The sequence below is a fragment of the Facklamia sp. 7083-14-GEN3 genome (assembly GCF_024742075.1).
Lineage (GTDB): Bacteria > Bacillota > Bacilli > Lactobacillales > Aerococcaceae > Facklamia.
The window spans coordinates 1-57671 of sequence record NZ_JANSGD010000004.1 but is presented as its reverse complement, the minus strand read 5'-3'; the positions used below and the strand labels follow the sequence as shown (position 1 = coordinate 57671).

At 35.3% G+C, this 57671-nt stretch carries 53 protein-coding genes, 1 pseudogene and 1 other annotated feature (1 of these 55 running past the window's edge); of the genes and pseudogenes, 35 read left to right on the top strand and 19 right to left on the bottom strand.

What is annotated here, in order from left to right; translation table 11 throughout:
- From radA to NW240_RS07745, 3 genes are all read right to left on the bottom strand, one after another.
- On the bottom strand, positions 1-503 hold the beginning of the coding sequence (gene radA / locus NW240_RS07755) for a DNA repair protein RadA (protein ID WP_258436976.1). The gene continues 874 nt to the left of window position 1, outside the view; 503 of the gene's 1377 nt are visible here — the first part of the coding sequence; its start codon is at positions 501-503; its stop codon lies beyond the left edge, outside the window.
- Between the two features lie 12 nt (positions 504-515).
- Positions 516-1052: a dUTP diphosphatase gene (locus tag NW240_RS07750; protein ID WP_258436975.1), complete on the bottom strand. Its 537-nt coding sequence runs from the start codon at positions 1050-1052 to the stop codon at positions 516-518.
- 145 nt (positions 1053-1197) lie between these two features.
- Positions 1198-2667 (bottom strand): alpha-amylase, encoded by a 1470-nt coding sequence (locus NW240_RS07745; protein WP_258436974.1) that lies wholly within the window; start codon positions 2665-2667, stop codon positions 1198-1200.
- Between the two features lie 212 nt (positions 2668-2879).
- Between NW240_RS07745 and NW240_RS07740 the strand changes: the two genes are divergently transcribed.
- Positions 2880-3812: a C39 family peptidase gene (locus NW240_RS07740; RefSeq protein WP_258436973.1), complete on the top strand. Its 933-nt coding sequence runs from the start codon at positions 2880-2882 to the stop codon at positions 3810-3812.
- Positions 3813-3855: 43 nt separating this feature from the next.
- On the top strand, positions 3856-4713 hold the full coding sequence (locus NW240_RS07735) for a cation diffusion facilitator family transporter (RefSeq protein ID WP_258436972.1): 858 nt from the start codon (positions 3856-3858) through the stop codon (positions 4711-4713).
- Positions 4714-4762: 49 nt separating this feature from the next.
- On the opposite strand, the gene NW240_RS07730 is transcribed toward NW240_RS07735, so the two are convergent.
- From NW240_RS07730 to dnaA, 14 genes are all read right to left on the bottom strand, one after another.
- Complete coding sequence (locus tag NW240_RS07730; protein WP_258436971.1) at positions 4763-5953, bottom strand: acetyl-CoA C-acetyltransferase; 1191 nt, start codon at positions 5951-5953, stop codon at positions 4763-4765.
- A gap of 33 nt (positions 5954-5986) precedes the next feature.
- A complete protein-coding gene (locus NW240_RS07725; protein WP_258436970.1) occupies positions 5987-6793 on the bottom strand; it encodes a hypothetical protein in 807 nt (268 codons plus the stop codon).
- A gap of 69 nt (positions 6794-6862) precedes the next feature.
- Positions 6863-8242, bottom strand: coding sequence for a replicative DNA helicase (gene dnaB, locus NW240_RS07720; RefSeq protein WP_258436969.1), 1380 nt, complete (start codon positions 8240-8242; stop codon positions 6863-6865).
- 23 nt (positions 8243-8265) lie between these two features.
- Positions 8266-8718 carry a 50S ribosomal protein L9 gene (gene rplI / locus NW240_RS07715; protein ID WP_258436968.1) on the bottom strand — a complete coding sequence of 151 codons (453 nt, stop codon included), beginning with the start codon at positions 8716-8718 and terminating at the stop codon, positions 8266-8268.
- Between the two features lie 2 nt (positions 8719-8720).
- Complete coding sequence (locus NW240_RS07710; protein WP_258436966.1) at positions 8721-10718, bottom strand: DHH family phosphoesterase; 1998 nt, start codon at positions 10716-10718, stop codon at positions 8721-8723.
- A gap of 121 nt (positions 10719-10839) precedes the next feature.
- Positions 10840-11073, bottom strand: a complete 234-nt coding sequence (gene rpsR, locus NW240_RS07705; protein WP_258436965.1) for a 30S ribosomal protein S18 — start codon at positions 11071-11073, stop codon at positions 10840-10842.
- Positions 11074-11096: 23 nt separating this feature from the next.
- Positions 11097-11612, bottom strand: a complete 516-nt coding sequence (gene ssb / locus NW240_RS07700; RefSeq protein ID WP_258437150.1) for a single-stranded DNA-binding protein — start codon at positions 11610-11612, stop codon at positions 11097-11099.
- 36 nt (positions 11613-11648) lie between these two features.
- Positions 11649-11948: a 30S ribosomal protein S6 gene (gene rpsF, locus NW240_RS07695; RefSeq protein WP_258436964.1), complete on the bottom strand. Its 300-nt coding sequence runs from the start codon at positions 11946-11948 to the stop codon at positions 11649-11651.
- A gap of 115 nt (positions 11949-12063) precedes the next feature.
- Positions 12064-14577 (bottom strand): DNA gyrase subunit A, encoded by a 2514-nt coding sequence (gene gyrA, locus NW240_RS07690; protein ID WP_258436962.1) that lies wholly within the window; start codon positions 14575-14577, stop codon positions 12064-12066.
- Between the two features lie 24 nt (positions 14578-14601).
- Complete coding sequence (gene gyrB / locus NW240_RS07685) at positions 14602-16536, bottom strand: DNA topoisomerase (ATP-hydrolyzing) subunit B (protein ID WP_258436961.1); 1935 nt, start codon at positions 16534-16536, stop codon at positions 14602-14604.
- Positions 16537-16546: 10 nt separating this feature from the next.
- Positions 16547-17656 (bottom strand): DNA replication/repair protein RecF, encoded by a 1110-nt coding sequence (gene recF / locus NW240_RS07680; RefSeq protein WP_258436960.1) that lies wholly within the window; start codon positions 17654-17656, stop codon positions 16547-16549.
- Positions 17657-17667: 11 nt separating this feature from the next.
- Positions 17668-17889 (bottom strand): S4 domain-containing protein YaaA, encoded by a 222-nt coding sequence (gene yaaA, locus NW240_RS07675; protein WP_258436959.1) that lies wholly within the window; start codon positions 17887-17889, stop codon positions 17668-17670.
- A 198-nt stretch (positions 17890-18087) separates the two neighbouring features.
- Complete coding sequence (gene dnaN / locus NW240_RS07670; RefSeq protein WP_258436958.1) at positions 18088-19236, bottom strand: DNA polymerase III subunit beta; 1149 nt, start codon at positions 19234-19236, stop codon at positions 18088-18090.
- A 158-nt stretch (positions 19237-19394) separates the two neighbouring features.
- The gene (dnaA, locus tag NW240_RS07665; RefSeq protein ID WP_258436957.1) at positions 19395-20735 is read right to left on the bottom strand and encodes a chromosomal replication initiator protein DnaA; all 1341 of its coding nucleotides are present in this window, start codon (positions 20733-20735) and stop codon (positions 19395-19397) included.
- A gap of 488 nt (positions 20736-21223) precedes the next feature.
- Here dnaA and rpmH point away from each other — a divergent pair, with 488 nt between their 5' ends.
- The 28 genes and pseudogenes from rpmH to NW240_RS07525 all read left to right on the top strand — a co-directional run bounded on the left by rpmH (position 21224) and on the right by NW240_RS07525 (position 45449).
- The gene (gene rpmH, locus NW240_RS07660) at positions 21224-21361 is read left to right on the top strand and encodes a 50S ribosomal protein L34 (RefSeq protein WP_258436956.1); all 138 of its coding nucleotides are present in this window, start codon (positions 21224-21226) and stop codon (positions 21359-21361) included.
- A gap of 115 nt (positions 21362-21476) precedes the next feature.
- Positions 21477-21857, top strand: a complete 381-nt coding sequence (rnpA, locus tag NW240_RS07655) for a ribonuclease P protein component (protein WP_258436955.1) — start codon at positions 21477-21479, stop codon at positions 21855-21857.
- Positions 21847-22686 carry a membrane protein insertase YidC gene (yidC, locus tag NW240_RS07650; RefSeq protein WP_258436954.1) on the top strand — a complete coding sequence of 280 codons (840 nt, stop codon included), beginning with the start codon at positions 21847-21849 and terminating at the stop codon, positions 22684-22686. The genes rnpA and yidC overlap by 11 nt, the downstream gene beginning before the upstream one ends.
- An 18-nt stretch (positions 22687-22704) precedes the next feature.
- A complete protein-coding gene (jag, locus tag NW240_RS07645) occupies positions 22705-23661 on the top strand; it encodes an RNA-binding cell elongation regulator Jag/EloR (RefSeq protein ID WP_258436953.1) in 957 nt (318 codons plus the stop codon).
- Between the two features lie 191 nt (positions 23662-23852).
- Complete coding sequence (locus NW240_RS07640) at positions 23853-25055, top strand: hypothetical protein (protein WP_258436952.1); 1203 nt, start codon at positions 23853-23855, stop codon at positions 25053-25055.
- Positions 25056-25302: 247 nt separating this feature from the next.
- Positions 25303-26679, top strand: coding sequence for a tRNA uridine-5-carboxymethylaminomethyl(34) synthesis GTPase MnmE (gene mnmE / locus NW240_RS07635; protein WP_258436951.1), 1377 nt, complete (start codon positions 25303-25305; stop codon positions 26677-26679).
- 10 nt (positions 26680-26689) lie between these two features.
- Positions 26690-27181 carry an 8-oxo-dGTP diphosphatase gene (locus NW240_RS07630; protein ID WP_258437149.1) on the top strand — a complete coding sequence of 164 codons (492 nt, stop codon included), beginning with the start codon at positions 26690-26692 and terminating at the stop codon, positions 27179-27181.
- Positions 27181-29088 carry a tRNA uridine-5-carboxymethylaminomethyl(34) synthesis enzyme MnmG gene (gene mnmG, locus NW240_RS07625; RefSeq protein ID WP_258436950.1) on the top strand — a complete coding sequence of 636 codons (1908 nt, stop codon included), beginning with the start codon at positions 27181-27183 and terminating at the stop codon, positions 29086-29088. Before NW240_RS07630 ends, mnmG begins: the two co-directional genes overlap by 1 nt.
- A 225-nt stretch (positions 29089-29313) precedes the next feature.
- On the top strand, positions 29314-30039 hold the full coding sequence (gene rsmG / locus NW240_RS07620) for a 16S rRNA (guanine(527)-N(7))-methyltransferase RsmG (protein ID WP_258436949.1): 726 nt from the start codon (positions 29314-29316) through the stop codon (positions 30037-30039).
- A gap of 13 nt (positions 30040-30052) precedes the next feature.
- Complete coding sequence (locus NW240_RS07615; RefSeq protein WP_258436948.1) at positions 30053-30817, top strand: ParA family protein; 765 nt, start codon at positions 30053-30055, stop codon at positions 30815-30817.
- Complete coding sequence (locus NW240_RS07610; protein WP_309302417.1) at positions 30807-31685, top strand: ParB/RepB/Spo0J family partition protein; 879 nt, start codon at positions 30807-30809, stop codon at positions 31683-31685. Before NW240_RS07615 ends, NW240_RS07610 begins: the two co-directional genes overlap by 11 nt.
- Before the next feature lie 24 nt (positions 31686-31709).
- Complete coding sequence (locus tag NW240_RS07605; protein ID WP_258436947.1) at positions 31710-31907, top strand: DUF951 domain-containing protein; 198 nt, start codon at positions 31710-31712, stop codon at positions 31905-31907.
- 23 nt (positions 31908-31930) lie between these two features.
- Positions 31931-33031 carry a redox-regulated ATPase YchF gene (gene ychF, locus NW240_RS07600; protein WP_258436946.1) on the top strand — a complete coding sequence of 367 codons (1101 nt, stop codon included), beginning with the start codon at positions 31931-31933 and terminating at the stop codon, positions 33029-33031.
- An 11-nt stretch (positions 33032-33042) separates the two neighbouring features.
- Positions 33043-33807, top strand: coding sequence for a DUF1129 domain-containing protein (locus NW240_RS07595; protein WP_258436945.1), 765 nt, complete (start codon positions 33043-33045; stop codon positions 33805-33807).
- A 153-nt stretch (positions 33808-33960) separates the two neighbouring features.
- Complete coding sequence (guaB, locus tag NW240_RS07590; protein WP_258436944.1) at positions 33961-35436, top strand: IMP dehydrogenase; 1476 nt, start codon at positions 33961-33963, stop codon at positions 35434-35436.
- Between the two features lie 287 nt (positions 35437-35723).
- On the top strand, positions 35724-37094 hold the full coding sequence (locus tag NW240_RS07585; protein ID WP_258436942.1) for a serine hydrolase: 1371 nt from the start codon (positions 35724-35726) through the stop codon (positions 37092-37094).
- An 18-nt stretch (positions 37095-37112) separates the two neighbouring features.
- Positions 37113-37647: pseudogene (gene msrA / locus NW240_RS07580) on the top strand (peptide-methionine (S)-S-oxide reductase MsrA).
- Between the two features lie 86 nt (positions 37648-37733).
- Entirely contained in the window at positions 37734-37886 is a 153-nt protein-coding gene (gene rpmG, locus NW240_RS07575) for a 50S ribosomal protein L33 (protein ID WP_258436941.1), read from the top strand.
- A gap of 14 nt (positions 37887-37900) precedes the next feature.
- Positions 37901-38080: a preprotein translocase subunit SecE gene (secE, locus tag NW240_RS07570; RefSeq protein ID WP_258436940.1), complete on the top strand. Its 180-nt coding sequence runs from the start codon at positions 37901-37903 to the stop codon at positions 38078-38080.
- A gap of 111 nt (positions 38081-38191) precedes the next feature.
- Complete coding sequence (gene nusG, locus NW240_RS07565) at positions 38192-38731, top strand: transcription termination/antitermination protein NusG (RefSeq protein ID WP_258436939.1); 540 nt, start codon at positions 38192-38194, stop codon at positions 38729-38731.
- Positions 38732-38743: 12 nt separating this feature from the next.
- Positions 38744-39571: a hypothetical protein gene (locus tag NW240_RS07560; protein ID WP_258436938.1), complete on the top strand. Its 828-nt coding sequence runs from the start codon at positions 38744-38746 to the stop codon at positions 39569-39571.
- Positions 39568-40491, top strand: a complete 924-nt coding sequence (locus tag NW240_RS07555; RefSeq protein WP_258436937.1) for a CPBP family intramembrane glutamic endopeptidase — start codon at positions 39568-39570, stop codon at positions 40489-40491. Before NW240_RS07560 ends, NW240_RS07555 begins: the two co-directional genes overlap by 4 nt.
- A 141-nt stretch (positions 40492-40632) precedes the next feature.
- A complete protein-coding gene (gene rplK / locus NW240_RS07550) occupies positions 40633-41058 on the top strand; it encodes a 50S ribosomal protein L11 (protein ID WP_258436936.1) in 426 nt (141 codons plus the stop codon).
- A gap of 82 nt (positions 41059-41140) precedes the next feature.
- On the top strand, positions 41141-41830 hold the full coding sequence (rplA, locus tag NW240_RS07545; protein WP_258436935.1) for a 50S ribosomal protein L1: 690 nt from the start codon (positions 41141-41143) through the stop codon (positions 41828-41830).
- Between the two features lie 37 nt (positions 41831-41867).
- Positions 41868-41990 (top strand) — a sequence feature (ribosomal protein L10 leader region).
- A 38-nt stretch (positions 41991-42028) separates the two neighbouring features.
- Complete coding sequence (gene rplJ, locus NW240_RS07540) at positions 42029-42565, top strand: 50S ribosomal protein L10 (protein WP_258436934.1); 537 nt, start codon at positions 42029-42031, stop codon at positions 42563-42565.
- A 60-nt stretch (positions 42566-42625) separates the two neighbouring features.
- On the top strand, positions 42626-43000 hold the full coding sequence (gene rplL, locus NW240_RS07535) for a 50S ribosomal protein L7/L12 (RefSeq protein ID WP_258436933.1): 375 nt from the start codon (positions 42626-42628) through the stop codon (positions 42998-43000).
- 313 nt (positions 43001-43313) lie between these two features.
- Entirely contained in the window at positions 43314-44315 is a 1002-nt protein-coding gene (locus NW240_RS07530) for a hypothetical protein (protein WP_258436932.1), read from the top strand.
- A 21-nt stretch (positions 44316-44336) separates the two neighbouring features.
- Positions 44337-45449, top strand: a complete 1113-nt coding sequence (locus NW240_RS07525) for a hypothetical protein (protein ID WP_258436931.1) — start codon at positions 44337-44339, stop codon at positions 45447-45449.
- Between the two features lie 52 nt (positions 45450-45501).
- Here NW240_RS07525 and NW240_RS07520 read toward each other — a convergent pair whose 3' ends face one another.
- A complete protein-coding gene (locus NW240_RS07520; protein WP_258436930.1) occupies positions 45502-46128 on the bottom strand; it encodes a thioredoxin family protein in 627 nt (208 codons plus the stop codon).
- A 147-nt stretch (positions 46129-46275) separates the two neighbouring features.
- On the opposite strand from NW240_RS07520, the gene NW240_RS07515 reads away from it, so the two are divergent.
- The 5 genes from NW240_RS07515 to rpoC all read left to right on the top strand — a co-directional run bounded on the left by NW240_RS07515 (position 46276) and on the right by rpoC (position 56667).
- Positions 46276-46890 carry a class I SAM-dependent methyltransferase gene (locus NW240_RS07515; protein WP_258436929.1) on the top strand — a complete coding sequence of 205 codons (615 nt, stop codon included), beginning with the start codon at positions 46276-46278 and terminating at the stop codon, positions 46888-46890.
- Positions 46891-46941: 51 nt separating this feature from the next.
- A complete protein-coding gene (locus NW240_RS07510; protein ID WP_258436928.1) occupies positions 46942-48288 on the top strand; it encodes a TrkH family potassium uptake protein in 1347 nt (448 codons plus the stop codon).
- Positions 48289-48304: 16 nt separating this feature from the next.
- Complete coding sequence (locus tag NW240_RS07505; protein WP_258436927.1) at positions 48305-48970, top strand: TrkA family potassium uptake protein; 666 nt, start codon at positions 48305-48307, stop codon at positions 48968-48970.
- A gap of 372 nt (positions 48971-49342) precedes the next feature.
- Positions 49343-52951, top strand: coding sequence for a DNA-directed RNA polymerase subunit beta (gene rpoB / locus NW240_RS07500; RefSeq protein WP_258436925.1), 3609 nt, complete (start codon positions 49343-49345; stop codon positions 52949-52951).
- 89 nt (positions 52952-53040) lie between these two features.
- Positions 53041-56667 (top strand): DNA-directed RNA polymerase subunit beta', encoded by a 3627-nt coding sequence (gene rpoC, locus NW240_RS07495; RefSeq protein ID WP_258436923.1) that lies wholly within the window; start codon positions 53041-53043, stop codon positions 56665-56667.
- 40 nt (positions 56668-56707) lie between these two features.
- Here the strand turns inward: rpoC and NW240_RS08575 are convergent, their stop codons facing one another.
- Positions 56708-57376, bottom strand: a complete 669-nt coding sequence (locus tag NW240_RS08575) for a prepilin peptidase (RefSeq protein ID WP_396134603.1) — start codon at positions 57374-57376, stop codon at positions 56708-56710.
- Positions 57377-57671 lie beyond the last annotated feature (295 nt).

The window sequence follows — 57671 nt, the reverse complement described above, 5'->3', positions numbered from 1 at the left end:
TCAGGATTCACTTCTTGAATTTGAGTCACAATATTACCCAAGTCTGTATCAGATAATAAATAAAAATCGTTACCACTTAATGCCAGTCTTTCAGCTCTTAGTTTGATTTGTGTTAAACTTTCCTCACCTGAAACATAAAGTACCCGCTGTTTCAAATTGGCTAAACGAATAGATACCTGAAGTAATAAAGTCGACTTCCCTATTCCAGGATCTCCACCAATTAAAACTAAGCCACCTGGAACAATTCCTCCACCTAATACACGATCGAACTCTCCCATTTGGGTATCAATTCTTTCTTCTACTTGACTCGGAATTTGATCCAATTGGGTTGCTTTTCCGACTATTGATTGTGATGTATTAGTAAAAGTAGTTGAAGAGTTGGTGGTAGGAACCAATTGTTCTTCCATCTGATTCCAACTGCCACAATTTGAACATTTTCCTAGCCACTTAGGTGACTCATAGCCACAAGCTAAACACTCATACATTATCTTATTCTTTGCCACTCAATCCCTCCCTTAACCAGATGACCCAAAACCACCCTTACGATTGCTATTAACTACTTGATCGTCATCTACTTGTAGAAATTTAGAAAAAATTCCTTGAGCAATTCTATCACCTTTTTGAATCGTTCGATCCTTCAAACCATAATTAATTAGTTGAACATATATATGCCCTTCATTTTTCTCATTATTATAATAATCCTGATCAATAATACCTATACCATTAGGTAGAGTAGTTTGGTACTTATAACTTCCCGACGAGCGATTAACAATCTTCAAATACTCATCTTCCATCATATAGGCTTTTAAACCAGTTGGAACTAAAGTAGCTTGCCATAAGTCTTTTTCTTTCATGTTTTCTTGTCCCTTAATAGTTATAAAGGTATTATGAATTAAATAATAAACTGATTGTTTCCAAAAAGAAGGAAGCACAACCGTTTCGGCAGCTTCAATATCATACCCAGCTGAATATTTAGTTTGCCGTTGAGGAATTTGAATCGCTTTATCCTTATATGAACGGATGACTTCAAAACCTCGTTTTTCTTTTTTCATTTTATCTCACATCCTTTCATTTCCATGATAAATAAGCCGTTTAAATGAAAACGCTTAATAATATTATAAATGATTTTCTTTGATATATCTATCATTTAAAAATATTTCTTTATCCTTGTTCCATCAAGACTTCAAGTTTATTTATCTAATCCCAAATAGCTTTTTCATCTATCCAAACAGATACTGAAGCTTGATTCACTGGGAATATTCCCCTACCTTGTCCATCTAATTCTACTTTACCAGAATGGTTATTCAGATAATCTACATATATTGCTCCTGCATTTAGTTCACCCATAGTCATCTCTTTAAAGCCTGCATCGCCATTAGTCATCACTACTGCTATTCCATAGGGATGCTCTTGTGTTCCTAAGCAAGTCCAGCCTATGGTGTTTTGATGATCGAAATAATCCACTTGCTCTCCATATGTATGATACTTTCGCAAGTGCAATAATGGATCAATTTTTTCTTGATAAGATGGAGATTTTTCTCCATTTTGAACTCCATAATAATCGCCATAGAAGAGAGTAGGAAGACCTTGTTGTCGCAAGAGAATTAAAGCGTAGGCATGTTGTATAAACCAATCTTCGACGCGTGATTCAAGGGATTGTTCCAATTGCGTATCGTGATTATTAACAAAAGTTACACTAAGTAATGGATTGTCCTCCACCAAACTCCCTGCAAAAATTTGACTTAAATCATACTGATTACCCGCTTGACTGGCTTGATATAAATTCATATGTAAGCCTACATCAAAAAGATCTAATTGATAATCAATCGAATCTAAATAATCTAAGTTGTTAGCAAGATCGGGATTCCAATATTCCCCAATTAAATAAAAGTCATCACCTTGTGTCTGATTAATTTCTTCACATAGTTCTTTTATATAGTGAGAATCAATATGTTTTAATGCATCGAAGCGTAGACCTCTAACTCCGGTTTCATTCACCATCCAATTTAACCATTGTTTAATATGTTGTCTTACTTCAGGATGAGAAAAATCGATATCAGCAAACATCAGATAGTCGTAATTACCGTAAGTACTATCTACTGACTGATCATCGGCCCATCCTTTTTCGTCACCTAAAATTAGGTATACACCTTCTTCATTATTAGTCGCATCATAATCAATACCACTAAAATGATACCAATGCCATTCAAAATCTGAGTATTTACCCCCTCTACCTGGAAAATAAAAATGGGTCCACCCCTCAATTTCATAGGGATCAGAAATCATTTCTTGGCGATTTTCAGGATTTACTTTCATCACATGAAATTTTTCTTTACCATCTGCATATGCTTTGTGATTTATCACAAGATCAGCAATTGGGAGAATATCTTTTTGTGTGAGTAATTGAATAGCTTTGAGTAAATCTTCTTTTTTACCATACTTAGTGCGCACAGTCCCTGATTGATTAAACTCTCCCAAATCCCAAAGATCATATATCCCATATCCCACATCATTAACTGAAGTGGCTTTACAAAAAGGTGGAAGCCAGATATGATCTACACCGATTTCATACAAATGATCTACATCATTTTGTAAATTTATCCAATGTTCTCCTTCATTAGGTAAATACCATTCAAAATACTGCATTAATAAGCTATTTTTTTCCATTGACTTCTCTCCTTTTAATCACTCTTCTATTAAAACACAGGACTCACTAATAGTCACAAATAAGATCTTGAGGAATATATTTAGAATTAAATTGAAAGTAATTGCGATTAGATTACAAATTTTTCAGTTTTGTTTTTTAATAGGTTTCCCTTATAATTTATGCTATCATGAACAAGAATTTCCGGAGTGACGCTCCATTGAGGAGGAAAACTATGTATTCATTTCAAGACAAAATAAATCGTCTTGCAGCCTTCTTATCCATCACAATCATTCTATTAAGTCTCAGTCTAACCTTCTATTTAAATCACATTGCCACAAAAGAAAATACAAACTCTGAGAAAAATATATCTTCCAACCACTCACAAGTTGAAAAAAATTTACCTAGTGTAAAAAATGAAACAGCTACAGAAGAAGAAAAAATGCTGGCTCTTGAATTAAATAAATATGGTTCCAAAGCTGCTTCCATTCAAGATGTTCAAGAATCAATTGCTGATATCATAGTAACAGACTACAATGGAAACATTATGAGTGCTCAACAGGATATTATACAAGCTATCAATGATAACCAGATGAATATTGAAAGAGAAGGAACTCTCTTTCTCCCTGATCAACCTTCTTTCGCTAGTAAAAATTCATATTTACAACTAGATGTTCCATTAATTTTACAAAAGTCTCCACTTTATTCGGATATCAATTATGGGGCTAGTCAGCAAGATACCTTAGGTGATAATGGTTGTGCTATCGTATCTTTAGCCATGGTATATTCTTATTTATCCAATCGATTGGTTGAGCCAGAGGAAGTGCTTGAATGGTCCGGTCGAGATTATTTTTTAGAAAATGAGGGAACCTCTTGGACTATATTCTCAGATTACGCAACCGACCATGGATTTAACTTTTATAATCATGGTAATAATTTTTATTCTGCTATGGAAGCTTTGCAAAAAGGGGAAGTGGTGATTGCATCTGTCGAACCAGGATTTTTTACTGATGTGGGGCATATCATCGTCATTCGTGGCTATGAACCTGGCTATGTATATGTCAATGACCCCAATGATAATCCTGAAAAAATGTATAGTTTCCAGCCGATCGATGAGCAAGTTCTATTAGATGAAGGATTAAATTACTGGTCTTTTTATAATGATTAAAATTTAGATCATAGCAATAAACCGTTAGGAGCTTTTAATTTTTATGAATAATTACAAACTCGCCTCTAAAGGTGCAGTAATAGGAATCAGTATTTATTTATTACTAGCAACAGTCAAATTAATAACTGCTTCTATCTTTAAGGCAAGTTCCTTACAAGCAGATGGTCTGAATAACTTATCAGATATTATTTCTTCATCTGCAGTTTGGATTGGTTTATATTTAGCAAAGAAACCTGCTGACCATAACCATAAATTTGGTCATGAAAGATACGAAATTATATCCAGTTTTATTGTTTCTTTGCTAATGTTTACGATTGGCTTTCAAGTTGTTCTTTCAGGTATTAGTCAACTCTTTGCTAAAGACTATTCTCAAACAAGCCAACAAGTCCTTCTAGCTACTCTTTTTTCAATCTTAATACTTACTTTAACAAGGTCTTATTTAAAAAAAATAGCCATCCAATCAAATTCTATCGGTTTAAAAGCTACTGCTAAAGATATGCAAGGTGACTTACTCATTTCCATAGCAACTCTGATAGGTAGTTTATGTGTCAGTTGGGGGTTTCCTATTATCGATACTTTTCTTTCGATTTCAGTGGGTATTATCATTATATTTTCCGCCTTTGAAGTCTTTAAAGAATCAACTTTTACTCTGTCGGATGGATTTAACCCTGAAAATTTATTATCTTATGAAAAATGTATTCTTACACATCCTGATGTAATTGCAATTAACTCTATTCGCGCAAGGATGGCTACTCAGCAGATCTATCTAGATGTTACCATTGCTTTAGAGCCGAGTATGTCCGTCTATCAATCACATTGTATAACAGAAGAAATCGAAGCTCTTTTACAAAAGGAATTTCAAATTAAAGATGTTGACATCCATGTTGAACCTTATGAATAAATAAAAAGGAAGTTGTCAAAAGACAACTTCCTTTTTATTTATTACAAAATTACGCTCGCGCTCTTTCTACAATGACCGCATCACCTTGGCCTCCACCTATACATAAGGTAGCCAATCCTCTTTCAACATTACGAGCCTTCATTTCATGAATCAATGTGACAAGAATTCTCGCTCCACTACATCCAATCGGATGTCCTAGAGCAATGGCTCCTCCATTAACATTAATGATTTCATCCTTAATTCCTAGTTCTTGATTGACTACTAAGGATTGAACTGCAAAGGCTTCATTACTTTCAATAAGATCCATATCTTCTATAGTTAAGCCGGCATTTTTTAAAGCGTTTTGACTTGCTGGTATAGGACCTGTTCCCATTAGAGCGGGTTCAACACCTGCTTTACCCATTGACCGAATACTTACCATTGCCTCTAATCCTAACTCTTCTGCTTTACGCTTAGACATTAGGATTAAAACAGCAGCACCATCATTAATAGTTGAGGAGTTACCTGCAGTTACAGTCCCTTTCTTTTTAAAGACTGGCTTCAATTTTTCTAAATCGGTTAACGTTTGACCCATACGGATATTTTCATCCTCTGCAAAAATGACTTCTTGACCACGTTTAGTTTGAACAATTGGAATAATTTCTTGCTTAAATCGGCCAGAAGAAAAAGCTTTTTCAGCTTTCTTTTGACTATTTAAAGCAAAGACATCTTGTTCTTCACGACTGATTTGATATTTTTCAGCCAAGTTCTCAGCAGTTACTCCCATATGATAGCCTTCAAAAGCATCGGTTAAACCATCATAAACCAAAGTGTCGACTACACTATCATTGCCTAACTTAAATCCCCAGCGATGATTTGATAGAATATGCGGAGCTTGACTCATATTTTCACAACCCCCAGCCACCACAATTTCATTTTCACCTGTCATAATAGACTGGCTAGCTAACATGACAGCTTTCATTCCGGATCCGCAAACTTGATTGATAGTTGTAGCAGGTGTTTTAAAACTAATGCCAGATTGAATAGCTATTTGACGGGCAACGTTTTGACCTAATCCTGCAGACAAAACATTTCCCATGAAAACTTCGTCCACTAAGGAAGAATCGAGATTGATATTATCAAGCATCTTTTGTAGTAACTGACTGGTCATATCTACTGCCGAAATATCTTTCAAACTGCCACCAAATCTTCCTATAGCTGTTCGATTTGCTGAAACAATCACTACTTCCTCTAAATTCATAAATTCCTCCTAAATATTTAACTGTGAATAAAATTAACTAAATAACCTTTGTAGCCAAGACTTTGACTTTATTACCTCGTTATTATCATCATTTTCATCCGACGAGAGCTTCATCGATTGGGCTACTTTACCTTCTGTTCTCAGAAGTTCAATAGTCTCTATTAAATGATTATTCTTCTTTTCTGTCAAGAGCATTAACTTTTGTTGTTGATCGACTAATTGGAGTAAATCATTAATTTGTTTATTTTTTTCTTTCAGCTCATTAACAAGAATGTTTCTTTCTTCTTCATCCTTCAGCCATTTTTCTTTAAGTTGTTCTTTGACAGTCTCTTCAATATAAGTTCTAATAGCTTGCTGCTGATCTTTTACATTTGCATCATCTGATATCACATTTTTTTCTATATTATTTGAAAAGTCTTTTTTCTTTACTTCATCACTTTCACTAGTCTTTTCGTTTTTTGAGTCACGCTCATTTTCAAGTACAAGTGAGATTTGTTTAGCTAGTTCTGGATCATAAGAAAAATCACGCTTAAGCTCTGACAAATGATCTAAGGGTTCAGCCAATTCTTCCTCTAGATTATTTTTTATACTTTCATTATCATGTTGACTTTCTTCCTTTGTCACTTCATCTTTATCTTTGATATTTTCGTCTATTGGCGTGTCAAACGTATCTGTCATAAATGATTTTAATAGCATTTGCTGTTCTTTTGTAAAAACTAATCTGTTCTCATCATTGTAAACTTTCTCTTCATTTGGAATCTTTTTTGCATGATAATAGATTAATTGTCGAGTAACTTCCAATTCGTCAGCAAATTCCTGAGCTGTTAAATATTCTTCCATACTATCTCCTCATATTCTATCTTTCAAATCATAGGTCAGTGTCAAATGACAAAAGAACCTTTTACTATATTATACAGTAAAAGGTTCTTTTTGATAGGATAAACTCGAAAACTTGTTGTATTCTTTTTTAAATAGTAGCTTGACAGTGTCTCTTGCACCTGCTCTATTTTTGGCAATTATTACTTCTACTGTATTATCAGGTAAATCGTCCTTATGTCCTTCATCTTCATCACCATCTTGCTGGTGATAATCCTCACGGTAAAGGAAAGCAACGATATCTGCATCTTGTTCAATCGAACCCGACTCTCGAATATCACTTAAAATAGGTCGCTTATTTTGCCTTTGTTCAAGACCACGAGAAAGTTGTGACAGAGCAATTACTGGAACTGATAATTCTTTAGAAAGTTTCTTTAACTGACGTGAAATTTCTGAAACTTCTTGTTGGCGGTTTTCTCTACCATTTCCGTCAATAAGTTGCAAATAGTCAATGACGATTAAACCTAAATCAGGATTTTCTTGTTTCAAACGACGACATTTAGCTCGAATTTCTGACACACGTATACCTGCTGAGTCATCAATGTAAATAGGAGCCTCTCTTAGTATATCCGTAGCTACTGTAAAGCTTTTCCATTCATCATCTGTCAGCTGTCCAGTCCGTAAATTCGATGCATGAATGCTTCCTTCAGCACAAATCATCCGATATACCATGTCTAGCGCACCCATCTCTAGGGAGAAAATTACAACTGGAACCTTAGATTTAGTTGCAACATTCTGTGCTATATTTAAAGCAAATGCCGTTTTACCTACAGAAGGTCTTGCAGCAATAATAACTAACTGGTCGGGTTGAAAACCACTGGTTAATTTATCCAATTCATGGTAACCAGTAGGCAGCCCGACGACATCACGTTTTTCTTCTGCTAGTTTTACAATATTATCAAAAGCCTCGGCTATCAATTGCCTCATCATTTGAGGTCGATTACTTTGAGAACCTTCACCAATTGATAAAATTAACTTTTCACTCTGATCAATAATCTCTTCTACTGCATTTTCTTCATCATAAGCAACTTGTGAAATTTTCGATGAAGCCTGGATGAGTTGACGCAAAATAGATTTTTCTTTAACAATTCTAGCATAATTTTCAATATTAGCAGTGGTTGGAGTGAAACCTGTCAATTCAACAATATATTCATAGCCCCCAATATTTTCTAATTGATCTAAGGCATCTAATTGATTTTTCAACATCAAATGATCTAAAGTATTGTCGCGATCAAAAACTCTTTCCATAGCTGCAAATATTTGTTGATGAGCTACTTTATAAAAGTCTTGCTCTTGTAAAAGTGTTTGAACAGTAGCTAATTTCTTAGGCTCTAATAAAAGACCACCTAGAACAGATCTTTCTGCTTCAATATTTTGAGGTGCTTGCATTTGATTCATTTGCGTAAATTCCATCGTTTCACCTCTTTATTTTCTATCTAAACTGCTTCTACTTTTACGCGAATAGTTGCCATTACATCGGTATGCAACTTAACCGGAACATTATGGAAACCTAGGGATGAAAGGTTGTTTTCTAAATCAATTTTACGCTTATCTACTTCAATGTCATATTGTTTCTTTAATTCTTGCGCAATTTGTTTAGAAGGGATGGTTCCAAATAGACGACCATCTTCTCCTGATTTAGCTGTAATAACGACAACTGTCTCTTCTTTTTCAATTGCCACTCTCAATTCTTTCGCTTCTTGCAATTCTTCAGCTTCCAACTTTTCTTGAGCTTTCTTTTGTGCTTTAAATTCACTCATTGCTTTGGCATCAGCAGCTTTAGCTAAACCATTCTTAATTAAATAATTATTGGCATAACCATCTGAAACATTTATAATTTGACCCTTTTTACCTTGCTTACGAACATCTTCTAATAAAATTACTCTCATTTTTAGTCCTCCTTATGTTTAATTACCTCAATTAATTGTTCTGCTACTTGATGAACTGTCTGATCTTTTATCTGTGTGGCTGCGTTAGATAAATGTCCTCCTCCTCCAAGCTTTTCCATAATAACTTGAACATTTATTTCACCTAAGCTTCTAGCTGAAATGCCCACTTCATTTTCATGGCGTTTATAAATAACAAAAGAAGCTTCAATTTGATCAATACCCAACAAATCATCAGCTGTTTGAGAAGCTAAGACATTGTCTACAACTACGTCTTCATCAGTTACCGTTATCGCATAAATAGAATCGATAATTTCCGTATTCTCAATTAAGCGATTCTTAATTTTAATACTTTCTAAACTTTCTTTTAGAAGATGCTTAATTTTAATATTATCAGCACCCATAGATTTTAAATATGCTGCTGCTTCAAAGGTTCTAGAGCCAGTCCTTAAAGAAAATTGATTGGTATCGATAATTATTCCAGCTAACATAACCGTTGCAAGCATCTCATCTATTGCATTTTCTTTTTCTTCAATCACACTAAAGTATTCAGTCAATAATTCTACCGCTGATGAAGCAGAAGGTTCTAAATAACTCAGTACACAATTTTTAGGAAATTCTTCTGCCTGACGGTGGTGATCGATAATAACGATATCGTAATCAAAAAAGATTGACTCAGCTTGTGAAATCATTGATCGGTGATGATCCACTAAAATTAACAGAGTTTTTTGATTTAAGAATTCATCCAAATGTTCTTTTTCAATGAAAAATTCCTCATTAGACTTCTCGAAATATTCACTATTTATTATTCCTTTTAAATCTTGATTAAGCCCATCTCTATCAATCAAAATTCTTGCTTGTCTATCGAATGAATTTACGATTTGTCTAACCGCTAGAGCTGATCCGATTGAATCTAAATCTGGCGACTGGTGCCCACTAATTAAAACTCGATCATAAGTCAAAACCGTACTTTTAAGCGCTTGGAAGAACATTTTGCTGCGTATATCCGAACGGTTTTCTGTAAAACTAGTCTTTGCTCCAAAAAACCTTGCTTTTCCTTCTATTTCACGAATGACAACTTGATCTCCGCCACGACCTAGCGCTAAATCTAAGTTAGATTTAACCTGCTTAGAAACTTCAATCATATTTTGTTGAGTATTACGACTATAAGAAAAAGCTAAAGAAAGTGATATGGGAATTTTTCGACTGGTGTAATAATCTTTAATAGCTTCAATGGATTCAAACTTTTCTTTTTCGAGTTCATTTAATGAGCTTTCATTTAGCAAGAGTAGAAACTGATCCTCATCCGTTTGCTTTAAATATATTTGATAGTGATCTGCCCATCGATTGAGACGACTGATTAAATCGGACTCAAATTTCGCACTAGCTTCATCATCCATCGCGTAAAGGAGGTCATCATAATCATCTAATAATAAAGACCCCATTACCAGAATAGATTCACCAATTGCTTTTTGAATCTCGATATCTTGTGTGATGTCATAAAGATAAAGAGCTTTATACTCATGATGATGCAAGGCCCGATAATAGCCGTTAGTTAAAGACACTTCCTGCCATTGACTCATATTACTTTGTCCCAGAATTTGTGTTAATTTTCCATCTACTTTTTCAATTTTTTCACCGATAATATCTTGTTCAAAAATCTTTTTTATAGCTGGATTCGTCCAGGTTACTCTTTCTTCTTGATCATAGAGTATAACCCCTATTGGAGCATTATATAGGGCATACTCTTGAGCTAAAGAAGCATTTTCAGACATATGACTAGCCATCTTAGTTAAATCCTTAATAAAACCTTTAATGTTAAAGGTAAAAAATAGAATGATGATACTGAGAAAGCCTAGTAATAATACACCTAATCGCCAGTCTAATTTAAAAGCTATACCTATTAGAATTAGATAAATTAATAAAATAGAATAGATTTGCCAAGAGATTTGAAGTGAATGAAAGTAATTAAAAAATTCTTTTAGTTTTATTTTTTTAAACACAGCACACCTCGTAGTTTTAATATCACTTATTTTATCATATTTCAGTAGAATGTTCTATAAACTAAATAACACCTTAATGTTTCACGTGAAACAAAAAAACCACCCGATGGGTGGCTAAATATTATTCTTGAACGGTAAATGGTAATAAAGCCATGATCCGTGCGCGTTTAATTGAATTAGTCAATGTACGTTGGTGCTTTGCACAAGTACCTGTCACACGACGAGGTAAAATTTTACCTTTTTCTGAAATAAATCTCTTTAAAAGATCTGTATCTTTGTAATCAATATAATCGATATGATTAGCACAGAAATGACAAACCTTTTTTCTACGTCTTCCTCCGCGACGTTGAGCCATATATTTTCCTCCTCTACATTATTCTAAAATGGTAGATCATCTTCGGAAATATCTACCTTTTGACTGTCACCAAATGGATTATTATTCTGACTGAAGTCTTGATTAAAGCTAAAGTCATTGTTATTAGTCTGATTTGGTTGACCTTGAAATTGATTAGATGTTTGATTTGTTTGTTTGTATGATTGATTCCCATCAGAAACTGGGCGTTGTTCTGTCACTGATCTTGGTTCTAATAGGTGGAAGTTACTTACAACAACTTCAGTTACATAAACTCTCTGACCTTGCTGATTGTCATAACTTCTTGTTTGAATACGTCCTTCAACTCCTATTTGAGAACCTTTGCGGGTAAAGTTAGCTAAATTCTCAGCAGCTTTACGCCAAATCACACAGTTAATAAAATCTGCTTCACGTTCACCTTGTTGATTGGTAAAACTGCGATTTACAGCTAGTGTAAAACTTCCAACTGGAGTTCCTGAAGAAGTATAACGTAAATCAATTTCCTTGGTTAAACGCCCAACTAATTGTACGGTATTCATAATTTTCCTCCTGCAAGTGTTTCACGTGAAACATATTGATTATTCTTCTACTTTTGTAATCATATGGCGTAAGATATCACGGTTGATTCGTGCAAGACGATCAAACTCATTGATCCCTTTAGCATCATCAGCGGTTAAAGTGATTAAGTGGTAAATACCTTCACGATAATCGTTGATTTCGTATGCTAAACGTTTCTTAGCCCAGTCTTTTGATTCGACAACTTCTGTTCCTTGATCGACTAAGATTTGATCAAAACGAGCAATTAATTCTTTTTTTGCTTCGTCGGTCATATCTGGACGAATAATATAAAGGATTTCATATTTAGTTGGTTGACTCATGACTGCACCTCCTTTTGGTCTAATGGCTCCATAGAGCAAGGAGTTAAGCTGTTAAGCTATTAACTCACATTTAATAATTCTATCACTCTATTTTCAAGAAATCAATGCCAACTTTCTATTCTTCTAAATTTTCTGCCGAATCATTGATTTCTGAAGCATCTTCTTCTATTTCTTCTTCATTCTTTTCGATGACAACTATCTTATCAACGATGGAATTATCATCTAAGCGAATAACTTTAACTCCTAGGGTATCTCTTGAAGCTGTTGAAATCGAATCAATATGAACACGAATGACGACGCCTTCATTAGTCATAATTAATAGGTCTTCATCACCATCAACAGTCACTAAACCTGCTAATTTTCCACTCTTTTGAGAAATATTAGAAGTTTTGACACCCTTACCACCACGGTTTTTAATAGTATATTGGCTAGCTTCAGTTCGTTTACTGTAACCATTTTCTGTTACAACAAGAACTTGCTTATCTTCATCTAAAATAGCTGCACCAATAACATAATCTCCTGAACGAAGTCTCATACCTCTTACACCTGAAGCAGTTCGACCCATATCACGGACATCGTTTTCGTTAAAGCTTACGGCATAACCATTATTAGAACCCATAATAATATCTTTTTGACCATCAGTAATTAATACATTCACTAACTGGTCATTTTCTCTTAATTTAATAGCGATTAAACCATTTGTGCGAATGTTATAGTATTCACTAACTAGAGTACGTTTCACCGTACCATTTTTAGTAACAAACAACAGATGTGTATCTTCGTCATCAGCTTCTTTACGAATGTTTACAATATCTCTTACATACTCATCTTTATCTAAGTTCAAGAGATTAATGATTGGCAAGCCCTTTGAAGTCCTACCGTATTGAGGCATGTCATACCCCTTAGCGCGATAAACCTTACCGAAGTTGGTGAAAAATAGTAAAGTATCATGAGTAGAAGCAGAGACTAAACTTTGAATGGAGTCTTCTTCACTCACTCCCATACCTTTAACCCCTCGACCGCCTCGGTTTTGAACACGGAATTCATCTTCAGTCATCCGCTTAATATAGCCAGAAGTGGTTAATGCAATCAGAATATCTTCCTCATCAATTAAATCTTCATCTTCTAAGGATTGAATTTCGCCTAATTTAATTTCAGTTCTTCTTGGATCATTATATTTCTTAAGTATTTCTCTTAATTCATCATGAATAATTTCGTAAATTCTTTCTTGAGAGGAGAGGATTTCAGTTAAACGAATAATCAATTCTTGTAAATCTTTCAGCTCTGCATCAATTTTTTCTCGTTCTAAACCAGTTAAACGAACCAAACGCATGTCTAAAATAGATTGCGCTTGAATTTGAGTAAAATCAAAACGACTTATCAACTCTTGCTTAGCTGTTTCTGAATCATGAGAAGAACGTATGATGGTGATGATTTCATCAATTACGTCTAACGCTTTTTGTAATCCTTGTAAAATGTGAGCGCGATCTTCTGCTTTCCTTTTTTCAAATTTAGTCCGTCGAGTAATGACTTCAACTTGATGAGCTAAATATTTTTCAAGAATTTCTTTTAAATTCAGTATTTTTGGAACACCAAAATCGATTGCTAGCATATTGATACCGAAGTTAGTCTGTAAAGGAGTATGTTTATATAAATTATTTAAAATAACATGTGCAGAAGCATCTCGACGTGCTTCGACTACTATACGCATGCCTTCGCGACCCGATTCATCGGCTATATAAGAGATACCATCAATTCGCTTGTCACGGCCTAATTCAGCAATTCTTTCAACAAGTTTAGCTTTATTGACACCGTAAGGTAATTCTTGAATAATAATTCGCTCACGGTCTTGATTATTGCCAAAGTATTCAATTTCAACTTTACCACGAACTGTAACTTTACCTTTACCTGTTCGATAAGCTTGACGAATACCCGATTTTCCAACGATAATTCCACCTGTAGGAAAATCAGGACCTGGCAAAGCCTCCATTAATTCATCTACATTCGCTTCTGGATTGCGCATAAGAATTTGTAGAGCATCAATGACCTCTTCCAAATTATGCGGTGGTATATTTGTTGTCATACCAACTGCAATACCAGAAACCCCATTAACTAAAAGGTTGGGGAAACGACTTGGCAATACAACCGGCTCTTTCTCTTCTTGCGAATAGTTTTCTTGGAAATCAATAGTATCTTTATTGATATCTCTTAACATTTCCAATGTAATTTTGGCCATTCTAGCTTCAGTATAACGCATGGCAGCTGCACCATCGCCATCGACTGAACCAAAGTTTCCGTGGCCATCGACTAACATTTGACGATATGCGAAGGGTTGTGCCATCCTTACCATAGCTTCATATATTGCAGAGTCACCGTGAGGGTGATACTTACCCATAACATCGCCAACAATTCTAGCTGATTTCTTATGTGGTTTATCAGGTGTAACACCTAATTCATTCATACCATATAAAATACGACGATGAACAGGTTTTAATCCATCACGAACATCTGGTAGAGCTCTGGCAACAATAACTGACATAGCATAGTCCAAAAATGAATTACGCATTTCATCAGGTAAATTTATTTCTTCAAAAGATTGTTTACTAACATCAAAATGATCTTCCGTCATGACTAACTCCTTTCAATGGTAAATCTATACATCCAAGTTACGTACATAGACTGCATTTTTTTCAATAAAGACACGACGGGGTTCTACTTCTTCTCCCATCAACATAGACATGACTGCATCTGCTTCTACTGCATCATCAACAGTCACTCGCTGCATCCGACGATTTTCAGGATTCATAGTTGTTTCCCATAGTTGATCTTCATTCATTTCTCCTAGACCCTTATATCTTTGAAGAGAGTATTTACTATTTGGATTTTCTTTTTCCCATTCAAGCAGTTGCTCATGGGTATCAAGATAAATCTCTTTTTTTCCAATTTTCAATTTATACAAAGGTGGAAGAGCAATATATACATATCCCGCATCAATCAAAGGACGCATATAGCGGAAAATTAGTGTTAATAAAAGAGTTCGAATATGAGCACCATCAACATCCGCATCAGTCATGATAATCAATTTATGATAGCGTGCCTTGGTTACATCGAATTCAGATCCAAAACCTGTACCCATAGCAGTAAATAGTGATCGGATTTCCATATTACTTAAAATACGTTCCATTGAAGCTTTTTCAACATTTAAGATTTTACCTCTAATCGGTAAAATTGCTTGGTACATTCTCGAACGTCCTTGTTTAGCTGAACCACCTGCTGAATCTCCCTCGACAATAAATAGTTCGCATTTTTCTGCTTCTTTAGAAGAACAGTCAGCTAATTTACCAGGTAAATTAGCTATTTCTAAACCTGATTTACGCCGGGTCATTTCTCGAGCTCGCTTAGCAGCCATTCGCGCCTTTGAAGCTAGGATCCCTTTATCTAAAATTAAACGTGCAACCTTAGGATTTTCTAATAGAAATGTTTCAAAATGCTGAGAGAAAAGACGATCTGTTACAGATCTTACTTCAGAATTCCCTAACTTTGTCTTAGTTTGACCTTCAAATTGAGGATCTGGATGCTTAACCGAAATAACAGCAGTCAGCCCTTCACGAGTATCTTCACCAGATAAGTTATCATCGCCATCTTTAAGTAAGTTATTTTTTCGACCATAGTCATTAATAACCCGTGTTAAAGCTGTTTTAAAACCAGATTCGTGTGTTCCACCTTCATAAGTATGGATATTATTAGCAAAAGACAATAAGTTTAATTGGTAAGCATCTGTATACTGCAAAGCAATTTCAACCGCGATACCATCTTGCTCGCCTTCAATATAAATTGGTTCATCAAAAATTAATCCCTTGTCTTCATTAAGATAAGAGACATATGATTTAATTCCACCATCAAATAAATAACTATCATAGGCTTCTCGATCCATACGACGATCTTGTAAAGAAATACGTAAACCTTTATTTAAGAATGCTAACTCATGAATACGCTCTTTCAATATTTCATATTTAAAATCCGTTGTTTCTGTAAAGATTGACGGATCCGGTATAAAATTAACTTTAGTCCCCGTTTCCGTTGCCTCTCCCACTACTTTTAACTCGGATACAATGGCTCCTCTTTCAAACTTAATCTGATGAATTTTACCATTACGAGAGACTTCCACTGATAGCTCACTTGATAAAGCATTCACAACAGAAGCTCCTACACCATGGAGACCACCAGAAACTTTGTAACCGCCACCACCAAACTTACCACCTGCATGTAAAACGGTGTAAACCGTTTCAACAGCTGGTCTACCTGTTTTAGATTGAATATCGATAGGTATTCCACGGCCATCATCCGTTACCGAAATAGAACCATTTGCTTCTATTACTACTTCAATATGACTACAATAGCCAGCTAAAGCTTCGTCAATGGAATTATCAACAATTTCCCAAACTAAATGATGGAGTCCAGTACCCGCAGTGGAACCAATATACATACCTGGTCGCTTGCGGACAGCTTCCAGTCCTTCTAATACCTGAATTTGTTCAGCATCATATTGTGGTTGATTTATTTTTTGCTTGTTATTGTTTTCTGCCATTTCTATCCTCCTATTGAACTTTACCTTTACTTATATATCTTATTGAAGAATTTTTAAGCTCTTGAATGTGAATATTTTCAATACTAGCTGTGGTTAAAATTGTTTGAACTTTTCCTTCGATTTTACTCATCAAGATAAATTGACGATGATCGTCCAATTCAGAAAGAACATCATCTAATAAAAGAACTGGATAATCTTGGTCAATTGCATAAAATAAATCCAATTCAGCTAATTTTAAACTTAAAACAACTGTTCGTTGCTGACCTTGTGAGGCAAATTGCTGAGCTAAATTACCATTAATATTAAAAATTAAGTCATCTCGATGGGGTCCATATAAGGTAGTTCCCTGATCGATTTCCCTTTGAATAGTACTTTTAAACAATTCACTCATTTGATCTTTAATAAAATCAATCCTCTCATAATCAAGTTTAGAAGAGGATGACTTATAGATTATTGATAAGTTATCCCTCTCATTAGAGAGTTCATAATGAATCGGGTGAGCGATTGCTTCTAAATCTTTTACAAATTGTAAGCGATACTTAATCACTTGACTTCCAGCTTCGATTAACTGATCAGTTAATATATCTAAATAAACTGAATCATAAGTATGCTTTTCGCGTACTTGCTTTAAATAAATATTTCTTTGTTTAAGTACGCGATGATATTCTAATAAATTTTGTAGATAGATGGGATGGGTTTGACCGAGTTCTGTATCTAAAAATTTTCTTCTTAGACTTGGGGAACCCTTAACTAATTGCATATCTTCAGGAGAAAAGAGGATAACATTTAATTTGCCAATAAATTGGGAGAGCCTCTTTTGGTCTAGGTGGTTGTATTTAGCAATCTTACCTTTATCATTTAGTATGATTTCTAAAGGAAATTGTGAGTTTTTAGTCGCTATTTGGCCTGCTATCTTTGCATAATCTTCTTCCCAACTAATCATTTCTTGGTCATGATTGGTTCGATGACTTTTCGCTAAAGACAACAAAAAAATGGCCTCAAGGATGTTTGTTTTTCCTTGGGCATTTTCACCAGCTAAAATAGTTAATCCGTCATGAAAATCAATTGATAGCTCTTTATAGTTTCTAAAATTTATTAAATTTAAATGTTCTATTTTCATAAGCTATCTTATTATTCTACCAAGTCTACTATCAATTCATCTTGAACAAACTCAACACGATCTCCAGAATATAATTTTTTTCCTCGTCGATTTTCTAATTCGCCGTTTAGATAGACAGCAAACTCTGCTAAGTACCACTTGGCCATTCCACCACTAGATATTAAATCTACAATTTTTAATAATTGGCCGAGTGTTACATGGTCACTATCTATTTTGACTTTTTTATGTTCCATTTGGCCACCTCATCAGTATTTTATTATATCTATTATACTACTAAATAGCTTAAATCTCAAATATTTGGCGAAAAAATGCCTTTTTAATTAAATTTGACTCTCAGAGTATAAAAAGCTTATTTAAGCTAAATTAAGCTTAAATGCTAAATAAAGGCAAAAAAATAAGCAGGTCAATAATTTGACCTGCTTATAGAAATTTTAATGTGTGCGAACCGGTGTTAATAATTGGAGTAAGTCATTGTGAGGTAATTCACTCTTTTCCCTCGGTGTTATAAGCATTGGACGAACTGCCGAATTAAATTGTATAGTAATTTCAATATCTCCAAAAGATCGTAAAGCTTCTTTCATATAATCAGGGTTGAAAGAAATTTGAAGGTCTTCACCACTTGAAGAAATAAATTGAATTTCTTCTGCCACATTACCAATTTCATTTCCTTTTACAAATAGTTCGATGTGGTCTGTTTGAATATCTAATTGAACAATATTATTTTTTCCTTCATGTGACATTAAAGAAGCACGCTCGATTGCTTGCAGAAAATCAGCTGCATTTAAGACAATTTCTGTTTCAGATGAATTAGGAATTAAACGGTCAGTGGCTGGATAATTACCCTCCAGTAATCGTGAATAAATAGTAATATTTTCAAAAGTGAAGATAATTTGCTGATTGGATAAGGTCATCATTAAGTCTGCATTATCAGGAACTATTCTAGCCAATTCAATCATTGTTTTTTTCGGAACAGTAATAGCTTCTAAATGGTGTGAGTTCTCAGCAATTTTCAAAGGAATTTCTCGTTGACTTAAACGATGACTATCTGTTGCCACTCCAATTAAGTAATCTTTTTCTAGAATTAAGTGAAGTCCAGTTAAAATCGGACGTGATTCTTGATTAGAAGCTGCAAAGATAGTTTGATGAATCATATTTTTAAAAGTTAGTGTGGGTAACAGAATTTGATGATCTAGATCAATAATTGGTAAACGAGGGTACTCATTTCCATCAATACCCACAATTTGAAATTCTGCATTACCAGATTGAATGGTTGCTTTAAACTGATCATCTACACTGACTATCACTTCATCTTGTGGTAATTTTTTGATAATTTCATTTAATAAACGTGCGGGTAAGACAATTTGTCCAGTCTCTTTAATTTGTAAATTAGCTAAAGGCTCATCAACTGAAATATGACTTTCAATAGATATATCTGCATCACTACCTATTAAAGTCATTCCATTATTATCTAAAGATAATTTAATCCCATATAAGATATTAATGGTTGTTTTAGAAGGAATAGCTCTTTGAACATTATTTATTTGTTGCGTAAAAGCAGAACGGTTAATTGTAAATTTCATAAATTTCTCCTTTATAAATAATTATTATATATCTAAGTAATAATAGTAGGGCTTGTTGATAGAGCGTATAAGTGACAAAGAACTCTATGGACCAAGGTTTACCATTGTTGATGACTATGTGTAAAAGTATTTTAAAATAATAGACTTATCCACAATCTTTATTCTAACATTTGTTTGATTGTCGCTATATCGTGCTTGAGATTAGTATTATTTTTTAGATCCTCAGAGATTTTTTCATAGGCATGAATCACCGTTGTATGGTTTTTATTACCGAAAGATTCACCAATTTTAGGGAATGAAAGTTCAGTTAATTCACGTGTAAGATACATGGCAATTTGGCGAGCAGTGACGATTTCTTTGTTTCTTTTCTTTCCTTTAATTTGTTCAACGGATATTTTATAAAACTGGCTACAAGTAGAAATAATAGTGTCAGCATCGATTACCTTTTCTTTTTGTTCTCCAAAAATAGATGAGAGGGCTTCTGCTGCTAAATGACTCGTAATTTCTTTACCTTCAATAGCTGCATAGGCAAAAACCCTCATTAAAGCTCCCTCTAATTCCCTTATGTTTGTATCAACATTATTAGCAATATATGTAAGGGTTTCGGAATCAATATCAAGACGATTATTTGCAGCCTTTTTTCTAAGGATGGCGATGCGTGTTTCTAAATCTGGAGGAGTAATGTCAGTTGATAATCCCCATTTGAATCGAGAGATAAGTCTTTCTTCCAGATTATCAATATTATTAGGCAAACGGTCTGAGGTTAAAATAATTTGTTTATTATTATTATAAAGCTCATTAAAAGTGTGGAAAAACTCTTCTTGAGTGGCATCTTTTTTTGATAAAAATTGAATATCATCAATTAATAAAACATCTATCTCACGATACATTTCCCTAAACTTCTTTTGAGAACCATTTTGAATACTGGTAATAAAATCGTTAACAAAAGATTCACTCGTTGCATATTTGATCTTGGTAGAAGGATTATTACGTAAGATATCGTTACCTATAGCTTGCATTAAGTGAGTTTTTCCTAGACCCACACCGCCATAAATCAGAAAGGGATTGTAGGTTTTTCCTGGACCATCACTCACTGCTAAAGCGGCTCCCGCAGCCATTTTGTTGTCTTCTCCAATCACAAAATTCTCAAAAGTATAAGAAGGATTTAACTTTGAGTCTGAAAAACTTGGAAAATTGTCTGTTTCTTCTTTTTTCTCGATATTTTTTGAAAGTGTGTGTTCATCTTGATTACTTTGATAGATTATAAATTGGGGCTCATACTCAATACCGTAACGCTCACGGCTATATTGCAAAATATAATTTACTAAATGATTTTCCCAATACTTTTTAGTCATCGGATTAGGAACTGCAATCGTAATTGATTGATTACCAATTCGAGTCGGGATGGAAGGCTCAACCCAGGAACGATAGGAAGAAGTCGATAGAATTTCTTTTAAATAATCCAGGACTCCTTGCCAAAAAAGATCTTTTTCATCCATTCATTTCACCTCGAATAAGTTATATAGTCAAAGATATTGTATCATATTTAGAGTTTTCCACAAGTTAGGAAAGTACAAAAAAACTATACACATACTCACATTTTAGTTATACACATGTCAGCAAAAAGTGTGCATAAAAAGAGTTTAAGTAAGGAGCTAAATTAAACTGTTGAAAAGTTATTAGCAAAAAAAGCCTTTTATATAGAGGAATATAAAGGTAAAAAGGATATTATGAACAGATATTGTGGATAACAACATTGTTATTAACAGTGGATAGAAATGTGGATAAACTTGTATCTTTCTCTGTAAAGAAAAATTTTACATTGCATCAGACTTGTTTAAAAGCTGTGGATAAGTTGGTGATAATAATTAGTCTGTTCTATTTATTAATATATTTAATGAATATTAAAAAACACTTGACTTTAAAGGAGTAATTCTTATAAACTATCTTAGTATTGTTTATATTTAGGAATAAGGAGGTGTATTGCATGACAAAGAGAACATACCAACCTAAAAAACGTCAACGTAGTAAAGAGCACGGTTTTCGTAAGCGCATGTCAACAAAAAATGGACGTCGTGTATTAAGCAAACGCCGCTTAAAAGGACGCAAAAAGTTAACTGCATAATTTTGAGGCTTCCAAGTGAGGCCTTTTTTTTTTATAAAATAAAGAGAGAGATTCCAATTATTCTTATTTTTGATATAATATTATGAGGACTCTAAAATATCGGAGTGGTAGTCTAATGAAAAAAGAATATCGAGTAAAAAGTGATAAGGATTTTCAAAGAGTCTTTCATCAAGGAAATTCTACAGCAAACCGTCAATTAGTTATTTATACCTATTCAAAACTAGGTCAAAAACATTTTCGAGTCGGTCTATCTGTAGGTAAAAAGTTGGGTAATGCAGTTTTTAGAAATAAAATAAAGCGCTATTTAAGGCAGGCTTTGCATGAAATAGAAGATATGCTTATTCCAGAAGTTGACTTTCTTTTAATTGCTCGTAAAGATATTTGTGATAAGGATCTAGAACAAATAAAGAAATCAATGATTCATGTAATGAAGAAAGCTAAAATTATCCAATCATCATTAAATCAAGAAACATCTGGAGGTTGTAATGAGCAATAAAAAGCTAAATAATTTTTTAAAACTCTCACTGTTAATAGGTACAGTAATGGTATTATCTGCTTGTGGAAATCTTAATGAACCGATTACTAGTGATTCGTCTAATATTTGGGATCAGTTTATCTTATATCCCTTCTCTCAGTTTATTGTTTGGTTAAGTCGGTTAATGGGCAATAATTTTGGTTTAGGTATTATCAGTTTTACACTGTTAATTCGTCTTCTTTTAACTCCTTTAACTTTAATGCAAATGAAATCTCAAAATAAAATAATGGAGTTACAACCGGAAATTGAAACCATTAAAGCTAAGTATCCTAATAAAGATCGTCATTCAATGGAGTTACTCCAAGCCGAACAACAAGCTTTGTTTGATGAAAAAGGGGTTAACCAATTTGCGGGATGTTTGCCAACTTTAATTCAATTACCGATTTTGATGGCCTTATACCAAGTGATTTCTCGAACAGAACTTATAAGGCAAGGACATTTCCTTTGGGTTGATTTAGGACAACCAGATCCTTACTTTATTTTCCCTATTCTAGCGGCTCTATTCACCTTCCTATCAACTTACTTAAATAGTAAAGCAAATCCTCAGCAAAATATTTCAATGAAAATTATGATGGTAGCTATGCCAATTATGATTTTCTCCATATCTTTTGCTTTACCGAGTGCGGTTTCACTGTATTGGTTCATATCAAATTTAATTACTGTCATTATTATTTTAATCTTTAATAATCCTTATAAAATTATCCAAGAACGCCAAGAACGCATCGCTCATGAAAAAGAAAAAGAGCGTCAGTTGCGTAAGGCCTTGAAAAAAGCTAAAAGTCGTAAATAAAATAAAAGGAGTGATGATATGTTAGATCATAATATTACTGTTAGGGCTGAAAATGTCGAATCAGCCATTGAAAAAGGACTAAAACAATTACAAATTAGTCGAGAAGGAGCTAATATTCGTATAATAAGTGAGGGGAAAAAAGGCTTCTTTGGATTCGGTAAGCAAGAAGCAGTTGTTCATATAGAAGCTAAGACTGATTTATCATTAAAGGAATTAACCAATCAATTGGAAAAAGAAGTTAAAATTGATCATAAAACAAATCATAGTCATAAAGAAGCAGTAAGCAACACTAAAGATTATATCCGTCAAAATAATCAAAAAAATAGTGAGCTTGTTGAAGAAGAGGATCTTAAACAAAAGAAAAGTGAGAATCTTTCATTAGAAAAAGAGTCTTCAATCGAAAAACAAGCAGAAGATAAAAATTCTACTCAAGAGCCTGAAATAGTTGTTCCACAAATGAGTGAAAAAGCTTCAAATGAAACTCAAACCACTGTGAAAGAGGACATAAAAAATGAAATTTCAATTGAAGAAGAATTTCAAGCTGCTTGCCATTACCTAGAAGAAGTTATACGTTTATATGGTGCAGAGTCTCACATTGAATATGAATTGAAAGGGAATCAATTAGTCTTTAATATAGAGACGGATAAATCCGGTTTAGTTATTGGAAAACATGGAAAAATTATCAATTCTTTACAGACTTTAGTTCAAGTTTTATTACACAGACGTGATCGTAAACGAATTTCAGTCTTGTTAAATGTAGGAGATTACCGTGACCGTCGTTTAAATGTGCTTGAGCAAATGGCAGAAAGAACTGCTGAACAAGTTTTAAGCACTAAGCAAACAGTTATCTTAGATCCTTTACCTGCTTATGAACGTAAACAAATCCATGCTTATCTTGGTCAATATGACCACATTTCAACGCATTCTGAAGGCAAAGATCCGAATCGATATTTAGTGGTGGATTACGTACAATAATAAAAATCACTTCCCTAAGCTAGGCTTAGGGATTTTTTATCTCTCAAATTATTTTTATTATGTATAGACATAAATGGAAATTATCATGAATGAAACATTAGACTTATTTTTCAAAGGAAGCACTAGTAAAATAGTATTAGAAGGTCATAAAAATTATGATATAATATAGCTTGTTTTAGGAGGTGACGGATTTGAGTCTGTCTGGCAGAAAAATATTTTGGCTTTTATTAATTGTTATTACTTTATCAGCTTGTAAACAAGAACCCATGATTAAATTGAGTAAAGAAAACCAAATGAAAATAGAGAAGAAACAAGCAGAGAATAAAGAAACACAGCTAGAGCAAAAAAATAATCAGAAAGCTAACACATCTGACCAAGTGGTTTTAGATTCTAATTCGTGGATTAAAGAAGCAGAAGATGTGAACTATAGGATAGAAAAATTTCTTCCTATTAATGCCAATCAAGTAAAAATCTTTTCTAATGGTAAAACTAGCTATGTTGATTATATGGATCAAACTAGTCAACAGATGCAAGTGAGAGAGACCTTAGGTGCTGAAAAAACGATTGAACTCTATCGTTGGAATACAGAAGTGATTGAACTATACGGTAAAATTGAAAAAAATAATCGATTTACTAATTATTTAAAAAACTCAATGGAAGCCAATGAATTAGAAAAAAGCCTAATAATTTTACAATCTCCTTTAAAAGTAGGAACTGAATGGTTATATGATGGTAATATTCCTTCACATATCGTCGGTTTATACAAAGAAGTGAATATCGGTGATCAAATCTATCAAGAAGTGATTGAAGTGGTGACTAAATTTGAAGAGGGCGATAGACATCAGCTAATTGCCGCTAATAAAGGGATTATTGCTCAGTGGCAAGAAAATAAAGAGGATTACTTTCTCGCAGAATCAATTACAGATAATGTAATGTTGGTAAGTAAAAAAGAGTGGTATATGCCTCAATCTTCAACAGAAGAGCCGTTGATTCAAAAAGAGATAGTTGACTTTGCCTGGCAAACAAACGATACCTTAGCATCGGCTTTTCAGCGTTTCTATTACGATAACCAATGGATTACTCCCGAAATACAAGTAGTTGATATTTATGAGTCTAATGGAATTGCCCATCTCAATTTTTCAAGCGGTGTCGTTGCTAGTTTAAATCAACATCCAGCTGGTGAAAAAGCGGTAGCAATTGCTATGATGGTGAATATAGCTGATTACTATTCTGTTAACCAAGTCAGGCTAGAAGTCTTTGGAAATGGAATGTTACTCAATACAATCCCTTATCCTCCTAATGGAATCCATCAAATTGACTCTAATTGGATAGAGCAAGAAGATAATAGTATTGACGAAACACCTATGAGTAGTGAAGAACTAACTTTAGAATAAGTCAGACACACGGTTTGAAACAGAAAAGGAATGGTGATTTACTAAAGTAAATATCATTATTTTATATAATCTAAGTAAAGAGAATTTTAATGAGCGTTATACCCTATGTTGCAAGAAGAATTACGATTTGATACAATTACTACGATAATATAATAAATAGACAGGCAGTCAAAGTGCTTTCGAATGACCTAAAAAATTAGGTATCTTTCGTTGAGCACTTTTTTATGATTAAAGGAGGGTAATAGCTATGTATGTTTTGGATACAATTGCAGCCATCTCTACCGCTATAGGTGAGGGAGCTATTGGAATTGTACGTATGAGTGGTCCCGATGCTTTGACAATTATTAAAAAGATTTTTAAAGGTAAAGACCTGAGTCAGGTAAAAAGTCATACGATTCATTATGGTCATATAGTAGATAAAGATCAAAAAGTTTTAGATGAAGTAATGGTTACTATCCTAAAAGGACCAAAAACTTATACACGTGAAGATATAGTAGAAATTAATTGTCATGGTGGTATCGTAGCCATGCAGCGTATTCTTGAAACTTGTTTATTAGAAGGGGCTCGTATGGCTGAACCAGGTGAATTTACAAAGCGTGCCTTTTTAAACGGTCGTATTGATTTGTCACAAGCCGAAGCTTTAATGGATCTAATTCAAGCTAAAACAGGCAAAGCAATGGATGCCTCTCTAAACCAATTGCAAGGAACCTTATCCCATCAAATTAGACAATTAAGACAAGAGATGCTTAATAGTTTGGCTCAAATTGAAGTAACGATTGATTATCCGGAGTACGATGATGTGGAGGAAATGTCTAGTCAAACCCTAATAGAAACATCCCAACGTGTGAAAATTAAAACAAATCAAATTTTACAAAAAGCTCAAAATGGTCGTCTTTTCCGCGAAGGAATACGAACAGCTATTATAGGAAAGCCAAATGTAGGTAAGTCTAGTTTACTAAATTATTTGACTGGATTTGACAAAGCGATTGTGACCGATATTGCAGGGACAACAAGAGATACAATTGAAGAATATATCAATGTCAAAGGTGTTCCTTTACATTTAATCGATACAGCAGGTATTCGTCAAACTGATGAGTTAGTAGAGCAAATAGGTGTGGCAAAAAGTCGTAAAATTATGGAAGAATCGGATTTAGTCATTTTGATTTTAAATCAAAATGAATCTTTGACAGATATTGACAAAGAACTTTTGTCTTTGACAAAGGATCAAAAAAGAATTATTTTATTAAACAAAACCGATTTACCAAGTCAAATGGATTTTACAGATGTGACAAATGTTGTGAATAAAGAGGAAGTTATCCCTATCTCTATTTTAAAGGATCAAGGATTAAATTTATTAGAAGAAAGAATAGAGAATTTGTTTTATACGGGTAATTTAGAGTCTAATGATATTAATTATTTATTAAACTCACGTCATACGAACTTATTAAAGCAATCAATTCAAGCACTTGATGATGTTATAAATGCTTGTCAGGCCGATGTACCGGTTGATTTGGTACAAATCGATTTTACTAGAGCCTGGGATCTCTTAGGTGAAATAACAGGTGATAGTGTACAAGATGAGTTATTAGATAAGTTATTTAGTCAATTCTGTCTAGGAAAGTAGGAAAGTTATGATGCAACAACTATCTACAATTTGTTATCTTGATAATGGTAAACAATTATTACTACTCCATCGCAATAAAAGAGATAACGATATTCATGAAGGAAAATGGGTCAGTGTAGGTGGAAAATTTGAAGTAGGAGAAAGTCCTCAAGAGTGTGCGATTCGTGAAATTTATGAAGAAACAGGTCTTAAGGCTAAAAATTTAATCCCCTTAGGATTCATCACTTTTCCAGATTTCACCCATGATGATAGAGATTGGTATTCCTTTGTCTATAAAGTGACTGATTTTGAAGGAGAGTTGTTAAAAGATTGTGACGAAGGTACTTTGGAGTGGGTCAATTATGACGAAGTCTTAGACAAACCAACTTGGGAAGGAGATTATCTCTTTTTACAATGGGTCTTAGAAAATAAACCCTATTTTTGGGCTAAATTTGCTTATGATAAAAAAGGTGACTTAATCGACCATCAGGTCGAATTTATGGAAAACAGAGGTGAAAAATAATGCAAACTTATGAAGCAGGTCAATATGACGTGATTGTTGTGGGTGCTGGTCACGCAGGCTCTGAAGCTGCTTTAGCTTCAGCCCGCTTAGGGGCTCAAACACTTTTAATTACGATGAATTTAGAAATGGTGGCTTTTATGCCATGTAATCCATCAATTGGTGGACCCGCTAAAGGGGTTGTTGTACGTGAAATTGATGCTTTAGGTGGAGAAATGGGACGTAATATAGATAGAACTTATATCCAAATGCGTCTTTTAAATACGGGGAAAGGCCCGGCAGTTCAAGCCCTTAGAGCTCAAGCGGACAAACAACATTACTCTAATACAATGAAACAAGTGTTAGAAGAAACAGATAATTTAGACCTCAAACAAGGGCTTGTGGAGCGACTGTTAGTTGAGGAAGATCAATGTCGCGGTATTATCACCAATTCGGGGGCTATTTATCGAGCCAAATCTGTTGTTTTAACTGCAGGTACGTCTTCAAGAGGAAAAATTATCATCGGAGATTTAGCTTATTCTTCTGGTCCAAATAATACCCTACCTTCTGTCAAATTATCTGAACATTTAATGGAATTAGGGATTGAATTAACTCGTTTTAAAACTGGAACGCCTCCGCGGGTGCATTATGAATCGGTCAATTTTGACAAAACAGAAGAACAACCCGGTGATTCCAAGGCTAATCATTTTTCGTACTTATCAGAGGATGAGGATTATTTACAAGATCAAATTTCATGCTGGTTAACTCATACCAATAGTAAAACTCATGAAATTATCAGAAATAATTTGCATAAAGCACCAATGTTTTCTGGGATAGTTGAAGGAGTTGGAGCTAGGTATTGCCCTTCAATAGAAGATAAAATTGTTCGTTTTAGTGACAAACCACGTCATCAAGTATTTATCGAACCTGAAGGTCGCAATACTAGAGAAATGTATGTCCAAGGTTTGTCTACATCTCTACCAGAGGATGTTCAACTGGAGATGCTTCATTCAGTAGAAGGTTTAGAAGAAGCAAAATTAATGCGAGCAGGATATGCTATCGAATACGACGTGGTAGTACCCCATCAGTTAACGTTATCCTTAGAAGTGCGTGATCTGCCAGGCTTATTTACAGCCGGTCAAATGAATGGAACTAGTGGCTATGAAGAAGCCGCAGGACAAGGGATTATTGCAGGGATTAATGCTTGTCATAAGGCCTTTGACAAAGAACCTTTCATCATTACGCGATCAGAAGGATACATTGGTGTAATGATTGATGATCTTGTAACAAAAGGAACAACTGAACCCTATCGGTTGTTAACTTCACGTGCAGAATACCGTCTATTATTGCGTCATGATAATGCCGATTTCCGTTTGACAGAAAAAGCCTATCAAATTGGACTGGTAGATGAAGACCGTTATCAGCAGTTTAAAACCAAAGAAGCTGCTGTAAAAGAAGAACTTGAGCGCCTAGCTTCTATTCGTATCAAGCCAAGTACAGAAGGCCTAGCAGAATATTTTGAAAAAGTTGATTCAACGCCTCTAAAGGATGGTATTTTAGCTAGCGATCTATTAAAAAGACCGGAAATTAAATATTTTGATCTAATTAAGGCCTTGCCTATTCTAACAGCTGATGTTAGTCGACAAGTAGGTGAACAGGTTGAAATTCAAATTAAATATGCTGGTTACATTAATAAAGCTAACCATAAAGTAGATCGTGTCAAAGCAATGGAAGAAAAATTAATTCCTGAAAATCTTGATTACGATGCTGTTGATAGCCTAGCAACTGAAGCAAGAGAACGATTAAAATTAATTCGACCTTCTAACATTGGACAAGCGAGTCGAATTTCAGGAGTAAACCCAGCTGATATTGCGATTCTTTCAGTCTATATTCAACAGGGTAAAATTGCCAAAATCGAACCCATTAAATAATTAAACTCGACTATATTCAAAAAAAGATAAAGATCTTCTTCTTAATTAACTTACTAATTAAGAAGGGATCTTTTTAATTGATTATATGTGAGGTAAGCGATATTAATAAATTTTAAACGCTTTTAAAGTTTATTGAAGGATAGATGTTGCTATTAAGTGGTTATTTTAGTAAAGTTAATATGCTGTGAAACATTGTTTCACAATCACAAAGATGAGAGGGATTACATGGAAGAAAAACAATTTAAAAATAAATTGCAAGATCAAGGATTATCAATTAGTCCCGATCAACTACAACAATTTTCCACTTATTATCAATGGTTAATTGAATGGAATCAAAAGGTTAATCTTACAGCTATTACGGATAAAGAAGAAGTGTATTTAAAACACTTCTATGACTCTTTAATGCCCCTTTGGAACTTACCTTTAGAGAATTATCAATTAAAGATGTGTGATGTTGGAGCGGGAGCAGGGTTCCCAAGTTTACCAATTAAAATCATTCATCCTGAAATTGATCTGACTATCATCGATTCTTTAAATAAACGTATTCAGTTTTTAAAAGATTTGAGTGCAAATTTAAAACTTGAAAGAGTAGAATTTCTTCATGGAAGGGCAGAAGATGTGGGTCAAGATCCAAATTATCGTGGACAATTTGACTTAGTGACTGCTCGAGCAGTTGCTCCTTTAAATGTTTTAGCTGAATACTGCCTTCCTTTACTAAAAAAGGGCGGGAAATTTATTGTTTTAAAAGGTAACCATAAACAAACAAATATCGAATTAAAAGAGGCTGAAAAGGCTATTAAGGTTTTAGGAGCTAAGATAGAGGAAGTTGTACAGACGAATTTACCAGAAGATGAAGGTGAGAGAACTTTCTTACTTGTCGAAAAAACACTGGATACTCCTAATAAATACCCGCGTAAAGCAGGTAAGCCGAGTAAGCAGCCTATTAAATAAAAGGAGGAAGCATATGGGAAAAATGATTGCAATCGGAAATCAAAAAGGCGGAGTCGGTAAAACAACGACAACGGTTAATCTGGGTGCCGCATTAGCCTTTATGGGGAAAAAGGTACTGGTTATTGACTCCGATTCTCAAGGGAATGCTACTTCCGGTTTAGGAATTGAAAGAGGAGATGTAGTCAATAGTTTATATGAAGTTTTGGTCGATCGAGTAGCTATTAAAGATAGTATCTTACCCACTTCTAGAGAAAATCTTGATATTGTCCCTTCAACTATCTCGTTAGCAGCTGCTGAAATTGAATTAGTGAATTTTGAAGACCGTGAATTTCGTCTGAAAGAAGCTGTAGAAACCATTAGTCAAGATTATGATTATATCTTAGTGGATTGTCCACCTTCTTTAGGGCAATTATCAATTAATGCTTTCACAGCATCAGATACAATTTTGATTCCGGTTCAAGCAGAATACTATGCCTTAGAAGGTTTAAGCCAATTATTAAATACCATCCGTTTAGTTCAAAAGTCATTAAATCCTCAATTTAGGATTGAAGGAGTTTTAATTACTATGCTCGATGCACGAACAAACTTGGGTTATGAAGTAGTTGATGAAGTACGTAAATATTTCCAAGAGAAAGTGTATGACACAGTAATATCACGCAACATTCGTTTGTCAGAGGCCCCTTCTTATGGTTTATCAGTAATTGATTATGACCCAAAGTCCAGAGGAGCCGTCATGTATAAAGAATTGGCAGAGGAAGTGATCAATAATGGCCAATAAACCTAAAAAAGGAGGTTTGGGACGTGGAATGGAAGCTCTTTTCAGTTCTGCTTATGAAGAAGTAGCCAATGATCATGAGATGGTTACTGAAATTAAATTAGAAGATATTCGTCCAAACCCCTATCAACCTAGAAAGCATTTCGATCTCAATGCTTTAAATGAGTTAGCGGAATCGATTCGTCAAACAGGTGTCTTCCAACCCATTATCATCAGAAAATCTTCTATTAAAGGCTATGAAATTATTGCAGGAGAGCGTAGAGTACGCGCTTCAAAATTGGCAGGTAAAACAACTATCCCTGCAATTGTTAGAGAACTCGATGAAGAAGCAATGATTGAAATTGCTGTGATAGAAAACTTGCAAAGAGAGGATTTGAGTCCTTTAGAAGAAGCAGAAGCATATGATATGTTAATGGGTCGGCTAAAATTAACGCAAGCAGAAGTCGCTGATCGTATTGGGAAAAGTCGACCTTATATTGCTAATTATATCCGTTTACTTCAATTACCAGATCCAATTAAACAGTTAGTTAATGAAGAAAAACTTTCAATGGGTCAAGCTCGTACTATTTTAGGGTTAAAAGACAAGAGTCAGATGGAGAATTTGGCTAAAAAAGTTGTCAAAGAACAGCTTACAGTTCGTCAATTAGAAGAATTAGTGCAAAAATATAATCAGTCTTTACCTAAAAAGACAAAAAAAGGACGAACAGAGAATAAATCACCACTTTGGCTAGCCATTGAAAATCAAATGGAAGAAAAATTTGGGACCTCGGCTAAAATTGTTTCAAAAGGAAACAAGGGTAAAATTGAAATAGAATTTGTCAACGATTCAGATTTGACAAGAATTCTAGACTTACTTAATATTCAAGTTTAAATAGTGACAAATAGGAGGGTCAAAATGGATCCAAAAGCTTATGACAAGTTCGATATTGTAGAAATGAAAAAGCCACACGCTTGTCAAACCAATCGTTGGCAAATTGTTCGTATGGGTATGGATATTCGCATACGTTGTGAAAAATGTCAGCATATTGTAACCATGACACGCCGTGACTTTGAAAAGAAAATGAAAAAAATTATTGAAAAACATCAAAAGTAAACCGATAGAAAGAGAGTGAGATTATGGCATTAACAGCAGGAATTGTGGGACTACCAAATGTGGGGAAATCAACTTTATTTAATGCAATTACTAAAGCGGGAGTAGAAGCAGCAAACTATCCTTTTGCTACTATTGATCCTAACGTAGGGGTTGTGGAAGTCCCTGATGAGCGTTTGACAGAGATTACTCGTCTTGTCAAACCTAAAAAAACAATCCCAACTACAATTGAATTCACCGACATCGCAGGGATTGTAAAAGGAGCGAGTAAAGGCGAAGGACTGGGAAACAAATTCTTAGCCAATATCCGTCAAGTGGATGCCATTTGTCACGTTGTTCGTTGTTTTGAAGACTCTAATATTACTCACGTTTCAGGTAAAGTGGATCCGATTGAAGACATTGAAACAATTAACCTAGAATTAATCTTGGCAGATTTAGAAACCATTGAAAAAAGAATTACTAAGGTAGAAAAGTTAGCACGTACTAAAGACAAAGAGGCTATTGCTGAGCACGAAGTACTTCTAAAATTAAAAGATGCTTTGGAACATAACCAATTAGCTAATAGTGTGGAGTTTTATGATGAGCAATTACCTTACGTCAATAACTTATTCTTGTTAACACGTAAGAAAATGCTTTATGTTGCCAATATAGGTGAAGAGGAAGTGAGTGATCCAGAAGGCAACCCATTCTTAGCAAAAGTTCGTGAATTAGCTGACCAACAGGGGGCAGAAGTTGTTCCTGTTTCCGCTCGATTAGAAGAAGAGATTGCAGAACTTGATGATGAAGAAAAAATCAGTTTTTTAGAAGATTACGGTTTAAAAACTTCAGGACTTGACCGCTTAATTCAATCCGTTTACAAACTTCTTGGTTTAGGGACTTACTTTACAGCCGGCGAAAAAGAAGTTCGAGCTTGGACTTTTAAAGTAGGAATGAAGGCACCACAAGCAGCCGGTGTGATTCACTCAGATTTTGAACGTGGTTTTATTCGAGCAGAGACTATGGCGTATGATGATTTAGTCAAATATGGTTCTGAGCAAGCAGTAAAAGAAAAAGGTCTCTATCGCTCAGAAGGTAAAGAGTATATAGTTAAAGATGGGGACATCATGCTTTTCCGCTTTAATGTATAGGAGGAAACTTAATGAAAGATCAACAAGAAGAGAAAGTAGTAGAAGAAGTTTCAGACATCAGACAAAACGACAATCAAGTGGTGGATGAAAGTCAATTAAGCACGATATTAACTGGAGTCCCACAAATAAAGGTGGACCAGTTAACTAAACGTAATCTGAAGTTTATGCTGGATATCGATCGCTATTTACGAGCAGAACAAATATCACAAGCAAGCTTTCAAGCAGTATATTTAGAAATGGTAGACACTCTTCTAGAAGGACAAAAAGATGGTCATACTGCTAAACATATATACGGAACACCAAGCGAAACCAGTCAGATAATTATCAGTAAAGCAGTAAAAGAGAAAGAACAAAAAGAGAAGTCACCGGACTGGCAAATAGCCGTTGATGGAGGGTTAATGTTGGGAGCGATTTTCACTTTAATAACGGGTGTATTTGGTTTAACCGGAAGTTCAAATGTTCAAGATAATTTTTATATGGGTATTTTAACAGTTATTCTCAATTATGCTATCGGAGGATATGCAATGATGCGAACAGCAAAAGTTTTACCAGACTTGGATGCTCCTAAAGGACAGAAAGGCTACGGGCGCTACTTCATGGTATCAACAATTGCGATGATGGCTTGGATAGGATTAATTATGTTAAGTCAAGCCTTTATACCAGCTGTCATCAATCCAATTTTACCACCTATAGGCTATATCATATTGGGTGTGATTACTTTGGCCTTACGCTATTATTTAAAGAGAAAATGGAAAATAGTTGGTGGCCTCTTTTAACAGAATAACGTTAGCTGGAAAGACGAACATTAAATACTTCTCATAATTTAACATATGCCAAAAACTTGTTTCATTCTAATTAACATGTTAAATTAGTTGGAAATTATCTTCGAATCTCTTACAGAGAATCAAAAAAACAATAGGAGGAAAATAATGTCATCTTGGGAAACAAAATTTGCGCGTGAAGGTTATACATTTGATGATGTCTTGTTAGTTCCAGCTCATAGCGAGGTATTACCAAATGATGTCGATTTATCAGTTCAATTAGCCCCTAATTTGAAACTAAATATTCCCATTTTATCAGCCAGTATGGATACCGTAACAGATGGGAATATGGCGATTGCTATGGCTAGACAGGGAGGCTTAGGTGTTGTCCATAAGAATATGTCCATTGAAGATCAAGCAAACGAAGTACGAAAAGTAAAACGTTCGGAAAATGGTGTTATCTTGGACCCATTCTATTTAACTCCTGAAAATTTACTGCAAGAAGCAGAAGATTTAATGAGTCAATACCGTATATCAGGTGTTCCAATTGTGAAAAGTGAAGACGACTTAACACTTGTAGGTATTATTACTAATCGGGATATGCGCTTTATTGAAAATTATCAAGATAAAATTGGATCCCACATGACTCAAGAAAACTTGGTAACAGCAGCTATTGGCACTTCTTTAGAGGAAGCCGAAAAGATACTTTACCAAAATCGTATTGAGAAATTACCATTAGTAGATGACGAAGGCCGTCTTTCTGGCTTAATTACTATAAAAGATATTGAAAAAGTAATCCAATATCCTCAAGCTGCTAAAGACCAACATGGTCGATTATTAGTAGCGGCAGCTATTGGAATCACTAATGATACTTTTGAAAGAGCAGAGGCTTTAATTAAAGAACAAGTTGATGCGATTGTTATTGATACAGCTCATGGCCATTCTGAAGGTGTTATTCGTAAAGTGAAAGAAATCAGAGAAGCTTACCCAAATGTAACCATTATTGCTGGGAACGTAGCAACAGCTGAAGCGACTCGCGCTTTGTTTGAAATTGGTGTCGATGTTGTAAAAGTGGGTATCGGACCTGGATCAATTTGTACAACTCGTGTAGTAGCCGGAGTAGGAGTTCCTCAATTAACTGCTATTTATGAATGTGCCTCAGCAGCAAAAGAATTTGGTAAAACCATTATTGCTGACGGTGGAATTAAGTATTCAGGTGATATTGTTAAAGCTCTTGCAGCGGGTGGTCATGCGGCTATGCTCGGCTCTATGTTAGCAGGAACAGATGAATCACCAGGTGAAATGGAAATCTATCAAGGTAGAAAATATAAATCTTATCGTGGAATGGGCTCTTTAGCAGCTATGCGCTCAGGATCAAGTGATCGTTACTTCCAATCAAAATCAGAAGCCAACAAAATGGTTCCTGAAGGTATTGAAGGACGTGTTGCCTATAAAGGGGCCGTTGAAGATGTTATCTTCCAAATGGTTGGAGGTTTAAGATCTGGTATGGGATATACCGGTTCAGCCAATCTTAAAGAACTACGTGAGGAAGCTCAATTCGTCAGGATGTCTGGAGCAGGATTAATTGAATCTCATCCACATGACATTAATATCACTAAGGAAGCACCAAACTATTCAAGATAAAGATAAACTAAATTACCAAAGCCTATTAGAATAGGCTTTGGTAATTTTTTGTTAACTTCTATTATTTTTTACTTAAAATAGACAAGTAAAATTAAGAGCTGTTAACAATTGAACAACTCTGTATCGAAATTAGGAAAGCTTATTATAATAGAAATATGAAAACTACCTTTTTTTATTCAGTTGGGTATAATAGAAAAAGTGATTTTTAAGTGAGCTTAAAGAGTGAGGAGTTGAACGTAACATTGCTTATAAAAGGTATTAAAAAGATACTTGTCTTTGGATTAATTATGAATAGTTTTCTATCAATCGATGTCTATGCTGTAACTACATCGACGGATTCGATTCCTAATAATCAAACATCCTTTCAAGATAGTGATACTTCAATTGAAAACAGTGTACCTGAAAATTTGGTGAATTCGATGCCTGTTTTTGAAGAAACAAAGGGTGCTTATATTGTTGATGGTCTCAATGGTCAAATTCTTTATACTCATGAAGCGGATCAATTAGTTGAAGTAGGTTCTTTTAGCCAATTACTTTTACTATATTTGATTTATCAAGCTATTGATAGAGGTCAGTTAGCTAGCGCTCAAGAAGTTTGGATATCGGATGAAGCTTATGCTTTAAGTCAGGATTATGATTTGCCGAATGTTCCTTTAAGACAAGACCTTTCTTATTCTTTAAAAGATTTAATAGAAGCTGTTAGTTTAAATGCTTCTAGAGGAGCGGCATTAGCCTTAGCTGAGGAATTAACCGGATCCGAAGCAAAGACACTTAAGCTAATGGAAGAACAATTAAATGAGTGGGGAGAAGAAGATTTTGCTTTAATAAATGTGACTGGAGTCAGTGATCGCTACCAAGTGGGTGATTCTGAAAGTATTAATCAAGGGCATACTAATCAAATGACTGCTCAAACTGTTGCGACTATTGCCTATCATCTCGTTAATGAATACCCTGATTACTTGAAAAGCAGTCAGATTTATCAAAAGCTTTTTCAAGAGGGTACGAGCGATGCGTTTGAAATGACCAACCCCAATTTGTTAATTGAGAATTCCGACTCTCTCTATGCAATGAAGAATGTCGATGGATTAAGTGCTAGTAAAACTGAAGAAGATGGCTACAATCTAATTGCTACCACAGAAAAAGATGGTTTACGTTTAATTGTGGTGTTGTTAGGAGTCGGCGAAAATGAAAAACTTTATCAATTCAGTAAAGAATTGATTGAAAGAGCTCAAAATATTTATCGAATTGAAACAGTTATTAAAGAAAATTCATTAGCCACTCATTTAGATTCCATTAAAGTGGAAAATGGTAAGGCGAATACGTTAAAATTAATGTATGGATCAAACTTAAAATTAGTGGTACCAATCATTGATACCGCCCCTCGTTTGGTCTATCAATTTACGGCTAATCAATCTGTCAATGATTATCAAGTTAAAGCGCCTGTTAAAGCTGGTACGGTGGTAGGGCAGATGCAAGTCGATATAGCCGATTACCGCCTACCTATTCTAAGGTCTGGTAGAGGAAATTATGTGTCAGTAAAAGTAGTAGAAGATATCGAAGAGGCGAATGCTTTAGAAAAAACATGGCGCAGTATTCAAAACACTGGGGATAATGCTTGGAATGCTGTTCGAAAATTTTTTACAGATTTATTCAATTAATTAAAGGAGGTAGAAATTATGGAAAACAAAGAAACAGCGATTTTTGCAGGGGGATGTTTTTGGTGCATGGTTCATCCTTTTGATGAAAGAGATGGTGTTTTCTCTGTGATTTCTGGTTATACTGGCGGAGACGCTGTGAATCCTACTTATGAAGAAGTATGCTCAGGAAAAACAGGCCATGCAGAAGCTGTTCAAATCGATTACGATCCCAGCAAAATAGCCTATCAAGAACTTTTAAAAATTTATTGGTCATCAGTTGATCCAACTGATAAAGATGGACAGTTTGGCGATCGTGGATCTTCTTATCGACCAGAAATTTTTTATACTACACAAGCAAAAAAAAGAAGAAGCTGAGCAATCAAAAGCAGAACTTGAAGCGTCGAAAATTTTTAAAAAACCGATTGTTGTACCAATCAGTCCAGCTCAAACCTTTTACCCCGCTGAAGACTATCACCAAGACTTCCACCGCAAAGAACCGGATCATTATCAAAATTTTTACCGTGGTTCCGGTCGTAAAAAATTTGTTGAAGCGGTTAAAGATAAATTGAACTAAGATAGCAATTTCTAAGCTAAGCTTGACATTTAAAAGAATTCTATTTATCATTCTTAATGATTCTAACAAAATTCGGAGGTGGGAAAATGGCTCAAAAGAAAGCATCATTAGCTTGTAGTGAATGTGGAAACCGTAATTATCAAATGATACCAACTCAAGCAGGCCAAACCACTCGATTAGAAATTAAGAAATTCTGCAAGAATTGTAATAAACACACGATTCATAGAGAAACCAAATAGAAAAGAGGAAAACAATGAGTTACATTAAAGGCATTGCCCAAGAAATGAAAAAAGTGACTTGGCCTACAGCTAAGCAAGTGAATAAATTTACTTGGACAGTAATTATGATGATTATTTTCTTTGGTCTTTACTTTGCTTTAACAGATTTTGTATTTGGAAATTTCATCGATTGGTTAGTTAGTCTAGGCGCATAATTATAAAAAATATTTATTATCTGCTTAGGCGTGTTATAATAGAATACAAATAAAACCTACATCCTTGTAGGTTTTTTATTTTACAAGAAATTAATTAAAGGAGATTAAAAAATGGAAGCTAATAAGGAATGGTACGTTTTACATACATACTCTGGTTATGAGAATAAAGTAAAAGAAAATATCATGATGCGAGCAGAAAGTATGAATATGGAAGACTTTATCTTCAATGTGGTGGTACCTGAAGAAGAAGTAACTGAAATGCAAGACGGAGAGAAAAAAACAAAGGTACAAAAAACCTTCCCAGGTTATGTATTAGTTGAAATGGTGATGTCAGATGAGTCGTGGTTTATCGTTCGTAATACGCCGGGTGTCACTGGATTTGTAGGTTCACATGGTGCGGGATCTAAGCCAGCACCTCTCTTGCCAGAGGAAATGGAGGCCATCTTAGGTGATAAACCTATTCAGAAAGTTAAATTAGAAGTTGAAGTAGGCGATTTAGTAGAAATAATCGATGGCGCTTTTTCGGGAATGACCGGTGAAATTGAAGAAATCAGTGAAGAGAACCAAAAACTTAAGGTAGTTATCGAAATGTTTGGTCGTGAAACAGTAGCTGAGTTAGATTTTATGCAAGTTCGTAAAGATAACCATTAATCAGGTCATTCAATGAAACAAAAATCAGAACATCGAGTTCTTTATCTTCGCACAACAATGATCAGTTATTTCTTGGTTTTATGCTTACAGTGGATTTTTAGCACTAGTTTTGTAGAATCCGTCAGCTTAAACCAAGTCGTAGAAGAAGTTCCTCATGTCTTACTCCCTGCAAAGTTCACTTTTTATCTTTGGATAATTATTCTTTTATGGGAGGCACTTGCAGTATTTATTGGACAAGTGAGGCAAGGTTTTGAAAGATACAATCAGAGTTATCAACTATTAGCGGCTCCCAAATTAGTTGAGTTATATTTTTATCATGCAATTTATCTTTTATTATGGTCGCAAAAATTATATTTATTTACCTTCGTTCTTATGATGTTATATTTGAGACAGATTATTTCTTTTATGAAATTAATCTCATATAAAAGTTCTTTGAATGAGCCCAATTGGCTTTTAAAACTGCCCATCGGTCTTCATACTGGTTGGTTGATAAGTATGACCGTCTATATCTTTTATAGCTATTTGGTGAGTAAAGGTTTAAACAGTCATAATGGATGGATGCTATCACTTGCTTGTCTTTTACTTTTTGCGATAGCAACTGTTAGTGCCTACTTATATGCGCGTTACGGTAACCAAGCAATTATGCCGGCTGTTTTAATCTTTCAATTAGGGCTACTCTATCATCATTATCCCAGCTCATCCTTTGTCTTAAGACATAACTTCTTTTACCTTGTGATTGCGGTGTTATTTATTCTTACATTAGCCGTATATATACGTTATCTACGCTATCAAATAAATCAGAAGTCTTTTAATTCATTTAATATAGGAGGAAAATTATGAACTGGCCTTTAAATCAATCCATGCAGTTGACGCAGAAACAAGCAGGCAAAAGACCATTAAGGGTGATTGGTTTTACTGCGCTCATAAATTTTTTAGGTTTACTACTTGCTTTAATAATCTCGCTCTTTCTAATTGGTCCATTAATCTATATGAAATTTGGTGATTCCCTTTCAACCGAAGATGTAGAACAGGCACTGTTGAACGAGCCAATAATGGTCTATTCAGAATTATTTTTAACGATTACTACTATTATTGCTACGCTCCTTTTAGCTAAATGGTTGCAAGGACGCAAACTAAATTCTTTTGCTTTTTATAAAGACAATTTCCTAAAAAAATATGGGTTAGGCATCGTAATTGCTGCCGCTTTAATGATCATTACTTTTTTAGCCAATCTTTTGATGGGGACGATTACTGTCCAAATTAATCCTCAAGCCGATGGGCTAGCGTTTATCCTCTTATTAATCGGCTTTATGGTCCAAGGAATGTCTGAAGAAATACTATTGAGGGGTTACTTGATGAATGGTCTAGCAGCAGCTTGGGGAGTTCCTCTTGCCATTTTGATAAATTCTATCTTCTTTAGCTTATTACATTATGCCAATCCAGGGATTACAGTCTTAGCTTTAGTTAATATTGCTTTAGCCGGCATCTTCTTTTCATTATTATTCTATATCACAGATAATATGTGGTTAACAGGAGCTGCTCATTCCTTTTGGAATTTTATTATGGGTGTAGTCTTTGGTGTACAAGTAAGTGGATTGGTATTACCGGGCACACTATTAATAACGGAATCCAAAGCTGAAGCTAGTTTGATCAATGGTGGAGATTTTGGCTTTGAGGGTGGCCTTGTGGTTACAATTATTTTGATAATTGCTTGTATTTACTTAATCAGTAAACGACCTAAAGAATTAAAAGTTATCTAAAAACTTCTTGCAATCTCATTTGGCTTCCGTTATAATATTTCAATGCATGTATTCGAACATGCATTGGGTGGGAGGAGCCAGTCTAAAAAGACATAAGCTCCAATTACCACATCACGAAAATTGACATAAGGAGGAATATTCGTGGCTAAAAAAGTTGTCACTCAAGTAAAATTACAAATCCCTGCAGGTCAAGCGAGCCCAGCTCCGCCAGTAGGTCCAGCGTTAGGTCAAGCCGGCGTTAACATCATGTCCTTTACTAAGGAATTTAACGCACGTACTCAAGATCAACAAGGAATGATTATTCCAGTTGTTATTGATGTTTATGAAGACCGTTCATTTACCTTTATTACAAAAACACCACCAGCTCCAATCTTATTAAAAAAAGCTGCTGGCTTGAAAAAGGCTTCAGGTGAACCTAACAAGAACAAAGTCGGAAAGGTTACACGTGACCAAGTCCGTGAAATCGCAGAAATTAAAAAGGCAGACTTAAATGCAGCCGATGTAGAAGCTGCTATGCGTATGGTTGAAGGAACTGCCCGTTCAATGGGAATCACAGTCGAAGACTAAGCGCCAAGGTAGCTTCTCGCCCCGTTTCTATCGGGTGTGGGAGGGAAACCCCGAATAACCACAAATATAGGAGGAAAAATAAATGGCTAAGAAAAGCAAAAACTATGTAGCGGCAAGAGAAAAAGTTGACCGTACAAAGAAATATGATGTAACTGAAGCAGTCGCATTAGCAAAAGAAATTGATTTTGCAAAATTTGATGCCTCTGTTGAAGTATCTTACAATTTAAATATCGATGTTAAAAAAGCAGACCAACAAATCCGTGGCGCAATGGTATTACCACATGGAACGGGTAAAACACAAACAGTGGTAGTTATTGCTAAAGGTGAAAAAGCTGCTGAAGCAGAAGCTGCAGGAGCAGACTTTGTTGGTGAAGAAGACTTAATTAACAAAATCAACGGTGGTTGGTTAGACTTCGATGTAATGGTAGCAACTCCAGATATGATGGGACAAGTTGGACGTTTAGGACGTGTCTTAGGACCTAAAGGCTTAATGCCAAACCCTAAAACAGGTACCGTTACAATGGATGTAACTAAGGCTGTTAACGATATCAAGGCTGGACAAGTAACTTACCGTGCAGATAAAGCGGGTATTGTAAACGTTCCGATTGGTAAAGTTTCTTTTGAAGATGAGAAATTAGTGGAAAACTTCAAAGCACTTCATGAACAAATTATGCGTGTGAAGCCAGCTACAGCTAAAGGTGTATATATTACAAACTTAGCTTTAGCTACTACTTTCGGACCTGGAATCAAGATCAACGTCGAAAGTTTATAATTTCATATTGACAAATATTTTATTTATCTCTATGATGAATAAGTATTTTAAACGACCTAAGACAGTAAGTGGCTTTGCCTTAATTTCTTACCGAGGAAGTTCCCGTTAAACAGGAAGCTATCTCTATGTCTAGGTGACATAGAGATTTTTTATTTTAAAAAATCTCTATACCTAATTGATGGAGGTGAAAGAAGAAACATGGTTAAAGAAGCAGTATTAAATGCAAAAGCTCAAGAAGTTGAAATGATTGCTGAAGATATGAAAAACTCTGCAACAATCGTTGTAGTGGACTATCTTGGCTTAACGGTTGAAGAAGTAACAGACTATCGTAAACAATTGCGTGATGCAGGCGTGCAAATGAAGGTTGTGAAAAACACAATGCTTCGTCGTGCAGCTGAAAAAGCAGGTATTGAAGTTCCTGAAGATTTATTCAAGGGTCCTTCAGCGATCGTCTTCTCAGATGACGTCGTAAACCCAGCTAAAATCTCAGCAAACTTTGCTAAAGACAATGAAACCCTTGAAATTCGTGGAGGAATTGTTGAAGGTCAAGCAGCTACCAAAGAAATGATTGAACAAGTTGCAAAAATGCCTGGTCGCGAAGAATTACTTTCAATGTTACTATCAGTGTTACAAGCACCAATGCGCAATGTGGCATCTGTCCTTTCTCAAGCAAACCCAGCACAACAAATGGTTTACGCTTTAAATGGTGTAATCGACAAAAAAGGTGCTGCCTAAATCAATTACTCGTCGCATAAGAAAAAGATAAACTAAAAAAAATATTTGGAGGAAACCAAAATGGCATTAAATATTGAACAAATTATTGAAGATATCAAATCAGCAACAGTTGTAGAATTAAACGACTTAGTAAAAGCAATTGAAGAAGAATTCGGCGTATCTGCTGCAGCTCCTGTAGCAGTTGCGGCAGGACCTGCTGCTGGCGGCGAAGCTGCTGCAGAGCAAACTGAATTTGACGTTGTATTAAATTCAGCTGGCGACGCTAAAATTAAAGTAATCAAAGTGGTTCGTGAAGCTACTGGCTTAGGCTTGAAAGAAGCTAAAGAATTAGTAGACAACGCTCCTAAAGCAATCAAAGAAGGCGTTTCTAAAGAAGAAGCTGAAGAATTGAAAGCTAAAATTGAAGAAGTTGGCGGATCTGTAGAAGTTAAATAATTTCTCTATCCCATTCATATTAACCTGGTCAGATTTCCTGATCAGGTTTTTTTAATGATATTAAGTATAAGTACTTCGCCATCGGGAAAAAGTGAGATCGAAGGGAAAACATTTTTAAAATCTTAATTTATTTCTAAAGCAACTCTATCAAATATTTATGTTGCTCTTAACTATTAGGGAAGAAAAGAAATAATAAATCTGTGCTAGAATTTTTTTAATTCTCCGAAAAAATAAGACTAAGTAATAGAATGTTTAGTTTTGCACAAAAAAAAACTGTTATAATAGAGTTATTAAATATAGAGGAGTTCGATTTATGCAAAAGATAAAAAACTTTTTTTATTGTTTCTTTATAGGAATAACCATTAGTCTATCCTTTTCTTCAGTTTCGTCAATTAGAGCTGTATCAGATCCCTTTATACCAAGACCAGCTCTTCCATCAGATCTAAAAAAAGTGGATGATTCTGTTGAAATTGACGAAGGTGCAAAAAGTGAAGAAGATTCCCAAGAAATTTCTGACCCCTCAGAAGACCAAGGTTTATTCGAAACAGATATAGTAATATATCCTTTAAATGAATTTGAAGATAAACAGTCTTTAGAAAATTTTACAGAATATATTAAAAATGATTCAAATCTCAATAGTCAGGTAATTATAGAAGATGTTTCTGAAAGCAATCGTTTTCTACTATCTGCTAGATATCATGAGAAAGCTACGGAAGAAGGACAATTAATTGTTCTGTACTTCCCTGTAAATATTTCAGATAAAGATAAAGCTATAGATGTCTTGGAGAAGAATTTGTTATATTACCCAGACCTATTTAAAAAGGGTGAAATTACCCAACAAAATGATGGTTATGACTTGGCATTTGGATTAAGAGTTAATGTAAATACAAATAGTTTTGGGATAGATACAGAAAAACAGGAAATTTACTATTATGATCAAAGGCAACCATACCGGTATGAATTGGAATTTAATGATTACGATCCATATCGTCAAGCTATTGAAGAGCGTTTCCCAGGAGAATTTAATTTTGAAAGTGAAGATAAAGATGGAAAGGTAATAGTGACGCTTAGTCAATTACCATTATCAGATGGTCAAACAAACATACAAAATAGTGAAGAGGCTCTACCTTTGGTAAATGATTTATTCACTCAAATAAAGACCAATATTGATTATTATCTGACTCAGACAAAGATAAAAGAAAAACTAATAAATCTAGGAATTTCTGAAGATAACGTTTCTATCGTTACTATAGGAGCCGCGGTTGTTTTGTTACTTTTAGGAATTGTCTTGATTATTTTTGGGTTCCGTCGCTAAATATGAAAGGAAGAAATTAGAATGAAGAATAAATTTATTAATCTCTTAGCAGTTTCAGTATTGACAGTTGGATTTGTAGGTCCAATTTTTGCTCAGGATACCGCAGATGATAATCCGGACACTGAGCAAATTCCACCTGCCAATGAAGGAAATCAACCTGCTCCACAGGAATCTTCGACCGCACCTAGCCAACCTACTAGTGAAACAACAACTAAGCCTAACAATGATGGTGTTGAGGGTGAAAGTAAAGAAACAACTGTTGCCAATACTACAATTGAAAGTACTCAAGAAACAACTATTCAAACTGTAGAAACGACTGTAACGACGGTTGTTAGCCAGCCTCAACCACAACCTACTCCAAATCCTATACCGACTCAGCCTTATATTCCAAGTCGTCCGCAGCCTTCAAATCGACCAGAAGATTTTGAAGTGATTGAAATACCGGAAACTACTGTTGAAGTGGAAGAAGCGGAAGTAGAAGAAGAGATTGACTTATTCGAAGGAGAATTTATTACTTTCAATGCCAATGTCTTTAAGGACGAGTCAGAAGCCGATGATTTCATTCAAATGATTGAAGAAGATGAAGCGACAAAAGACCGCTTTATTGCAGAAAAAGAAATTGTCGATGAAGATTTTATTTTTGTTCGAGTGAACTATGCAAAAGATGTTGAAGAAGAAGGCCGCTATATCTTATTCTATATTTCAAGTGAATTTGAAACAGAAGAAGAAGCTGAAGAATATTTAGAGAAGCAATTACTGATTTATCCAGATCTTTTTGTTGCTGGAGAAATGATTAAAATTGATGATAGATTTGATATTATATTAGGTATTCGACCAGGTACTGAAACGCAAGCGGTAACTTACGATGAAGATACATTTGAAGTTCAATATGAGGCAGATCGTGAGGAATATCAATATATTGTTAAAGCTGATGAATTAACAGGTGAGTTTATCGACGAAATTCAAATGGCTGTTGAAGAGGCTTTCCCTGGTGAGTTTTCATTCTCTGAAGAAGTAATATCTGATACAGAAAAAGAAGTGACAATGACTCCTCTTGAAAAAGAACAAGAAGCATCGAACCAAGATATGGAAAATGGTCTTGAAGAACAAGAAGAAACAACTACAGAAAATTAAATGATGTGTTAACTAATAAAAGCCCTCAATATTGAGGGCTTTTCTCATGATATTATTTGTCGAATTGTAAAAGAAATTTTTCTAAGTCAGCCATGGAATCAGTATTTTCTAATTTACTGTCTACTTTACCATCATTAACAATAAGTAGTTGAGGAACTGTGGAAATTTTGAAGAAATTATCGACAACATCAAGGAAATTATCATCTTCCACACGTTCATTTATATTATAATAGTGGTAATCTAGGTTCATTTCCTTAGCGAGTTGATTTAACTTTGGTAGAAAAACACGACAAAATGGGCATACATCAAAACCTACATATATTAATTGCTTATTCTGCTTTGAGTCCTCAATAATTGCTTCATAATCACTTTGTTTTGCAATTTTAGAGAGGTTAGACATCTTTAAAGGATTGATAGTTGTTTTACCCGTATATTTTACAATCTGGTCTAAGTCTTTATAGACTTTCTCTTTCATTTTTTTATCTAAATTTAAAAGAGTAAGGCCATCTTTAAAAGAAACTTGGCCATCTTCTCTAACGTAATCATTTTTTCTAATATTAACATTTTGATTTGTGGCTGGATTTTCTTGATTATCTGCTTTAGAATTATTCAATTGACAAGCGGTTAATAAGAAGCTAGTCGATAAAAGTAGAATTATTTTTTTATTTAATAACTTCATAGAAAATTTCCTTTCCTAATGCTTAATAGTGACTTAAATCGTATAGCTATATTTTTAATATCTTATGTATAATAACACATAAATTATATCACTTTTTTTGCAATAATGTTAAGATATATGAGATCTACTCAAGTTAGGGGTGTATTTATGTCTGACCATTATTATAGTCACCAACCACAAAGCGATCATAATGAACGTTATATAGAAGCTTTTCTGTCTAGTAAAAACTATCAATTTGCCACAGATTCAGGAGTTTTTTCTAAAGGAAAAGTGGATTTTGGGTCACGCTTATTGATAGAAAACTTTATAAAACATAATCAAAGCATAAATTCCGGCCAATTATTAGAATTAGGGGCAGGTTATGGACCTATCTCGATTGCTATTGCTGATCAATTGCAGTCACTTCAAGTAGTAGGAATGGAAGTAAATGAGCGAGCACTTGGGTTAGCTAAAGAGAATATGCGGCTGAATCAGGTGACTAATCTGGATTTGATACAAGCAGACGTTGTTATTCATAATTTCAAACCAGTTTACGATTATGTTTTAACTAATCCACCTATTCGAGCAGGCAAAGCTGTTATTCAAAAGTTTGTGACTCAAGCTTATCAAGCACTCAAAGAAGAAGGGAAGTTATGGGTGGTTATCCAGAAAAAACAAGGTGCACCTAGCATGAAAAAATTTATGGAAGAAACTTTTAATAATGTTAATGAAATCGATCGTTCTAAAGGCTATTGGATTTTACAATCGATCAAGCCGCTTTAAGTATAGTAAGTTGTTTTAAAAGAAATTAGAGATTAGAGGGGAAGCGGTTAGTTGTTTGGTAAAGTTAAAGATTATGTTACTCAGATTTCGGCTCCTATATATATCGTTCTGATGTTTGTCGTGATTTCTTTTGTTGGTGGTATATTATTAGCTACTCCATTTGCCAGTCAATCGGGTGAATGGACCAAGCTCATTGATGCTTGGTTTACAGCTGTATCTGCAGTTTGCGTGACTGGTAATGTGACTGTCAACACCACTGAGCATTGGAATTATTTTGGGCGAACGATTATTTTAATTTTAATTGAAATTGGTGGTCTAGGATTCATGACTTTATGGGTCACCGTCTTTATCTATATGGGCAAGCAAATTAATTTAAGACTACATAAAGTCTTGCTTGAATCTTTAAATATTTCCGATATTTCTGAAGTCAGAAATCTTTTGAGCTATATCATTCAATTCTCTTTGGTAGTGCAAATTATAGGGGCAGCTTTATTAGGAATTGATTTTATTCCACGTTTCGGTTGGTTAAAAGGGACTTATTATGCCATCTTTCATAGTGTATCCGCTTTTTGTAATGCCGGTTTTGATTTGTTGGGGGACTCAATGATTGGTTTTCAAGATAATCCATTGGTTCTCTTAACTTGTATTGGATTAATCATCATTGGTGGGTTAGGTTTCATTGTTTGGCGAGATTTGCTGACTTTTTACCGCAATCGTAATCTATTGTGGCATACTAAAATAGTTTTGACTACAACAGCTATTTTACTCCTATTAGGAACAGTATTATTTGCCTTAACTGAACAGTCTACTCCTTTATTTAAAGACCAGCCCTTCTTTATTAGACTTATAAACTATCTCTTTCTAGCAGTAACACCACGTACTGCCGGCTTTTCGAACGTGGATTATACTGCTTTATCTTCAGCCGGAATTTTCTTAACGATTGTTTTAATGTTTTTAGGTGCCTCCTCTGGATCCACCGGAGGTGGGATCAAAACTACCACTCTGGCAAGTCTATTAATTTTTTCTTCTTCGGCTATTCGTCGCAAAGGATCCGTTATATTTAAGCGAACCATACCTGAAGGTGCTATTTTGAAAGCTATTTTTATTTTAATTTCAGGATTAAGCTTAATTACCTTTGTAACAATGATTTTGTTGATAACGGAAACCATTCCTCCAGGATTTGGAATCGAATATATAGTGGTAGAAGTAGTCTCTTGTTTTTCAACAGTTGGTTTGAGTATGGGGCTAACTCCTAATTTAACTACCATTGGTAAAACTGTTTTAATTTTTATGATGTTTATTGGTCGAATTGGGTTGCTGACTGTATTTTGGTCAGCAAGTATGGGAAGAAAACCATCGAAGATTAAATACCCACACGGCAACCTGATGATAGGATAGAGAAGGAGGAAATCTCATGAAAAAAGAAATTACAGCAGTCTTAGGGCTTGGGTTATTTGGAACTTCCTTAGCCAAAACCTTAGCAGAAAACCACAAGCAAGTAATCGTGATTGATCGTGATATGGAACTAGTTGAAGGGATTGCAAGCAAAGTAGAGGTGGCTGTACAAGGCGACTTTACTAAGTATGAAGTATTAAAAGAAGCAGGTGTTGGTGAAGCGCAAATGGCGATTATTGCTTCCTCTTCTAAATTTGATAATACTATCACAACCTTATTATCCTTACAAAAATTAGGAGTTCCAACGATTATCGCTAAAACACGAAAAGAAGAATATAAAGAAGTGCTTTTAAAATTAGGTGTTGACCGCGTCATTTTACCCGAAACGGATATGGGGATTCGGATTGGTAATGAACTGACGAATGATTCGGTATTAGATTTGATTCAATTAGATGCCCAAAGTCATATTGTCGAATTTACTGCTCGAAAAAATTGGATAGGTAAGACGATTGAGGAAATTAATTTTAGAAGTCGTTATGATATTAATTTGATTGCTATTAAGTCTCGAATTGAAGAAGGTTTTGATATTAATGTCGATCCAAACTTTATCATAGAAGAGAGTGATCTTTTTGTCGGTTTAACCAATACCAATGATGCGAAAGTCTTATTAGAAAAAGAAATATAAGATTCTGTATTTTATAAGATCACCTACTAATTTAATGTGGGTGGTCTTTTGATTTTAAAGTTTGAAAAGGAAAGTATTGACTTTGATAAAAAATAAGTGTATTATTGAATAACGCATAGCGTGAACATTGAATTCAAAATGGCACCGAAATATTGTCCGGTCGGCGATTTTGGCAGAGTAAACAAAAGATTGAGGAAGCTTAGGCGATTAAAATCAATTCTTTTGTCTTTTTTTTGGCCTTAAAAACGGGTAAAAGGCGCTTTGTTGTCAAATTGTAACATTTGTTAACGAATTGTAATCTGCCAGTCGATAGTTAAAGCAAGCCCAGAAGAATCACCATTCGCTACGTAATATTAAAGAGGGGTGAATTGTTTGAGTCAGCATCATATCGTGAAATATGGTAAAAAAGCAGAACGTCGTAGTTATGCACGAATTGATGAGGTTTTGGAATTACCAAACTTGATTGAAATCCAAACCGATTCCTATCAATGGTTTTTAGAAGAAGGATTAAAAACCATGTTCCAAGATATCTCGCCAATCGTCGATCATACAGAAAATTTAGAACTTTATTTCCATGATTACTCATTTCAAGAAGCTAAATATACAGTAGAAGAAGCTCGTTCCCACGATGCCAATTACTCTAAACCAATCTATGTTAATTTACGCTTAGTTAACAAAGAAACCGGTGAAGTAAAAGAACAGGAAGTTTTCTTTGGCGATTTCCCAATTATGACGGATATGGGAACTTTCATTATTAATGGAGCAGAACGTGTGATTGTTTCACAATTAGTTCGTTCGCCAGGAGTATATTTTCATGACAAAATAGACAAAAAATCAAGACATACTTTCGCTTCAACCGTTATTCCTAACCGAGGAGCATGGTTAGAATTTGAAACGGATGCTAAAGGTATTGCCTATGTCAGAATTGACCGTACACGTAAATTACCAATTACAGCTTTAATTCGTGCACTTGGTTTTGGTGAAGATGATGAGATTGTTGAAATCCTATCTGAAACTACTTTATTAAATGACACATTAGCTAAGGATGTTCATAAAAACATTTCTGATTCCCGTGCTGAAGAAGCCTTGAAAGACATTTATGAGCGTCTACGTCCTGGTGAGCCGAAGACAGCAGACTCTTCACGTAATTTATTAACGGCTCGTTTCTTTGACCCGAGACGTTATGATTTAGCGCCAGTTGGACGTTATAAGATTAATAAAAAACTACACCTAAAACACCGTCTACTAGGAATGACCCTTGCAGAGACTTTAGCAGATCCAGAAACAGGAGAAGTGATCTTCACTGAAGGAACTGAACTTTCAGCAGGAGATATTGAACGTTTAATTCCTTACTTAGACAATGGATTAAATGTTTATACCTATACACCTTCTCCGGATGGAGTTATTGGAGAACCGATTGATCTGCAAGTGGTGAAGGTATACTCACCAGTTGATTCGGACCGTGTAATTAATATTGTCGGTAACGCTAATCTTGAAGGAGTGCATAACTTAACTCCAGCAGATATTATCGCTTCAATGAACTACTATTTATTATTAAATGAACAAGTAGGTTCAACAGATGATATTGACCATTTGGGTAACCGTCGTATTCGTTCAGTCGGTGAATTGTTACAAAATCAATTCCGTATTGGTTTATCTCGTATGGAAAGAGTAGTCCGTGAAAGAATGTCTCTACAAGATATTTCAACAATGACACCGCAGCAGTTAATTAATATTCGTCCAGTTGTTGCGGCGATTAAAGAGTTCTTTGGTTCATCTCAATTATCACAATTCATGGATCAAACCAATCCATTAGGCGAGTTGACTCATAAGCGTCGTCTTTCTGCCTTAGGACCTGGTGGTTTAACGCGTGATCGTGCTGGATATGAAGTGCGCGACGTTCACTATTCTCACTACGGTCGTATGTGTCCAATTGAAACACCAGAAGGACCAAACATCGGATTGATTAACTCTTTATCTTCTTATGCAAAAATCAACCGTTATGGTTTTATTGAAACACCTTACCGTAAAGTAGATAAGGCTAATAAGACAGTTACAGAAGAAATTGCTTATCTATCAGCAGACGAAGAAGATTTATACATCATTGCTCAAGCCAACTCTCGTCTAAATGAGGATGGTACTTTTGCTAATGATACAGTTATGGCTCGTTATAAAGACCAAAACTTAGAAGTTAAAACGAACACTGTTGACTTTATGGACGTTTCACCTAAACAAGTTGTTGCAGTAGCGACTGCTTCGATTCCGTTCTTAGAAAACGATGACTCCAACCGTGCTCTGATGGGAGCCAACATGCAGCGTCAAGCAGTTCCTTTAATTCGTCCTAAAGCTCCAATCATTGGAACAGGAATTGAATATAAGGCTGCTCATGACTCAGGTGCGGCATTAATCTGTCGTCGTCCAGGTCGAGTAACTTATGTGGATGCTGAACGTGTTCGCGTGCAGTTGGATGATGGTTCTATTGATGAATACCGCTTAACTAAATTTGCGCGTTCAAATGCGGGAACTTGCTATAACCAACGTCCTATTGTGGTTGTTGGAGACCAAGTTGATGCCAATGAAATCTTAGCCGATGGATCCTCGATGGAAAATGGTGAAATGGCCTTAGGTCAAAATCCATTGGTAGCCTTTATGACTTGGGATGGATACAATTATGAGGATGCTATCATCATGTCTGAACGTTTAGTTAAAGACGATGTTTATACCTCTATCCATATTGAAGAATATGAATCAGAATCTCGTGATACTAAGTTAGGACCAGAAGAAATTACGCGTGAAATTCCTAATGTTAGTGAGGAAGCCCTCAAGTATCTAGATAAAGATGGAATTATTATGGTCGGTGCGGAAGTTCGCGACGGAGACATTTTGGTCGGAAAAGTCACACCAAAAGGTGTGACTGAACTGACTGCAGAAGAGCGTCTTTTACATGCTATTTTTGGTGAAAAAGCACGTGAAGTTCGTGACACTTCCTTAAGAGTTCCTCACGGTGGAGGCGGAATTGTTCATGACGTTAAGATTTTCACTCGTGAAAATGGTGACGAACTTTCACCTGGTGTGAATAAATTAGTTCGTGTATACATTGTTCAAAAACGTAAGATCCAAGTCGGCGATAAAATGGCTGGACGTCACGGAAATAAAGGGGTTGTCTCTTTAATTATGCCGGAAGAAGACATGCCATTCATGCCTGATGGAACACCGGTTGATATTATGTTAAACCCACTAGGGGTTCCTTCACGGATGAATATCGGACAGGTCTTTGAATTACACTTAGGAATGGCTGGACGTCAATTAGGTATTAATTTCGCCACCCCTGTTTTTGATGGGGCGAATGAAGAAGAGGTTTGGGAAACAGTTAGAGAAGCCGGACTAGAGCCAGACGCTAAGACAACGCTTTACGATGGACGTACTGGTGAACCGTTTGACCGTAAGGTTTCAGTTGGCGTCATGTACATGTTGAAACTTGCTCACATGGTTGATGATAAATTGCATGCACGTTCAACAGGACCTTACTCCCTTGTTACGCAACAACCTCTTGGAGGTAAAGCACAGTTTGGTGGACAACGTTTTGGAGAGATGGAAGTTTGGGCTTTAGAAGCCTATGGTGCAGCTTATACCTTGCAAGAAATCTTGACCTATAAATCAGATGATGTGGTGGGTCGCGTGAAGACTTATGAAGCAATTGTTAAGGGCGAAGCCATTCCAAAACCAGGTGTACCTGAATCCTTCCGTGTATTAGTTAAAGAACTACAAGCTTTAGGATTGGACTTAAAAGTCTTAGATGCTGAAGATAGAGAAATTGAACTATTGGATGATGACGATGAAGATGATGTAATCAACTTTAATGCGCTTGAAAAGTATAAAGAAGACCAAAAAGCTGCTGAAGAAAAGAGCGTCGTTCAAACAAGTGAAACTAATGAAAGTTCAGCCTCAATTACTAGTGTGAATACAACTACAGAAGACTAGTAATTTCTAAATGCCTTGGAGCCATTGGAGAAAAGGCACTCCATAAATTGGTGGAAACACCAGCTTAAATCAAGAAGGAGGTCGGCCCCTTGATAGATGTTAATAAATTTGATTCCATGAAAATCGGTCTCGCGTCCCCCGAAAAAATCCGTTCATGGTCTTATGGGGAAGTAAAAAAACCAGAAACCATCAACTATCGAACATTAAAACCTGAAAAAGATGGACTCTTTTGCGAGCGTATCTTTGGCCCTACTAAAGATTGGGAATGTTCCTGTGGAAAGTTAAAACGTGTACGTTATAAAGGTCGCGTATGTGACCGTTGTGGCGTCGAAGTAACTCGCGCTAAAGTGCGTCGTGAAAGAATGGGGCATATTGAATTAGCAGCCCCTGTGACTCATGTTTGGTATTTTAAAGGAATTCCAAGCCGTATCGGCTTGATTCTTGACATGAGTCCAAGATTATTAGAAGAAGTGATTTACTTTGCTTCATATATAGTTATTGATCCAGGCGATACAGGTTTAGAATATAAGTCATTACTCACTGAGACAGAGTATCGTGAGAAAAAACGCGAATTCGGAAACCGTTTCTATGCCAAAATGGGTGCAGAAGCAATTAAAGAGCTCCTACATGCAGTCGATGTAGATGCCGAGATTACTGAGCTACGTGAAGAGCTTAAGACTTTAACTGGACAAAAAAGAACCAGAGCCATTCGTCGTTTAGATATTCTAGATTCTTTCCAAGAATCAGGGAACAAACCAGAATGGATGGTTATGGATGTACTACCAGTTATCCCACCTGATCTACGTCCGATGGTTCAGTTAGAAGGAGGACGCTTTGCAACCTCTGACTTAAACGATCTTTACCGTCGAGTAATTAATCGTAACAATCGTTTGAAGCGTCTTTTAGATTTGGGAGCACCGAATATCATCGTGCAAAATGAAAAACGGATGTTACAAGAAGCAGTCGATGCCTTGATTGATAATGGTCGTCGTGGTCGCGCTGTAACGGGACCAGGTAATCGTCCATTAAAATCACTTTCCCATATGTTAAAAGGAAAACAAGGACGTTTCCGTCAAAACCTTTTAGGAAAACGTGTGGACTACTCTGGTCGTTCTGTTATCGTTGTCGGTCCGTCATTAAAGATGTACCAATGTGGTATTCCTAAAGAAATGGCCATCGAACTATTTAAGCCTTTCGTGATGAAAGAGTTAGTAGAACGCGAAATAGCTAGCAACGTTAAAAATGCTAAACGCATGATTGAAGTTCAACATGATGCGATTTGGCCAGTGATTGAAGAAGTCATTAAGGAGCACCCGGTATTACTTAACCGAGCACCTACTCTTCACCGTTTAGGTATTCAAGCCTTTGAACCAGTTTTAATTGAAGGGAAAGCTATTCGTCTACATCCATTGGTATGTAACGCTTATAATGCAGATTTTGATGGGGACCAAATGGCGGTTCACGTTCCTTTATCGGAAGAAGCTCAAGCAGAAGCCCGATTATTAATGTTAGGTGCACAAAATATTCTAAGTCCTAAGGACGGAAAACCTGTGGCAACACCTTCACAGGATATGGTACTTGGTAATTACTATCTAACCATTGAAGAGCCAGGGCGTGTTGGTGAAGGAATGATTATTAGTTCCATTTCAGAAGCAGAAATCGCTTATCAAAATGGTTATGTACATTTACATACCCGTGTGGCGATTCCTGCCAAGGCTTTCACTAATAAAACATTTACTGATTGGCAAAAAGAACGTTTAATGGTTACAACCATTGGTAAATTATTCTTTAATGAAATCATGCCAGATGAATTCCCGTACTTAAATGAGCCATCCAATGAAAACTTAACTCAAAAAACACCTGATAAGTATTTCTTAGAACCAGGTGTAAACGTTAAAGAAGCGATTGAACAGATGGAACCTGTTTCACCATTTAAGAAAAAAGATTTTGGTAATATTATCGCTGAAGTCTTTAAACACTATCACATTACTCAGACTTCAATTATGTTAGATAAAATGAAAGATTTGGGTTATAAATATTCTACTCAATCAGGTATTACTGTAGGGGTAGCGGATGTACTAAGCTTAGATAGTAAAGCGGAAATTTTAGAGAAAGCTCATTCAAAAGTTGATGAAATCACTCGAATGAGACGACGTGGTCTTTTAACTGAGGATGAACGTTATGAAAGTGTTATTCGTACATGGGAACAAGCTAAAGATCAAATTCAAAAAAATCTACAAAAGAGCTTACCACGCTTAAACCCAATCTTCATGATGTCTGATTCTGGTGCCCGTGGTAATATCTCTAACTTTACCCAGCTAGCCGGAATGCGTGGAAACATGGCGGCACCTTCTGGTAAAATTATCGAATTACCAATTACATCCAACTTCCGAGAAGGATTAAACGTTATGGAAATGTTTATCTCCACTCACGGGGCACGTAAAGGGATGACCGATACGGCCTTGAAGACTGCTGACTCAGGTTATTTAACACGTCGTTTGGTGGATGTCGCTCAGGATGTAATCATTCGTGAAGAAGATTGTGGAACGGACCGTGGGGTTGAAATCCGAGAAATTGCCGACGGTAATTCAATCATTGAATCATTGGAAGAACGTCTACAAGGACGTTATGCCCATAAATCAGTCATTCATCCGGAAACCGGAGAAGTGATTGTTAAAGCTCAAGAATTGATTACAGATGAGAAGGCTGCAGAAATCATTAAAGCGGGCATTGAAGCTGTAACTATCCGTTCAGTCTTTACATGTAATACCGATCATGGTGTATGTAAACACTGCTATGGACGCAACTTGGCGACTGGATCAGAAGTAGAAGTCGGAGAAGCCGTAGGTACAATTGCAGCTCAATCTATCGGTGAACCTGGTACTCAGTTAACCATGCGTACCTTCCATACGGGAGGGGTAGCTGGTGGTGGCGATATTACTCAAGGTTTACCACGTATTCAAGAAATTTTTGAAGCACGGGTTCCAAAAGGACAAGCAACCATTACAGAAGTCGCGGGAGTTGTCACCTCTATTGAAGAAAAATCAAGTGAGCGTCTAAAAGAAATTACCGTTACAGGAGTGACGGATAACCGTACCTATAAAGTGGCTTATGCCGCTCGTCTTAAAGTCAACGAAGGCGATCGTGTAGAACGTGGTCAAGCTTTAACTGAAGGATCAATTGATCCAAAAGAATTGTTGGCAGTTACTGACGTCTTAACGGTTCAAAAATACATTATGCGTGAAGTTCAGGCTGTTTATCGTGGCCAAGGGGTAGAAATTGGTGATAAACACGCTGAGGTAATGGCTCGTCAAATGTTACGTAAAGTTCGTGTAATGGACCCTGCCTCTACATCTATTTTGCCAGGGGCCCTGATGGATATCGCAGACTTTGCTAAGGCAAATAAAGACACCATTACAAGTGGTGAAACACCGGCTACGGCTCGACCAGTCTTACTTGGAATTACTAAAGCTGCTCTTGAGACAAAATCATTTATCTCAGCTGCTTCCTTCCAAGAGACAACTCGTGTCTTAACCGATGCAGCCATTCGTGGAGACCGAGACTACTTAATTGGTCTGAAAGAAAATGTTATCATTGGTAAATTAATCCCGGCGGGTACTGGAATGAATAGCTATCGGGAACTGGAAATCCAAACAACTCAAGATACTATTCCTATACCAACTGAGATGACAGAAGAACCACAGCAAATGAAGTAAACGAAATAATTTAAACCCTTCAGTAGTCTGAAGGGTTTTTTTATATCAAAATATAATTACTAATAAAGGAAAACATCAGGAACGGAATAAAAGGAATTTTTTTACTATTAGAAAGATAACAATATAGAAGTCCTGATGAAGCTGCTAAAAACAAAAAGTAAGGCATAGAGTCTAGATGAATAAACAAAAGAGAGGTGCAGATAAATTTTAAATCAGCGCCTCCAATCCAGTACTGTTCAGTTATCATAAGAAGAAAGCTAAAGAAACAGAAAATAAGAAAATATCGAAATGGAATAATACTATGAGAATAATTATAAATTAGCCCAAGTAATAGAAACGAAAGTTGTAAAGAATCAGGAACCCACTGATCAAGTATATCCATGAATGTCATAAACAATAAGATAAGTAATAAAATAGTGTTAAACCAAGAAAAACCATCATTTGAAAAAATGAAGAGAGAGAAGAGTCCACCAATTAATTCGAAATGAAAATTTGTGATGTTTATTTTTTGATAGCAGAAATAACAACGTCCTTTTAATAATAAATATGAAAATAAAGGAAACAACTGCCAGAAGTAGAGTTTGTGCTGACAATGATCACAAGAAGATCGTGCCTTCCATTCAAAGCTATCGTTTATAATGGAATAAGAAAGATAGTAAACAAAACTTGCTAAACAGGATCCAATATAAAAATACAGAAAATAAGCCATCTCTAACTCCTTAAAAAAATTATATTATTAAATACACTAAAAAAAGTAAAAAGTGTTAAAAAAATCAAAAAATCATTGACACAAATAAAATTTGGTAGTAGAATATAATTCCTGCTAGCAAATATCTTAATAAAAAACAGATATTCAGAAGAAAAATCGAAAAAACTCCAAAAAAGGTTTGACAAAAAAACCAAACCATGCTAGTATATAGAAGTTGTCACTTCTGACAGCGAAGCTCATTGAAAACTGAACAAAGACAAACACCAAAATGTGTAAGGGTCTATTCGTAAAACCG

Coding starts and splice junctions, on each gene's coding strand:
- NW240_RS07750 (WP_258436975.1), bottom strand. CDS start 1,052: ATGAAAAAAGAAAAACGAGGTTTTGAAGTCATCCGTTCATATAAGGAT.
- NW240_RS07745 (WP_258436974.1), bottom strand. CDS start 2,667: ATGGAAAAAAATAGCTTATTAATGCAGTATTTTGAATGGTATTTACCT.
- NW240_RS07740 (WP_258436973.1), top strand. CDS start 2,880: ATGTATTCATTTCAAGACAAAATAAATCGTCTTGCAGCCTTCTTATCC.
- NW240_RS07735 (WP_258436972.1), top strand. CDS start 3,856: ATGAATAATTACAAACTCGCCTCTAAAGGTGCAGTAATAGGAATCAGT.
- NW240_RS07730 (WP_258436971.1), bottom strand. CDS start 5,953: ATGAATTTAGAGGAAGTAGTGATTGTTTCAGCAAATCGAACAGCTATA.
- NW240_RS07725 (WP_258436970.1), bottom strand. CDS start 6,793: ATGGAAGAATATTTAACAGCTCAGGAATTTGCTGACGAATTGGAAGTT.
- dnaB (WP_258436969.1), bottom strand. CDS start 8,242: ATGGAATTTACGCAAATGAATCAAATGCAAGCACCTCAAAATATTGAA.
- rplI (WP_258436968.1), bottom strand. CDS start 8,718: ATGAGAGTAATTTTATTAGAAGATGTTCGTAAGCAAGGTAAAAAGGGT.
- rpsR (WP_258436965.1), bottom strand. CDS start 11,073: ATGGCTCAACGTCGCGGAGGAAGACGTAGAAAAAAGGTTTGTCATTTC.
- rpsF (WP_258436964.1), bottom strand. CDS start 11,948: ATGAGTCAACCAACTAAATATGAAATCCTTTATATTATTCGTCCAGAT.
- gyrA (WP_258436962.1), bottom strand. CDS start 14,577: ATGACGGAAGATCATTTTGATGTTAGTAAACAATCTTTTGAAGAAATA.
- gyrB (WP_258436961.1), bottom strand. CDS start 16,536: ATGGCAGAAAACAATAACAAGCAAAAAATAAATCAACCACAATATGAT.
- recF (WP_258436960.1), bottom strand. CDS start 17,656: ATGAAAATAGAACATTTAAATTTAATAAATTTTAGAAACTATAAAGAG.
- yaaA (WP_258436959.1), bottom strand. CDS start 17,889: ATGGAACATAAAAAAGTCAAAATAGATAGTGACCATGTAACACTCGGC.
- dnaN (WP_258436958.1), bottom strand. CDS start 19,236: ATGAAATTTACAATTAACCGTTCTGCTTTTACGCAACAAATAAATAAT.
- dnaA (WP_258436957.1), bottom strand. CDS start 20,735: ATGGATGAAAAAGATCTTTTTTGGCAAGGAGTCCTGGATTATTTAAAA.
- rpmH (WP_258436956.1), top strand. CDS start 21,224: ATGACAAAGAGAACATACCAACCTAAAAAACGTCAACGTAGTAAAGAG.
- rnpA (WP_258436955.1), top strand. CDS start 21,477: ATGAAAAAAGAATATCGAGTAAAAAGTGATAAGGATTTTCAAAGAGTC.
- yidC (WP_258436954.1), top strand. CDS start 21,847: ATGAGCAATAAAAAGCTAAATAATTTTTTAAAACTCTCACTGTTAATA.
- jag (WP_258436953.1), top strand. CDS start 22,705: ATGTTAGATCATAATATTACTGTTAGGGCTGAAAATGTCGAATCAGCC.
- mnmE (WP_258436951.1), top strand. CDS start 25,303: ATGTATGTTTTGGATACAATTGCAGCCATCTCTACCGCTATAGGTGAG.
- NW240_RS07630 (WP_258437149.1), top strand. CDS start 26,690: ATGCAACAACTATCTACAATTTGTTATCTTGATAATGGTAAACAATTA.
- mnmG (WP_258436950.1), top strand. CDS start 27,181: ATGCAAACTTATGAAGCAGGTCAATATGACGTGATTGTTGTGGGTGCT.
- rsmG (WP_258436949.1), top strand. CDS start 29,314: ATGGAAGAAAAACAATTTAAAAATAAATTGCAAGATCAAGGATTATCA.
- NW240_RS07615 (WP_258436948.1), top strand. CDS start 30,053: ATGGGAAAAATGATTGCAATCGGAAATCAAAAAGGCGGAGTCGGTAAA.
- NW240_RS07610 (WP_309302417.1), top strand. CDS start 30,807: ATGGCCAATAAACCTAAAAAAGGAGGTTTGGGACGTGGAATGGAAGCT.
- NW240_RS07605 (WP_258436947.1), top strand. CDS start 31,710: ATGGATCCAAAAGCTTATGACAAGTTCGATATTGTAGAAATGAAAAAG.
- ychF (WP_258436946.1), top strand. CDS start 31,931: ATGGCATTAACAGCAGGAATTGTGGGACTACCAAATGTGGGGAAATCA.
- NW240_RS07595 (WP_258436945.1), top strand. CDS start 33,043: ATGAAAGATCAACAAGAAGAGAAAGTAGTAGAAGAAGTTTCAGACATC.
- guaB (WP_258436944.1), top strand. CDS start 33,961: ATGTCATCTTGGGAAACAAAATTTGCGCGTGAAGGTTATACATTTGAT.
- NW240_RS07585 (WP_258436942.1), top strand. CDS start 35,724: ATGAATAGTTTTCTATCAATCGATGTCTATGCTGTAACTACATCGACG.
- rpmG (WP_258436941.1), top strand. CDS start 37,734: ATGGCTCAAAAGAAAGCATCATTAGCTTGTAGTGAATGTGGAAACCGT.
- secE (WP_258436940.1), top strand. CDS start 37,901: ATGAGTTACATTAAAGGCATTGCCCAAGAAATGAAAAAAGTGACTTGG.
- nusG (WP_258436939.1), top strand. CDS start 38,192: ATGGAAGCTAATAAGGAATGGTACGTTTTACATACATACTCTGGTTAT.
- NW240_RS07560 (WP_258436938.1), top strand. CDS start 38,744: ATGAAACAAAAATCAGAACATCGAGTTCTTTATCTTCGCACAACAATG.
- NW240_RS07555 (WP_258436937.1), top strand. CDS start 39,568: ATGAACTGGCCTTTAAATCAATCCATGCAGTTGACGCAGAAACAAGCA.
- rplA (WP_258436935.1), top strand. CDS start 41,141: ATGGCTAAGAAAAGCAAAAACTATGTAGCGGCAAGAGAAAAAGTTGAC.
- rplJ (WP_258436934.1), top strand. CDS start 42,029: ATGGTTAAAGAAGCAGTATTAAATGCAAAAGCTCAAGAAGTTGAAATG.
- rplL (WP_258436933.1), top strand. CDS start 42,626: ATGGCATTAAATATTGAACAAATTATTGAAGATATCAAATCAGCAACA.
- NW240_RS07530 (WP_258436932.1), top strand. CDS start 43,314: ATGCAAAAGATAAAAAACTTTTTTTATTGTTTCTTTATAGGAATAACC.
- NW240_RS07525 (WP_258436931.1), top strand. CDS start 44,337: ATGAAGAATAAATTTATTAATCTCTTAGCAGTTTCAGTATTGACAGTT.
- NW240_RS07520 (WP_258436930.1), bottom strand. CDS start 46,128: ATGAAGTTATTAAATAAAAAAATAATTCTACTTTTATCGACTAGCTTC.
- NW240_RS07515 (WP_258436929.1), top strand. CDS start 46,276: ATGTCTGACCATTATTATAGTCACCAACCACAAAGCGATCATAATGAA.
- NW240_RS07505 (WP_258436927.1), top strand. CDS start 48,305: ATGAAAAAAGAAATTACAGCAGTCTTAGGGCTTGGGTTATTTGGAACT.
- NW240_RS08575 (WP_396134603.1), bottom strand. CDS start 57,376: ATGGCTTATTTTCTGTATTTTTATATTGGATCCTGTTTAGCAAGTTTT.